Source organism: Bacillus sp. AC266 (assembly GCF_979253805.1).
The window spans coordinates 110,998-168,668 of record NZ_CEEDEC010000004.1 but is presented as its reverse complement, the minus strand read 5'-3'; the positions used below and the strand labels follow the sequence as shown (position 1 = coordinate 168,668).

Annotated in this window: 55 protein-coding genes, 1 pseudogene, 1 riboswitch and 2 other annotated features (1 of these 59 running past the window's edge); of the genes and pseudogenes, 32 read left to right on the top strand and 24 right to left on the bottom strand. The window is 35.3% G+C overall.

The genetic code is table 11. From position 1 onward, the window contains the following. Positions 1-25, bottom strand: partial view of a fluoride efflux transporter CrcB gene (gene crcB, locus AC0IXC_RS17915; RefSeq protein ID WP_193652119.1) — the 5' end (the start) only. Its footprint begins 332 nt before the window's first position; 25 of the gene's 357 nt are visible here — the first part of the coding sequence; it begins with the start codon at positions 23-25; its stop codon lies beyond the left edge, outside the window. Next, complete coding sequence (gene crcB / locus AC0IXC_RS17910; RefSeq protein WP_002143706.1) at positions 22-426, bottom strand: fluoride efflux transporter CrcB; 405 nt, start codon at positions 424-426, stop codon at positions 22-24. Before crcB (AC0IXC_RS17910) ends, crcB (AC0IXC_RS17915) begins: the two co-directional genes overlap by 4 nt. A 54-nt stretch (positions 427-480) precedes the next feature. Continuing rightward, positions 481-540, bottom strand: a riboswitch (Fluoride riboswitch). 219 nt (positions 541-759) lie between these two features. Here crcB (AC0IXC_RS17910) and AC0IXC_RS17905 point away from each other — a divergent pair. From AC0IXC_RS17905 to tyrS, 5 genes are all read left to right on the top strand, one after another. Continuing rightward, the gene (locus AC0IXC_RS17905; protein ID WP_002167413.1) at positions 760-1,818 is read left to right on the top strand and encodes an endonuclease/exonuclease/phosphatase family protein; all 1,059 of its coding nucleotides are present in this window, start codon (positions 760-762) and stop codon (positions 1,816-1,818) included. A gap of 34 nt (positions 1,819-1,852) precedes the next feature. After that, the gene (locus AC0IXC_RS17900; protein WP_471653103.1) at positions 1,853-3,355 is read left to right on the top strand and encodes a DUF4077 domain-containing protein; all 1,503 of its coding nucleotides are present in this window, start codon (positions 1,853-1,855) and stop codon (positions 3,353-3,355) included. Positions 3,356-3,565: 210 nt separating this feature from the next. Beyond that, positions 3,566-3,961 (top strand): SET domain-containing protein, encoded by a 396-nt coding sequence (locus tag AC0IXC_RS17895; protein WP_000573650.1) that lies wholly within the window; start codon positions 3,566-3,568, stop codon positions 3,959-3,961. 386 nt (positions 3,962-4,347) lie between these two features. Beyond that, a complete protein-coding gene (gene murB, locus AC0IXC_RS17890; protein WP_002016019.1) occupies positions 4,348-5,265 on the top strand; it encodes a UDP-N-acetylmuramate dehydrogenase in 918 nt (305 codons plus the stop codon). Between the two features lie 107 nt (positions 5,266-5,372). After that, positions 5,373-5,589 (top strand) — a binding site (T-box leader). 57 nt (positions 5,590-5,646) lie between these two features. Further along, positions 5,647-6,909, top strand: a complete 1,263-nt coding sequence (tyrS, locus tag AC0IXC_RS17885; RefSeq protein ID WP_471653102.1) for a tyrosine--tRNA ligase — start codon at positions 5,647-5,649, stop codon at positions 6,907-6,909. 264 nt (positions 6,910-7,173) lie between these two features. Here tyrS and AC0IXC_RS17880 read toward each other — a convergent pair whose 3' ends face one another. The 3 genes from AC0IXC_RS17880 to AC0IXC_RS17870 all read right to left on the bottom strand — a co-directional run bounded on the left by AC0IXC_RS17880 (position 7,174) and on the right by AC0IXC_RS17870 (position 9,615). Further along, entirely contained in the window at positions 7,174-8,352 is a 1,179-nt protein-coding gene (locus AC0IXC_RS17880; RefSeq protein ID WP_002016002.1) for an NAD(P)/FAD-dependent oxidoreductase, read from the bottom strand. 44 nt (positions 8,353-8,396) lie between these two features. Next, on the bottom strand, positions 8,397-8,837 hold the full coding sequence (locus AC0IXC_RS17875) for a DUF1641 domain-containing protein (protein WP_002016003.1): 441 nt from the start codon (positions 8,835-8,837) through the stop codon (positions 8,397-8,399). Between the two features lie 430 nt (positions 8,838-9,267). Continuing rightward, positions 9,268-9,615, bottom strand: a complete 348-nt coding sequence (locus AC0IXC_RS17870) for a winged helix-turn-helix transcriptional regulator (RefSeq protein ID WP_000760478.1) — start codon at positions 9,613-9,615, stop codon at positions 9,268-9,270. Between the two features lie 394 nt (positions 9,616-10,009). Here AC0IXC_RS17870 and AC0IXC_RS17865 point away from each other — a divergent pair, with 394 nt between their 5' ends. The 6 genes from AC0IXC_RS17865 (at position 10,010) to AC0IXC_RS17840 (ending at position 18,448) form a co-directional block, all read left to right on the top strand. Further along, entirely contained in the window at positions 10,010-11,173 is a 1,164-nt protein-coding gene (locus AC0IXC_RS17865) for an MFS transporter (protein WP_471653184.1), read from the top strand. 16 nt (positions 11,174-11,189) lie between these two features. Continuing rightward, a complete protein-coding gene (locus AC0IXC_RS17860) occupies positions 11,190-12,029 on the top strand; it encodes an aldo/keto reductase (protein WP_002068247.1) in 840 nt (279 codons plus the stop codon). A gap of 123 nt (positions 12,030-12,152) precedes the next feature. Beyond that, positions 12,153-13,091: a thioester domain-containing protein gene (locus tag AC0IXC_RS17855; RefSeq protein WP_016102243.1), complete on the top strand. Its 939-nt coding sequence runs from the start codon at positions 12,153-12,155 to the stop codon at positions 13,089-13,091. A 148-nt stretch (positions 13,092-13,239) separates the two neighbouring features. Then, a complete protein-coding gene (locus AC0IXC_RS17850; RefSeq protein ID WP_471653101.1) occupies positions 13,240-13,857 on the top strand; it encodes a DUF1361 domain-containing protein in 618 nt (205 codons plus the stop codon). 368 nt (positions 13,858-14,225) lie between these two features. After that, positions 14,226-14,693 (top strand): GNAT family N-acetyltransferase, encoded by a 468-nt coding sequence (locus AC0IXC_RS17845; protein WP_002089489.1) that lies wholly within the window; start codon positions 14,226-14,228, stop codon positions 14,691-14,693. A gap of 518 nt (positions 14,694-15,211) precedes the next feature. Beyond that, positions 15,212-18,448: a M60 family metallopeptidase gene (locus AC0IXC_RS17840; protein ID WP_471653100.1), complete on the top strand. Its 3,237-nt coding sequence runs from the start codon at positions 15,212-15,214 to the stop codon at positions 18,446-18,448. A gap of 46 nt (positions 18,449-18,494) precedes the next feature. Here the strand turns inward: AC0IXC_RS17840 and AC0IXC_RS17835 are convergent, their stop codons facing one another. After that, a complete protein-coding gene (locus AC0IXC_RS17835; RefSeq protein ID WP_471653099.1) occupies positions 18,495-19,133 on the bottom strand; it encodes an NAD(P)-dependent oxidoreductase in 639 nt (212 codons plus the stop codon). Positions 19,134-19,433: 300 nt separating this feature from the next. Between AC0IXC_RS17835 and AC0IXC_RS17830 the strand changes: the two genes are divergently transcribed. The 4 genes from AC0IXC_RS17830 (at position 19,434) to AC0IXC_RS17815 (ending at position 25,537) form a co-directional block, all read left to right on the top strand. Further along, positions 19,434-20,864, top strand: coding sequence for an alanine/glycine:cation symporter family protein (locus tag AC0IXC_RS17830; RefSeq protein WP_012261958.1), 1,431 nt, complete (start codon positions 19,434-19,436; stop codon positions 20,862-20,864). Between the two features lie 222 nt (positions 20,865-21,086). After that, entirely contained in the window at positions 21,087-22,529 is a 1,443-nt protein-coding gene (locus AC0IXC_RS17825; RefSeq protein WP_033708503.1) for an alanine/glycine:cation symporter family protein, read from the top strand. Positions 22,530-22,829: 300 nt separating this feature from the next. Then, the gene (locus AC0IXC_RS17820) at positions 22,830-24,011 is read left to right on the top strand and encodes a NupC/NupG family nucleoside CNT transporter (RefSeq protein WP_002089478.1); all 1,182 of its coding nucleotides are present in this window, start codon (positions 22,830-22,832) and stop codon (positions 24,009-24,011) included. 344 nt (positions 24,012-24,355) lie between these two features. Then, positions 24,356-25,537, top strand: coding sequence for a NupC/NupG family nucleoside CNT transporter (locus AC0IXC_RS17815; RefSeq protein WP_061690049.1), 1,182 nt, complete (start codon positions 24,356-24,358; stop codon positions 25,535-25,537). Positions 25,538-25,580: 43 nt separating this feature from the next. Here the strand turns inward: AC0IXC_RS17815 and AC0IXC_RS17810 are convergent, their stop codons facing one another. From AC0IXC_RS17810 to AC0IXC_RS17800, 3 genes are all read right to left on the bottom strand, one after another. Then, positions 25,581-26,750: a DUF418 domain-containing protein gene (locus tag AC0IXC_RS17810; RefSeq protein ID WP_088293145.1), complete on the bottom strand. Its 1,170-nt coding sequence runs from the start codon at positions 26,748-26,750 to the stop codon at positions 25,581-25,583. 147 nt (positions 26,751-26,897) lie between these two features. Next, complete coding sequence (locus AC0IXC_RS17805) at positions 26,898-27,404, bottom strand: ferritin (protein WP_002034655.1); 507 nt, start codon at positions 27,402-27,404, stop codon at positions 26,898-26,900. A gap of 53 nt (positions 27,405-27,457) precedes the next feature. Beyond that, complete coding sequence (locus AC0IXC_RS17800; protein ID WP_002089472.1) at positions 27,458-27,781, bottom strand: MazG nucleotide pyrophosphohydrolase domain-containing protein; 324 nt, start codon at positions 27,779-27,781, stop codon at positions 27,458-27,460. A gap of 73 nt (positions 27,782-27,854) precedes the next feature. Between AC0IXC_RS17800 and AC0IXC_RS17795 the strand changes: the two genes are divergently transcribed. Further along, on the top strand, positions 27,855-28,433 hold the full coding sequence (locus AC0IXC_RS17795; RefSeq protein ID WP_471653098.1) for an LOG family protein: 579 nt from the start codon (positions 27,855-27,857) through the stop codon (positions 28,431-28,433). A 368-nt stretch (positions 28,434-28,801) separates the two neighbouring features. Continuing rightward, on the top strand, positions 28,802-29,305 hold the full coding sequence (locus AC0IXC_RS17790; RefSeq protein ID WP_471653097.1) for a DinB family protein: 504 nt from the start codon (positions 28,802-28,804) through the stop codon (positions 29,303-29,305). 105 nt (positions 29,306-29,410) lie between these two features. Here AC0IXC_RS17790 and AC0IXC_RS17785 read toward each other — a convergent pair whose 3' ends face one another. The 4 genes from AC0IXC_RS17785 to AC0IXC_RS17770 form a co-directional block, all read right to left on the bottom strand. Next, positions 29,411-29,608 carry a hypothetical protein gene (locus AC0IXC_RS17785; RefSeq protein WP_000656312.1) on the bottom strand — a complete coding sequence of 66 codons (198 nt, stop codon included), beginning with the start codon at positions 29,606-29,608 and terminating at the stop codon, positions 29,411-29,413. 533 nt (positions 29,609-30,141) lie between these two features. Continuing rightward, positions 30,142-30,297, bottom strand: a complete 156-nt coding sequence (locus AC0IXC_RS17780) for a hypothetical protein (RefSeq protein WP_061690052.1) — start codon at positions 30,295-30,297, stop codon at positions 30,142-30,144. Then, positions 30,267-30,707: a Dps family protein gene (locus AC0IXC_RS17775; protein WP_201053318.1), complete on the bottom strand. Its 441-nt coding sequence runs from the start codon at positions 30,705-30,707 to the stop codon at positions 30,267-30,269. The genes AC0IXC_RS17780 and AC0IXC_RS17775 overlap by 31 nt, the downstream gene beginning before the upstream one ends. 239 nt (positions 30,708-30,946) lie before the next feature. Then, entirely contained in the window at positions 30,947-32,380 is a 1,434-nt protein-coding gene (locus tag AC0IXC_RS17770; RefSeq protein WP_002184697.1) for an alanine/glycine:cation symporter family protein, read from the bottom strand. Positions 32,381-32,789: 409 nt separating this feature from the next. On the opposite strand from AC0IXC_RS17770, the gene AC0IXC_RS17765 reads away from it, so the two are divergent. The 7 genes and pseudogenes from AC0IXC_RS17765 to AC0IXC_RS17735 all read left to right on the top strand — a co-directional run bounded on the left by AC0IXC_RS17765 (position 32,790) and on the right by AC0IXC_RS17735 (position 38,863). Then, a complete protein-coding gene (locus tag AC0IXC_RS17765; RefSeq protein ID WP_088040394.1) occupies positions 32,790-33,287 on the top strand; it encodes a cation:proton antiporter regulatory subunit in 498 nt (165 codons plus the stop codon). Then, the gene (locus AC0IXC_RS17760) at positions 33,288-34,487 is read left to right on the top strand and encodes a cation:proton antiporter (RefSeq protein WP_061690055.1); all 1,200 of its coding nucleotides are present in this window, start codon (positions 33,288-33,290) and stop codon (positions 34,485-34,487) included. 81 nt (positions 34,488-34,568) lie between these two features. Next, positions 34,569-35,161: pseudogene (uptA, locus tag AC0IXC_RS17755) on the top strand (undecaprenyl phosphate transporter UptA). Between the two features lie 136 nt (positions 35,162-35,297). Continuing rightward, a complete protein-coding gene (locus AC0IXC_RS17750; RefSeq protein WP_002015986.1) occupies positions 35,298-35,732 on the top strand; it encodes a DUF3920 family protein in 435 nt (144 codons plus the stop codon). A 113-nt stretch (positions 35,733-35,845) separates the two neighbouring features. Next, positions 35,846-36,256 (top strand): MarR family winged helix-turn-helix transcriptional regulator, encoded by a 411-nt coding sequence (locus AC0IXC_RS17745; protein ID WP_002129828.1) that lies wholly within the window; start codon positions 35,846-35,848, stop codon positions 36,254-36,256. A gap of 51 nt (positions 36,257-36,307) precedes the next feature. Beyond that, on the top strand, positions 36,308-37,006 hold the full coding sequence (locus AC0IXC_RS17740) for a pirin family protein (protein ID WP_471653096.1): 699 nt from the start codon (positions 36,308-36,310) through the stop codon (positions 37,004-37,006). Positions 37,007-37,213: 207 nt separating this feature from the next. Then, the gene (locus AC0IXC_RS17735; protein ID WP_158664745.1) at positions 37,214-38,863 is read left to right on the top strand and encodes a M4 family metallopeptidase; all 1,650 of its coding nucleotides are present in this window, start codon (positions 37,214-37,216) and stop codon (positions 38,861-38,863) included. A 44-nt stretch (positions 38,864-38,907) separates the two neighbouring features. Here AC0IXC_RS17735 and AC0IXC_RS17730 read toward each other — a convergent pair whose 3' ends face one another. From AC0IXC_RS17730 to AC0IXC_RS17715, 4 genes are all read right to left on the bottom strand, one after another. Further along, entirely contained in the window at positions 38,908-39,225 is a 318-nt protein-coding gene (locus AC0IXC_RS17730; RefSeq protein WP_002015982.1) for a metal-sulfur cluster assembly factor, read from the bottom strand. A gap of 120 nt (positions 39,226-39,345) precedes the next feature. Then, a complete protein-coding gene (locus AC0IXC_RS17725) occupies positions 39,346-41,037 on the bottom strand; it encodes a methyl-accepting chemotaxis protein (protein WP_012261951.1) in 1,692 nt (563 codons plus the stop codon). A 228-nt stretch (positions 41,038-41,265) separates the two neighbouring features. Next, complete coding sequence (locus AC0IXC_RS17720; protein ID WP_471653095.1) at positions 41,266-42,960, bottom strand: methyl-accepting chemotaxis protein; 1,695 nt, start codon at positions 42,958-42,960, stop codon at positions 41,266-41,268. Between the two features lie 416 nt (positions 42,961-43,376). Beyond that, positions 43,377-44,195 (bottom strand): class I SAM-dependent methyltransferase, encoded by an 819-nt coding sequence (locus AC0IXC_RS17715; RefSeq protein WP_471653094.1) that lies wholly within the window; start codon positions 44,193-44,195, stop codon positions 43,377-43,379. Between the two features lie 113 nt (positions 44,196-44,308). Continuing rightward, positions 44,309-44,581, top strand: a binding site (T-box leader). Positions 44,582-44,631: 50 nt separating this feature from the next. On the opposite strand from AC0IXC_RS17715, the gene metG reads away from it, so the two are divergent. Further along, a complete protein-coding gene (gene metG / locus AC0IXC_RS17710; RefSeq protein ID WP_471653093.1) occupies positions 44,632-46,266 on the top strand; it encodes a methionine--tRNA ligase in 1,635 nt (544 codons plus the stop codon). Positions 46,267-46,461: 195 nt separating this feature from the next. Here metG and AC0IXC_RS17705 read toward each other — a convergent pair whose 3' ends face one another. From AC0IXC_RS17705 to AC0IXC_RS17685, 5 genes are all read right to left on the bottom strand, one after another. Beyond that, positions 46,462-47,364, bottom strand: a complete 903-nt coding sequence (locus AC0IXC_RS17705; protein WP_002015976.1) for an EamA family transporter — start codon at positions 47,362-47,364, stop codon at positions 46,462-46,464. Between the two features lie 138 nt (positions 47,365-47,502). Next, complete coding sequence (locus AC0IXC_RS17700; protein WP_002139246.1) at positions 47,503-48,942, bottom strand: sensor histidine kinase; 1,440 nt, start codon at positions 48,940-48,942, stop codon at positions 47,503-47,505. Then, positions 48,920-49,585, bottom strand: coding sequence for a response regulator transcription factor (locus tag AC0IXC_RS17695; RefSeq protein ID WP_000148832.1), 666 nt, complete (start codon positions 49,583-49,585; stop codon positions 48,920-48,922). The genes AC0IXC_RS17700 and AC0IXC_RS17695 overlap by 23 nt, the downstream gene beginning before the upstream one ends. Positions 49,586-49,949: 364 nt before the next feature. Next, positions 49,950-50,411, bottom strand: coding sequence for a L,D-transpeptidase (locus tag AC0IXC_RS17690; RefSeq protein WP_002015973.1), 462 nt, complete (start codon positions 50,409-50,411; stop codon positions 49,950-49,952). Between the two features lie 30 nt (positions 50,412-50,441). Further along, complete coding sequence (locus AC0IXC_RS17685; protein WP_471653092.1) at positions 50,442-50,885, bottom strand: DUF3978 family protein; 444 nt, start codon at positions 50,883-50,885, stop codon at positions 50,442-50,444. Between the two features lie 414 nt (positions 50,886-51,299). Between AC0IXC_RS17685 and AC0IXC_RS17680 the strand changes: the two genes are divergently transcribed. The 5 genes from AC0IXC_RS17680 to AC0IXC_RS17660 all read left to right on the top strand — a co-directional run bounded on the left by AC0IXC_RS17680 (position 51,300) and on the right by AC0IXC_RS17660 (position 54,448). Beyond that, entirely contained in the window at positions 51,300-51,914 is a 615-nt protein-coding gene (locus AC0IXC_RS17680; protein ID WP_002129815.1) for a DedA family protein, read from the top strand. A gap of 293 nt (positions 51,915-52,207) precedes the next feature. Next, positions 52,208-52,429 (top strand): helix-turn-helix transcriptional regulator, encoded by a 222-nt coding sequence (locus AC0IXC_RS17675; protein ID WP_000776148.1) that lies wholly within the window; start codon positions 52,208-52,210, stop codon positions 52,427-52,429. Continuing rightward, positions 52,413-53,126, top strand: a complete 714-nt coding sequence (locus AC0IXC_RS17670) for a DUF3169 family protein (protein WP_471653091.1) — start codon at positions 52,413-52,415, stop codon at positions 53,124-53,126. The genes AC0IXC_RS17675 and AC0IXC_RS17670 overlap by 17 nt, the downstream gene beginning before the upstream one ends. Positions 53,127-53,139: 13 nt before the next feature. Continuing rightward, positions 53,140-54,222, top strand: a complete 1,083-nt coding sequence (locus AC0IXC_RS17665; protein WP_471653090.1) for a site-2 protease family protein — start codon at positions 53,140-53,142, stop codon at positions 54,220-54,222. 85 nt (positions 54,223-54,307) lie between these two features. Continuing rightward, positions 54,308-54,448 carry a DUF3985 family protein gene (locus AC0IXC_RS17660; protein ID WP_000404757.1) on the top strand — a complete coding sequence of 47 codons (141 nt, stop codon included), beginning with the start codon at positions 54,308-54,310 and terminating at the stop codon, positions 54,446-54,448. 225 nt (positions 54,449-54,673) lie between these two features. Here the strand turns inward: AC0IXC_RS17660 and AC0IXC_RS17655 are convergent, their stop codons facing one another. Both AC0IXC_RS17655 and AC0IXC_RS17650 read right to left on the bottom strand, forming a co-directional pair. Beyond that, positions 54,674-55,060, bottom strand: a complete 387-nt coding sequence (locus AC0IXC_RS17655; protein WP_002034640.1) for a DUF3938 domain-containing protein — start codon at positions 55,058-55,060, stop codon at positions 54,674-54,676. A 340-nt stretch (positions 55,061-55,400) separates the two neighbouring features. After that, on the bottom strand, positions 55,401-56,294 hold the full coding sequence (locus AC0IXC_RS17650) for a YitT family protein (RefSeq protein ID WP_000530031.1): 894 nt from the start codon (positions 56,292-56,294) through the stop codon (positions 55,401-55,403). A gap of 274 nt (positions 56,295-56,568) precedes the next feature. On the opposite strand from AC0IXC_RS17650, the gene AC0IXC_RS17645 reads away from it, so the two are divergent. Beyond that, complete coding sequence (locus AC0IXC_RS17645) at positions 56,569-56,853, top strand: hypothetical protein (protein WP_002015967.1); 285 nt, start codon at positions 56,569-56,571, stop codon at positions 56,851-56,853. Positions 56,854-56,881: 28 nt separating this feature from the next. Next, positions 56,882-57,664, top strand: a complete 783-nt coding sequence (gene yidC / locus AC0IXC_RS17640) for a membrane protein insertase YidC (protein WP_002015966.1) — start codon at positions 56,882-56,884, stop codon at positions 57,662-57,664. Positions 57,665-57,671: the final 7 nt, after the last annotated feature.

The window sequence follows — 57,671 nt, the reverse complement described above, 5'->3', positions numbered from 1 at the left end:
TTGCTACTAATAAGGCTTCCATCATAAGTGATCACCTTCCGTAAGTGATTTCTTAATTAAGAAATCACCTAGTGTATAGCCAAGTCCAGACATAATGAGACCGCCAAGTATGCTACATGATACATATAAGAAAGCCGTGCTCCATTCAGAATGATTGATTAATTGCACAGTTTCTACACTAAATGTTGAAAACGTCGTAAAGGAACCGATGAATCCAGTCCCGATGCCTGTGATAACCTCTGAAGGTAAGATGTTTAGCCGGGCGATATACGTAGTTAGCCATGCTAATAAGAAGCAGCCGGCTAAGTTAATGAGTAATGTAGCTAATGGAAAAGAATGATGCCAAAATGTATGAATAGTAAGACCTAAATAATAGCGGGAAAGGGCTCCTAATATGCCGGCGATGCCAACGATAATATAAATCAATTTTCTCACCTCTTTAAATAGCTTGCTCAAAAAAATAGACTCCTACCAGTAGTTATACTGGTAGGAGTCATTAGCTAAGCAGCGGTTATGGCGAACTCCATCGCCTATGATTATTACATATAGTGTACTAAACATTGCGTTTAATTTCCAGTGGAGAAGTTAGTGCATTTTGTATTTATATAATAGTTTAAGATAAGGAATACTTACTTATAAACTAAATATAGTGATATAAGGTTTTCGGTGTGATAAAATATTTCGTATGTCTGTCACTTTTTTATTTAACTGAAAATAAAGAAAAGTAAAATCGTATGTTTTAGAAAAGGAGTCGTTTGTTTGAAAAAGTTATTAAAAATAGTACTTATATGTATTTTAGTAGGTGTGGGAGTTGTAGGTGGGTTTTTAGCTTATATGACACTTACAAAAGAACAGCCGGCTGATGTTATAAGCTTGAAGGTGGAAAACAATAAGGAGCGCGTAATTGCGCATGAAAATGAATTTAAAGTTACAACATTTAATATTGGATATGCTGGACTAGATAAGGATCAAGACTTCTTTATGGATGGGGGAAAAGGGTCTGGTTCAAGTAGTAAAGAACAAACGGAAACTAACTTAAAGAATATGCTTTCGTTTTTACAAAATGAGAATAGTGATTTTGCGCTATTACAAGAAGTAGATATAAAATCAATGCGATCATTTGATGTAAATGGGCATGAATTTTTGAAAAAAGGACTGCCTGATTATACTTCTTCGTTCGGAAAGAACTATGATACAAAATGGGTTCCTGTACCAATCACAAGTCCAATGGGATATGCTGAAGCTGGATTAAGTACATTTTCTAAATATACGGTTCAAACAGCGAAGAGATTTCAGCTTCCTGGAATGGAGCCGTGGCCAAAGCGTTTATTTGATTTAGACCGAGCGATTGTTGAACATAAAATTCCTGTTAATAATGGGAAATTTGTTAGACTCGTAAATTTACATTTGTCTGCTTATGATGAAGGCGGAAAAATTAGAAAGCAGCAAGTGGAGTATTTAAAAGAATATATGAACAAGCATTATAAAAATGGTGATTATGTAATAATGGGCGGAGACTGGAATCAATTAATTTCTAACGCTCAGTTAAGTGATCCGAAGTTCGTGAAAGAGCGTCCTGAGTGGTTAGTAGAGTTACCAAAGGACTTTACTGATGGTGGCTTTAAGTGGGCTGTAGATCCGTCTGTTATGACTGTGAGAGATGATGTGAAGAAATATGTGGAAGGTGAAAATTTCGTCACGATTATTGATGGCTTTATCGTTTCACCGAATGTTGAAATTGTAAATGTACAAGGGAAAGATTTGAAGTTTGAAAATAGCGATCATAACCCAGTGAGTGCGGTATTCAAGCTGAAGTAATCGATACGTATGAGTAGAAGGTGGGGCTTCATATATGGAGTGGTTAAAGAGAACTTGTTTTTCTAACCTTGAGAAAGAATCACAGAAAAATCATTTATTGCTATTTATCACGATGTGTAGTTTCTTCCTTGGGATAATAGCGATTGGGTATTACGGATATATTTTTACAGAGAGAGCAATAGCATTTTTGATGTTTGGTATTTCTATCGTAGTATTTGGAACGCTGCTTACTTTTATAGAAAGTATGGAAGCAATGTATAAATACATCATGACATGTATGCTACTTATTATGTCTTTCATTATGGTACAAGCATTTAATGAAAGCCCAGCTGTATTTCAAATGGTCTATTTTACATTAGCGGTTTCACTTATTTATTTGAGTGAACGTCTTATTTTAATTCTTGGCGGGGTAGCAGTTGTTGTTACATTTATACTTTGTAGTTATTGGCCAAATCAATTTTTTGCGTATACAGCGTCATCTGAAGCTGCAAATTTCGCAAGCTTGTTAGCGATTGTAACGATCGCTATGTGGGGTGTCACAAAGATTGGTTCTAATCTTTTGGCTCGTTTAAGGGATGAGAAGCAAGCGGTGATGAAGAAAGCTCAGGAGTTAGAAGAAACGCAAAGGCTTATTGAGGAAACTGTTGTGAAGTTAGATAGTAATTTCAATCATTTAAGACAAAATATGAATACATCGATGGAGTCAATGAGTGAAATTAACTTTGCTTTTGAAGAAGTAGCAGTGGGAACTCAATCGCAATCAGAGATGATGTCACGTTCAGTAGAAGTATTGAATGATATGGAGGGAAATATTGACCAAATCATCTCTCAAGTAAGAAATGCGTCGATGCGTGTTGATAAAAGTTTGGAAATCTCAAAGGGTAGTGTAAATACTTTAAGAAATTTTGAAGCTAACATGAGAAGTTTAAATGATGTTGTTTCACAATCAGGAACGATATTTAGAGAATTGATGACACAATCGAAACAAATTAATGAAATTGTAGATGTAATCACGAATATTTCAAGTCAGACGAGTTTGCTAGCTTTAAATGCAAATATTGAAGCTGCAAGGGCAGGCGAGCATGGAAAAGGTTTTGCTATTGTAGCGAATGAAGTATTAAAGCTTGCTGAAGAATCGAATCGTTCTGCGGGGAGAATTCAAGGGATTTTGAAGGAGTTTAGTAATCAAGCAAGTAAAGTAGAAGTGCAGGTAGAGAAGTCAGAAAGAGTACAAGAAGAATGTAACGAAATGTTAGCAAGTGTTTTGACGAATGTAACGGATTTAGGGAAGTTTATTGATGCGATTAATGATGTAATGAGGGAGATTGTTGGTCATCAAGAAAGTTTCCAAGCTAAAACGACGAATATCGTAAAGGACGTTACACATGCTTCTAACGTAATTCAACAAACTTCTGCAGCTACGGAAGAAGTGTTAGCGAGTGTTGAAGAAGAAAAGCATCGAAATGATACATCGGTGAAGACGTTACATACTGTTAGCGAGCAAGTGAAGTTGCTAGAAGATATTTTAGAAAAGTAATATCTCTTAAAAGGGTACACCATGTGTGCTCTTTTTTCATTTAAATGAATACTTGATAGTAATTTAATTGCTTTTCTGCGCGTTTTCTGCCAAGCTTAAGGAGATAAACTGAGACTTTAATTAGTGGGGCTATACGCTACTGATTATTAGTTGAACCCCGCAAATAGCGGAATAAAATACTTCAAAGAAAGAATTATATAGGTGACGCATATGATCGAAGTTAAGACTTCTGAACTTAGTGATGGAGAATTTAATAGAGGGGTATTTGCAACTCGTGATATTAAAAAGGGTGAGTTGATACACTCAGCACCAGTTATCTCTTATCCGAATGAACAGCATGAACACATTGAGAAAACGTTACTTGCTGACTACGCATTTGAGTATGGGGTAAATCATACGGCATTCCTGTTAGGATACGGCATGTTATTTAATCATGCATATAATCCGAATGCAACGTATGATATTGTCTTCGAGAATCATACGTTTAACTTCTTTGCTTACAAAGATATAAAAGCGGGAGAAGAGATTCTAATCAATTATAATGGTGAAGTTGATGACGATGAGCTATTATGGTTTGATAAGGAAAAAGAAGAGAACGAAAAATAAGTTAAAAAGTATAGAAAGGGCACATTCTGTGGGATGTGCTCTTTTTTATTGATGAAAATAAAGTAAAGATTACAAAAAAATACCACTTTTCTTTCGTATGGTATAGTAAGATATTGAAGGGTATTACTTTGAAAAGCCTATATATTTTACAAATTGTTGTCTATATGGTTACATGTCAAGTTTAGTAGCCCATTTGGGTTGCTTTATTATGCGATATATATTTTAATATGAGTGGAACCTCTTATAATTTAAGAGGTTTATAGGTGTGCTTTATGTACACTGTATTCACCACGTTAGCTGTTGTTTTGTAATGCATTTTTATGTGGGGATATTATGGACCCGTATATAGCGGGATAAAAAGATTATAGAAATAGAGGAATCGTAAAATGAATATGCACGAGGTTTATAAATATTTAAGTACAGTATTGCCTGAAGGTCATGTGAAGCAAGATGAAATGTTAAAGAATCATACGCATATTAAAGTGGGCGGGAAAGCGGATGTGTTCGTTTCTCCTACGAATTATGATGAAATTCAAGAAGTTATAAAGTATGCGAATCAATACAATATTCCAGTTACGTTTTTAGGAAACGGCTCTAATGTTATTATTAAAGACGGTGGTCTGCGCGGGATTACAGTAAGTTTAATTCATATTACAAATGTTACTGTAACAGGGACAGCGATTGTTGCGGGGTGTGGTGCAGCAATTATTGATGTGTCACGAATTGCATTAGATCACTGTTTAACAGGACTTGAGTTTGCTTGTGGTATACCAGGTTCAGTTGGCGGAGCGTTATATATGAATGCTGGTGCATATGGCGGTGAGGTTGCATATGTGCTAACAGAGGCTGTCGTAATGACAGGTGATGGAGAGCTACGTACTTTAACGAAAGATGCATTTGAATTTGGATATCGTAAGAGTGTATTTGCGAACAATCATTACATTATTCTTGAAGCGAGGTTTGAACTTGAAGAAGGTGTGCGTGAAGAGATTAAGGAAAAGATGGATGATTTAACGTATAAACGTGAATCAAAACAACCTTTAGAGTATCCTTCATGTGGCAGTGTATTTAAGCGTCCACCAAATAATTTTGCGGGTAAGCTTATTCAAGAATCAGGACTGCAAGGTAAGCGAATTGGCGGAGTTGAAGTTTCTTTAAAACACGCTGGATTTATGGTGAATGTTGATAACGGAACTGCACAAGATTATATCGATTTAATTCATTTCGTACAAACAACTGTTGAAGAAAAATTCGGTGTGAAATTAGAGAGAGAAGTAAGGATTATTGGAGAAGATCTACAGTAATCTTTGAATAAAAAACGTATAAAAGTATGAATTATTTCGAAATAACATTTGGGTATTGTTGACAATTTGATTTGGATTCAATATAATGGCTAATAATTTAACAAATAAAATATACGTTGAAAGAGCCCAGTAGCAGTTTGTCACTGTTATTAAAGAGAGCTAGGGGTTGCTGGAACCTAGCACAAACAAACTTGTGAATTACACTCTGGAGTATCTTAGGTAACGCTAAGCGGACTAGCAATCGATATTATTGCTAAGAGTGGTATGAATAGCTATGCTATTTATGCAAACTGGGTGGTAACACGGTGAATAATCGTCCCTATGTCTATTGTAGACATAGGGGCTTTTTTGTTTTCAAAAAAATAAAGGGGATGACAAAAGATGAATATTATTGATGAATTAGAATGGCGCGGTGCTGTGAATCAGCAGACTGATGAAGAAGGTTTACGTGAGTTAGTAGAAGAGAAAAAGATTTCACTATACTGCGGAGTTGATCCGACTGGTGATAGTATGCATATCGGACATTTGATTCCGTTCATGATGATGAAAAGATTTCAATTAGCTGGCCATCATCCGGTTATTTTAATTGGCGGGGCAACAGGAACAATTGGTGATCCAAGTGGACGTCAATCAGAGCGTCAACTGCAAACTTTAGAAGTGGTGCAGCATAATGTAGATGCGTTAACAGCGCAAATGAAAAAGCTATTTGACTTTGGCGGGAATAGCGAAGTGAAGATGGTAAATAACTATGACTGGACACATAAAATAAACATTATCGAGTTTTTACGTGATTACGGAAAAAACTTTAGCATAAATAGCATGTTAGCGAAAGATATTGTCGCAAGTCGTTTAGATACAGGGATTTCTTTCACAGAATTCACGTACCAAATCTTGCAAGCGATGGATTTTCATCATTTATACACAAAAGAAGATGTTCAATTGCAAATTGGTGGTAGTGATCAATGGGGAAATATTACGAGTGGTTTAGATTTAATTCGTAAGTTAGAAGGTCATGAAGCGAGAGTATTCGGATTAACGATTCCATTATTATTAAAATCAGATGGTACGAAGTTTGGTAAATCAGCAGGTGGTGCTATTTGGCTTGATCCGGAAAAGACAACACCGTTTGAATTTTACCAGTTCTGGGTGAATACAGATGACCGTGATGTAATTAAATACTTGAAATACTTTACGTTCTTAACGAAAGAGCGAATTGATGAATTAGCAGCGAAGGTAGAAACAGAGCCTCATAAACGTGAAGCACAAAAAGTATTAGCGGAAGAAATGACGAAATTCGTTCATGGAGAAGAAGCATTTTTACAGGCAGTGAAAATTACAGCAGCGTTATTTAGCGGAGATATTAAGTCGTTAACAGCTGATGAAATTGAACAAGGCTTTAAAGAGATGCCGACATTCCAATCTTCAAAAGAGACGAAAAATATCGTAGAGTGGCTAGTTGATTTAGGAATGGAACCTTCTAGACGTCAAGCGCGTGAAGATATTAATAATGGGGCTATATCTATGAATGGTGAAAAAGTAACGGATGTCAGTAGGGATGTTACTGTAGAAAATTCATTTGATGGACGATTCATCATTATTCGTAAAGGGAAGAAGAACTACAGCTTAGTGGAATTAGGAGAATAGTTCTTGTGAAAGAGCGGAAGTAGGGAAGATATCTACTTCCGCTCTTTTCATATACACAATTTCGACATAAAAAAGTCAGTATATTTTGATAATTAAAGAGGTTATATTATTCTTTTGTCGAATAAATAAGTTAGAGAAAATTACGGATAAAGTGAAACTTTAATCAGTGGGGGATTTTGTTCATCCCCACTGATTATCAGCCCGCAAATAGCGGGATAAAAATAGCCCGAACCATGCAGGGCATGATTCGGGCTTATATTCAGATTAGTATGCTAAGCTGAATAGACCTTTAATGTGTGATAAGTAACGAACGTTACTTGCTTCTTTCATTAATGATGCTGGTAAACCTTTAAGCGGAGTATTGCTTGCTCCGATTGTAGCAACAGCATCTTTACGTCCTAGACTAGCAAGTGTTCCAGAGTTGATAGGTGCGAACTCTTCGAATGCTTTGCCTTCTAGTGCTGCGTATAAGTTGTATCCAATTAACTCACCCATTTGCCAAGCGATTTGTGCAGTTGGTGGGTATGGACGACCGTCTGGAGAGAAGACAACAGCGCTGTCTCCAGCAACGAATACGTCTTTGTGAGAAGTAGATTGTAGATGTGCATCAACAGTTGCACGACCGCGGTTTACTTCAAGACCTGATTCACCAATTAATGGGTTACCTTGTACGCCGCCTGTCCAAACGAATGTGTTAGCAACGATTTTTTGACCGTCTTTTAAGTCGATTTCATTACCAGCAACGTTTGTTACAGGAAGACCTGTTAAGAATGTAACACCGCGTGCTTCTAAGCTAGCAGTTGCACGTTCGATTAAGTGGTCTGGTAATACTGGAAGGATTTTTGGACCTGCTTCAACAAGAAGAAGTTTAACTTCTTTTGGATTTACGCCGTGGCTTTTTGCAAGTTTAGGCATAATGTCAGCAAGCTCACCAACTAGCTCAACGCCAGTTAATCCGCCACCACCGATTACGATTGTAGCATCAGCTTCGTTTTTCGTTTTAGCGTATTCACGAATACGGTCTTCAACGTGTTTGTAGATTTTGTTTGCATCAGCAGCAGATTTTAATACCATGCTGTTTTCTTCTAGTCCTGGAATACCGAAGTAAGCAGTTTTACTTCCTAAAGCAACTACAAGTGCATCGTAAGATAAAGTAGTGCCACCAGCTAGTTTGATTTCTTTGCTATCAACTGAGAATGACTCAACTGTTGCAATTTTAAGATCGATGTCTTTACCTTTGAAAAGCTTTGTAAGTGGCATTGCAATTGCTTGCTCAGCAACGTTACCAGCTGCAAGGCGGTGTAGTTCAGTGATGATTTGGTGCGTTGGGTATTGGTTAATCACTGTAACTTGTGCTTCTGATTTGCTGTAGTATTTACGTACGTTTAAAGCGGCAAGAAGACCGCCATAACCAGCGCCTAAGATGACAATTTGTTTTGACATAGTATGTTATCCCCCGTCTTTACTAATTGTTGTTATAAGTTAAATTATTTATTGTTACGTTCTGCACTAATTTGAAGGTATGCGTTCACAAAGCGGAACATTTTTTGTGCTTGTGGGTCTTTTAGTAATTTTAATAGACCGAACAGGCCGATAACTTCGTTGCTTTCATCAGCACGATCTTTCGCTTCGATAGCAGTTGCAGCCATGCTTTTCACTGTATCTTTTACAGGTTCTACAAGCTCTGTGATTGCACTAACAGTGTCGCTTTTTAATACTTCATCAGTAGCAACAGTTTGAGCGAAGTCATAAGACTTAGTTAAAATGTTAACAAGCTCAGTTAATTTTGGAAGCTGTTCTACTAGTGTTGTTAATGATTCTTGTACCTCAGGTTTTAACAACTGATCAAGTACATCAAGTTGTCCTTGGCTAGCAGAAATTTGTACAGTTTCTTGTTCTGGCTTTGTTTGAGTCATAGTTTCTGGCATCTCCAATTCTCCTTTACGATAGCAATACTCTTATTTTTTATAGGTAAGATAGTAAACACTTGCGAAACTTTATACAAAGTTTCACAAAGCACAATAAAATGCCTTTAAATTTATGACAGCAAGTAAGCTGAAATCATAAATCCAAAACCATAATGTCCTACCTATTATTTATGAACTGTCCGATACATGGCTTGTCCGCATAATGGAAAGTTCCCTTATCGGAAAGTGTATATAATATATATCCTATATTATATACTATATACACGTATGTTAACATAAAAATGATTCCTAATTATTTGATATTGATTCTGTAACCTAGTACTGACAAGGCATGAAAGCGCATAAATTATTTTATCCATCTTAAAAATGTACATATATATAAAGAAAAAAAGGAGGAAATGGACAAATTTATGTTCATTTTTTCCTTTTTTTATTGTTCACCTTCTGTAATTAGCATTGATGTGTTACCGCTTTTTTCAAGGTGGCATTCGCCCCAAGTACAAAGAGAATCAAGAATGGATTCTAAAGACCAACCGTAGTCTGTAAGAGAATATTCTACTTTCGGTGGTACTTGATTGTATACCTTTCTTTGAATAACTCCGTCTTCTTCTAATTCGCGTAATTGCTGTGTTAACATCTTTTGTGTAATACCAGGCATGAGACGTTTTAATTCACTCGTTCTCTTTGTACCTTTCGTTAAGTGGCAAAGAATAACGACTTTCCATTTTCCGCCGATAACCTCTAAAGTCGCTTCAACGGGAATATTATATTTCTTCATATAAAAATCTCCTTTGATGAATGTAGATTTCAGTTCTCCAACAAAAGAAGCCAAATAATTTAAATGTTACTAAAAAGTACCTATAGCACTTTAAAGTACGTACTTTTTATCATGTTGAATATGTTCCATAATAGCATACGTAAGAGGGAAATGAGTAGTACGGTACTAAAAAGTGCCTATGTTACTTTTTGGTACCTATCGTACTTTAAAGTGCGTTCTTCAAAAAAAGAGTGAAGCCATTCATAATAGCATATATCAGCAGTAACATTATTTTTGTAGAAGATAAAAAGGCCTTTTTATCATACTATTATGATTGGATTTCTCGCATTAAGGAGGAGTTCAATTGAATTCATATGCAGTATCATCTTCGGCTGTTCAGACAAATCGAAGAAGTATGTTTGCTTTATTAGCGCTAGCAATTAGTGCATTTGGAATTGGTACAACCGAGTTTATTAGTGTCGGTTTATTACCATCTATTTCGGAAGATTTACATGTTTCTGTTACAACAGCGGGTTTAACCGTTTCTTTATATGCATTAGGGGTAGCGTTTGGTGCCCCAGTATTAACGTCATTAACAGCTAGTATGTCGCGAAAGACGTTATTAATGTGGATTATGATTATTTTCATTATTGGTAATGGAATTGCGGCAGTGGCAACAAGTTTTATTGTGTTGCTTATGGCGAGGGTTGTATCTGCGTTTGCACACGGCGTTTTTATGTCGATAGGATCCACAATTGCGGCTGCACTTGTACCAGAGAATAAACGTGCTAGTGCAATAGCATTTATGTTTACTGGTTTAACCGTTGCGACGATTACAGGTGTACCAATTGGAACGTTTATTGGTCAACAATTTGGCTGGAGAGCATCTTTTATGGTGATTGTGGTCATTGGAATTATTGCCTTAGTCGCAAACAGCATGTTAATTCCGTCTAACTTAAAAAAGGGTACACGAGTATCATTTCGTGATCAATTCAAACTTATCACGAACGGAAGACTCTTACTTGTTTTCGTCATTACTGCATTAGGATACGGAGGAACATTCGTAACATTTACGTATTTATCTCCGCTATTACAAGAAGTAACAGGATTTAAATCGAGTACCGTTACAATCATTTTGTTAGTGTACGGGATTGCAATTGCGATTGGGAATATGGTCGGCGGAAAATTATCGAATCATAATCCAATTCGTGCACTATTTTACATGTTCTTTATTCAAGCAATTGTATTATTCGTACTAACATTTACAGCGCCGTTTCAAGTAGCGGGGCTTATCACAATTATTTTTATGGGGCTATTCGCGTTTATGAATGTTCCAGGACTACAAGTGTATGTCGTTATATTGGCTGAGCGTTTCGTGCCGAGTGCCGTTGATATCGCATCAGCAATGAATATTGCAGCATTTAACGCAGGAATTGCTCTTGGGGCTTATTTGGGCGGTATTGTAACGAACTCGTTAGGATTAATTCATACAGCTTGGGTAGGCGGCATTATGGTAGTAGGCGCTGTTATTTTAACAGCTTGGAGTATGAACTTAGAAAAAAGAGATCAAGCAAAATAAAGGAGAGAAAAATATAATGAAAAATTTACAAAGTAAAACAACATTGCATAACGGTGTGGAAATGCCTTGGTTCGGTTTAGGTGTATTTAAAGTAGAAGATGGACCGGAACTTGTAGAGGCTGTGAAAGTAGCCATTAAAGAAGGATACCGTAGCATTGATACAGCTGCGATTTATGGAAATGAAAAAGCAGTTGGAGAAGGCATTCGCGCTGGTATAAAAGAAGCAGGAATTTCTCGAGAAGATTTATTCATTACTTCAAAAGTGTGGAACGCAGATCAAGGATATGAAACGACACTTGCTGCATACGAAGAGAGCTTAAAAAAATTAGAACTAGATTATTTAGATTTATATCTTGTCCATTGGCCTGTTGAAGGGAAATATAAAGATTCGTGGAGAGCGTTAGAAACACTTTATAAAGAAGAACGCGTGCGTGCAATTGGCGTAAGTAACTTCCAAATCCATCATCTGAAAGACGTATTGGAAGGTGCGGAAATTAAGCCGATGATTAACCAAGTAGAGTATCACCCGCGTTTAACGCAGAAAGAACTACAAGCTTTCTGTAAAGAACAAGGAATCCAAATGGAAGCATGGTCACCACTTATGCAAGGGCAATTATTAGATAATGAAACTTTACAAGAAGTTGCTGATAAGTACGGTAAAACAACAGCGCAAATCATTTTACGTTGGGATCTTCAAAATGAAGTTGTAACGATTCCGAAATCAACGAAAGAACAGCGTATTATTGCGAATGCTAATATATTCGACTTCGAATTAACAAAAGAAGATATGGAAAAGATTGATGCTTTAAATCAGAACCACCGCGTTGGTCCAGATCCTGATAACTTTGATTTCTAATAGAGGTAAGTTCAAAGGGTGCAAAAAAGTTTGCACTCTTTTTTGTTTTGTCTATGCATAAAAAACTTTTCTAACTAAATAATACATAGTAGTAAATTTGTTATTTTATAAGGGGTTGTAGACATGAATATAAAACGATCGTTCAAGCTAATGGCCGCTTTTTTGAGTGTTTTATTTGTATTTGCGAACTTATTATTCCCACTTCAAAAGGCATCCGCAGAGGTTATGGATCACACGAAGTATCAAATGGATTGGAGTTATAGTAAGTCAAAGAAAAAACCAATTCGAACAGAGCTTATTAAAACAGCAGATGGCAAAATTGCTTTTTGCTTAAATGTGGATTTGAAATCTCCGAGCGGCCAAGATTTACCTGAAATGGGTAAAGTAGATATTAACGTATACCGTGTACTATTAAACGGGTATCCGCAGAAGAGCCCACAAGAATTAGGTGTTTCCGATTGGAGAGAGGCACATTACGCAACGCAGCTTGCGGTGTGGAATGCGTTAAAACAAATTGATATTAACGATTTAGATTTCCGTAATAAAAATGTAGAAAAAGTAACGAAAGATATCGTTGCGAAAGCAAACGCTAGTGAAGAACTACAAGAAATTACGATGAGTGTAGTACCATCAGAAGAACAACAAGCAGTATTGAAAAATGATTTCTTTGAAACAGGGTTATATACAGTAGAAACAAATGCGAAAAGTGGAACGTATAAGGTGCAAGCAACAGGTGCTCCAGAAGGCGCGAAATTTGCAAATGAAAAAGGCGAAGCGAAAACTGAATTTAATGTAGGAGAGAAATTCCGTATTTTAATTCCGAAACAAACACCAGCGGGTGGATTTAGCTTTAAAGTATCAGGAAATTTAACGAAATTACAAGGGATTGCTCATAAAGGAACACCAACGATTCAAAATGCAGTTGTATTACTTGAGCGTAGTGAAGAAAAAACAAGTCCAGAGTTGGCGGTAAGTTGGAAAAAAGCAAATGGTCATGATAATAAACCAAATAAACCGTATACTCCAAACGAACCACATAAACCAAATCAAGATAAAAGATAAAAGATTAAAGAAAAGCACTGGTATGTTCCAGTGCTTTTTTTGTATGCTTACATTTTTGTAAGGTTGCTGTAATGTATCTAGATTATAGTTTTTACAACATGCTGTTAAAATTAAGAAATAATTTACGATATATAAGGGGAGATACACCGTGAATGAACGTTCAAAGGCGCGAATTAGTTTTTTTATTTACCTGTCTATTTTAATTATTTTTGATATAAAATACTCGTTTATGATTTTGAATATGTTCCTTGCCTTTGCTGCACTAGAACTTTCTTTTTTATTGCCATTATTTAAAGTGAAACAGAAAAGTGAAATACCGGTGAGTAGCCTATTTTATATTATTTTCATACTACTATCACCGAATGTGTTTTACGTAGTAACAGATTTAATTCATCTAAATATATATGAGTTTAATTATAAAAAGGGACTAGTACTTGAAGAGTGGAAAAACTTTTTTGTATTAACAAGTGGAGTCATAATCGCAATTTATTATTACATTCTTATGCTGAAACAAGTGAACAATCTTTTTCAGACGAAATGGAGAAAAGGTATGCTCTTTGTTTTTATATTACTTTCTAGTATCGGGATATTTATTGGAAGGTTTTTGCGTTTCCATTCGATTCATTTATTTACAGAGCCATTATCTTTAGTAAGACAGTTTGTATATGCAATGAATGGATCTTCGGTACTTTTCATTATATGGCTGACGCTTTTACAATGTACGGTTTGGTGGTTATTTGTAGATGTAAAAAGGAGGGGATTATAATCGATAAAGATATTGTAATGTTAACGATAGTACTTATAGCGATTGCTCTATTTCTTTTTATCTCACAAGTCTATATAGCGATCCTTCTGTATAAGTATGAAAAGTCTTGGTGGTGGGGAGGGCTTAGTTTCCTTTTACCGTTTGGACTTAATGTGTACATATATCAAATTATTATATTAGAAAAACGAGTGGGGATATTTTTTGAAAGGTTAAATTCAAGTGAAAGAAAATTATGGAGGAAAATATATTTTCTTGTATTGCTACAATATATGTTCTTGTTTGCATGCTTCGGATTTCTTACATCGCCAGCATTAATGTTTTGATCAGTACGGTATAATGAAACAAGAAATTAGAGAGAGAGATGAAAAATGAAACTTCGTATTTGTGAAATAACGACAGAAAATCGGCATGAAATTGCTAACTTAAAAGTAACAGAACAGCAGCATAAATTTATTGAAAGTACAGTTAAAAATTGTTTAGTTGATGCTGAAACAAAATATAAAGAAGATGCGGTTTCCATAGGTCTGTATGATGGTGATATACCTATTGGGTATGCAATGTATGGCTGGTTTGAGGAAGAAGAAAAGGCTGTATATTTAAATCAATTTGTCATCGATAGTGCATGCCAAGGAAAAGGGTATGCAAAACCATTATTGCGTTTGTTAATGGAGCATTTTACAACAGAATATAATTGCAAAGTTATGTATTTAAGCATACATCCAGAAAACAAACTCGCGCAAAAATTATATGAATCAATTGGGTTCCATTTAACCGGTGAAATTGAGGATGAGTGGTTACACGGAAAAGGATTTATAATGAAACGTATGCTTGATTAATAAAAACCTGTCCGAAAGAATAGTATCTTTCGGACAGGTTTTTATTTTGAGATAGTATTAAATGTTTAAAATATAAACATTAAGATTTTTGGATTTTATTCATAAAATTGTAATATTAATCTAATTGAAATGTCTATCTAACGAGAAAGAAATCATGTACAATTCATTTTGGAAAAACTGTCCATAGATGGATGCCTATGAATGAATTGTAAAAAATGATATTTTTATACACATTTTTCATGTGTAGACAACAATACCTATTAAAATTATTTCTTATCATTATCCCATCATGTAAAAAGGAGAACTCATCATAAAACATAGAGAGATGAGAAGGAATTTTATACTTAAAAATTTTGTTGTATAAGAAAGCGAATACATATAGGTAATAAATGTGAGCGGTATTGGTAAGTGAAGTTTTGCTGTGTATTTTAAATGGTTGTATAAAGATAATTTGATTTTGCAGTAAATGAATATATCTATGATGGTTTGCATGACAAAAAGAATAGGGGACACAGATTATGTCGAAGAAAAAGACGAGTAGGGTATTAGTAGCTGGTATATGTATATCTACATTGTTATCACCAGTAGCTTTCGAAGCATCAAAAGGATATGCGGCGCCTTTGGAAGAGAACAAGGGTGGGAATTTAGAAGAGGTGTTTGAGCAGAGAACGTTTCAGTTGCCGGGAAAAGGTAGTGTGGAAGAAGAGAGAGAACGCTTAAAGCAAAAATGGAATTTATCTGCGAATGAGCCAACTGGAATTTATGCGAAGCCTAATGAGGACATTACTATTGAAATAAAAGGGAACGAGTCAATTAAAGCTTTTATTGGAACGAGATCTTATGATGTAGAAGGCTTTAAAGAGTTTGATTTAAAGCCTGGTAAAAATGTAATTAAGTCCCCTAATGGCGGGATTTTATATTTTTATAACTTAAATGATAGTGGAGAGGTAACTGCAAAAGTTGAAAATGGTGGTAGTCACTTCCCGTTATTTATATTAGGAAAACATACGAAAAAAGATTGGGATGAAATGCTGAAAAAGTATAAAAACCCTTACGCAGTAGAATTGAAGGGAGAGAGAAGCTTAGTTACTGCAAGTTATGATGCTGTGAAAAATCATATGGGAGATACAGACCCGGTAGAGTTAATGCAACTGCATGATAAGATTATAAAAATGGAAAATTCAGTGGCAGGTTTATCTGAAGATGGTATTGGGGTTGCGAAGTCTCCAAGCCATTATGTGCAGTTTGTTGAAAAAAGAATACCAGAAGATGGAGACTTTATGTTTGCAACGCACTACCATACTGCATATGTTCCAGATGTTATGGATAAGGTGTTGAATACAGAAGAACTTACGAAGGATGGGTGGGGACCGTGGCATGAAGTAGGACACTTGCATCAACAAGCGCCTTGGCAGTGGACGGGAATGGGAGAAACTACTGTTAATATTTATAGTTTAGCTGTGCAAGTAGCCTTTGGAAATCAGTCTCGCATGGAGAGAGATGGCAGGTATGAAAAAGCGTTTGCGTATTTGAACCAACCAGATGATCAAAAAAACTTTGATACATCTGATCCGGTTATTATGTTCTGGCAGTTACATTTAGTGTATGGCGATCAATTCTATCCGAAGTTACATCAAATGTATAGAGCGTTATCTGATATAGAATACCCTATGCTAGATACTGACGAAGTTATTGGAGATAGAGAGAAAAAGCAAATGTTTATATACATGGCTTCAAAAGCATCGGGACAAAATTTAATTTCTTACTTTGCAAAGTGGGGATTACATGCAGAGGCGGATACGGTAGAAAAAGTAAATAAACTACAATTACCTGAACCGAAAAATGAAATATGGTTATCGAGAGATAGTAATCCGATTCGTGAAAAACAAGTTGAAGTATACAAAATTCCTTATGGTGAAGCGGTTAATACAGTACCAGATATTTTAATAGGTACAGAATTTGATGGGAAAAAGGCGAGTGAACTTGTAAAGAACTTAGGAGCAAATGTAAAAGTAACAGGTAAAATAGTATGGCTTAAACAAGAAAACGGAAACCAAATTGTAAATGTAGAAATTGTGGATGCAGAAGGTAATGTAAATGCAATTCCTGTACCAGTGAACGTTGTGTATGGTGATAGTATGGTGTTTAAAACATATTGGAATACAAACTCTGTGGTAACTTTAGATCATAAAGATAAGAAATTTAATACGACATTAGTAAGGAATATATTAGATCATAGTTATCGAAACCAAAAGTATGCAGGTATTACAATATATGATGCAAACGGAAATGAAAAGAAAAGTGTTTCAGCGGAAGGGCAAGAAGGATTAAAGAATTTTGTAAAAGAGTTAGATGGAATGTCGTTTGAGTATGGGGACATTATGAAAGTGTACCATATCGAACCGTATTATTTAACTTGGTATGATGATAATAAACTTGTAGATAAAGGTGCTTCTAAAGATAAAAAGGAAAAGTTCTTTAAAATTACAGAGCGAGGATATGAGTTAATAGACGGCTTACAAGAAGTGACACCAGTACCGCAAAAAGTAGTAGTGGGAACAGATGTTGAAAAGTTAGATGCCAAAAACTTTGTTGAAGTAAAAGGCGGAGAAATAATCGGCTTTGTAGAAAAACCGAATACATCAAAAATCGGTGAACAAAAAGTAAAAGTAGAGACGAAAGATCGTTTCGGAAATAAGAAAGTAACGGAAGTATCGTTAGAAGTCATTTACGGTGATAGCATTATGTTCTTTGGTACAAGTTATGGCGGAACAAACATTAAATCGGTTGTAACGTTGAACCATGAAGAGAAAAAATTTAGTACAACAGATTCAGAAGGTAAAATGCATACTTCATTTGCAGATGAGAAGTATATGGAAATGGCTGTATACGATAAAGGTGGAAAAGAGAAGAAAGCAGTATCTGTAAAAGCGTCTGAAAATACGAAAGCATTTGCAGAACAATTCAATGGAATGGCTTTTGAATATGGCGACATAGTAAAAGTATATCAAAGAGAATTTGATAGATTTAAAGTGTACAAAAAGAATGAATTCGTGGATGCACAGTATGGCGTTCATGAAATATTCTTTAAAGTTACGGAGCAAGGTTTCGAAAGAATGGCAGCTCAGCAGGAAGTAACACCAGTACCGCAACAAGTAGAAATTGGAACGGAAGTTGAAAAGTTAGACGCGAAAAATTTTGTTCAAGTAAAAGATGGAGAGGTAGTAGGCTTTGTTGAAAAGCCAAATACAACGAAATTGGGAGAACAAAAAGTAAAAGTAGAAACGAAAGATCGTTTTGGAAATAAGAAAGTGACGGAAGTGTCATTAGAAGTCATTTACGGTGATAGCATTATGTTCTTTGGTACATGGTATGGTGGAACGAATGTTAAATCGATTATCACAATCAATCATGAGAATAAAAAGTTAAGTACAGTAGGTTCAGAAGGTCCAGTTCATACTCAGTTTAAAGGTGAACAATATATGGGACTAGCTGTATTTGATAAGGATGGAAAAGAGAAAAAGCAAATGGTATTAGAAGGAACGGAAAATACGAAAGTATTTGCAGAACAATTTAATGGTATTTCGTTTGAATATGGTGATGTAGTAAAAGTATATCAAGCGGAATTTGATCGATTTAAAGTGTACAAAAAGAATGTAGAAGTGAATACACAGTATGGTGTGCATGATGTATTCTTTAAAATTACAGAAAAAGGTTTTGAAAGAGTAGAAGGTATACAAGAGATAAAGGCTTAACAGAAATAAAAAAGCTCGTAAACATAATGTTTACGAGCTTTTTCTATTACTCAGCTTCAGAAACTACTGTGAAGCGTTCGTTTACGTGTTTTGGATTTTCGATTTCATCAAGTGCTGCAACTGCGAAGTCTTCGTAACTTACGTAGCTATCACCTTTTGAGTTAACAAGAAGGTTGTCTTTTCCAGCTGTATAAGAGCCTGTGCGTTTTCCTAATGCAAATAGTGCAGAAGGGCTGATGAATGTCCAGGTAATATCGTTTGTTTGTTGCAGAATTTCTAAGTTTTTACCTTGGTTTTGAGCTGTTGCAAGGTATTCATTTGGGAATCCTGGTGTATCAAATACACGCGTTGTTTTCTCTTCGTCTACAAATAAGCTTCCAGCGCCGCCAACTACAAGTAATTTTGTGTTAGGTGCACCTTTCATAGCTTCAATTAGTACGTTTCCTGCATCTACGTGAAGATGTTCTTCTCCTGCTGGAGCGCCGAATGCATTTACAACTACATCAAATGCTTGTAGGTCATTAGATGTCAGAGCGAATACATCTTTCTCTAAAACTTTTATATTTTCTTCTGTAATTTTTGCAGCGTTTCTTACGATTGCAGTTACTTCATGCCCGCGATCTAATGCTTCTTTTAAAATACGACTTCCTGCTTTACCAGTTGCTCCGATGATTCCGATTTTCATAATAAATCCCTCCAAAGTGTTTTGTTAAAGTGTATATCTGAAAGTAAATGAATTTGTTGTAATAAGGTTTGTTACAACCTGATGTAATCATTATAGTTACAGGTTGGTGTTTTTGTCAATGGGGTAGTTTGTAGATTTACTTTTTGTTTTAGTATGCACAGTTAGAGGGAGGAGAGTCATAAAGATATTGTTACTTTGTGTCTGGCTAATATTTGGAAATTGCAAATTGTCGAAAAATGTTGATTTTTAAATGTTTTTTAAATATAATTCGTTTTATGGAGAAAAGGAGGGGTTAATTGTATGGATATTTTAGAGCAATTTGTTTCGTCAACGAATACAATTCTTTGGTCATATATTCTTATTGCAATGTTAATTGGTTTAGGTCTTTATTTTTCTATTAAATTGAAATTCGTACAAATTACTCATTTAGGGGAAATGGTTCGATTAATGAGTGATGGATTAACTGGAAAGACACGTAAAAAGGGAAGTGTATCGTCATTCCAAGCATTTTGTATGAGTTCAGCAGCTCGTATTGGTATCGGGAACTTAGCTGGTGTAGCGCTAGCTATTTCTATGGGAGGACCTGGAGCTGTATTTTGGATGTGGGTTATTGCGATTATTGGGGCGTCTTCAAGTTTCGTAGAAAGTACGCTTGCGCAAATTTATAAAATAAAAGATGGCAGTGGCTTCCGTGGTGGTCCTGCTTATTATATGGAAAAAGGTTTAAATAAACGTTGGATGGGAATTTGGTTCTCTATTCTAATTACAATTACTTACGGATTAATTTTCAACTCCGTACAAGCAAATACAGTTACATTAGCATTTAAAAATGCTTTTGGTATTGAGCGTTACGTTGTTGGGATTGTGTTAGCGGTATTAGTTGCGGTTATTATTTTTGGTGGTGTAAAAAGTATTGCGCGTATGTCTGAAATGATCGTTCCGCCAATGGCGCTTATTTATATTGCAGTAGCAATTTTCGTCGTTATTAAAAATTATTATTTAATACCGGATATGTTTACAGAAATCTTTAAAGGGGCATTTGGTTTAGATTCAGCTGTAGGTGGCGGTATCGGTGCTGCAATGAAGTTTGGTATTCAACGCGGATTATTTGCGAACGAAGCAGGTATGGGTAGTGCGCCAAACGCGGCAGCAACAGCGGATGTAACACATCCAGCAAAGCAAGGTTTTATTCAAACAATCGGTGTTTTAGTAGATACGTTCTTAGTATGTACATCAACAGCGTTTATCGTACTATGTTCTGGTGCATATAAGGCAACAAATTTAGAAGGTATTGAATTAACGCAAAATGCATTAAGTTCACAAATTGGCCCATGGGCAAGTAGCTTCTTAGCGATTATCATTTTCTTATTTGCTTTCAGTTCACTTCTAGGAAACTACTATTATGGTGAAACAAATATTGAATTTATTAAACAAAGTAAAACTTGGTTAACGATTTACCGTATTGCGGTAGTGGGAATGGTATTATTCGGTTCTATTGCGACGCTTCAAGTTGTATGGAATATGGCAGACTTATTTATGGGTCTAATGGTAATCACAAACTTAATTGCGATTACACTTCTTGGCCGATTTGCGTATGCTGCGTTGGCGGACTATGTGAAACAAAAGAAACAAGGAAAAGATCCAGTATTCAGTGCAGATTCTATCCCTGGTTTAACGAACACAGAGTGTTGGGATAAGCCGGCGGTAACAGATAAAGAAAAAGCAGTATAATAAAAAGGCGAGCATCGAGATGAATTCGATGCTCGTTTTTTTGTTGTAATTAATGATATTAAGGCTAAAAGATGATTAATATAATTTCTATAAAAAACACGTATGTTATAATTGTTAACATTTTCATGTCACAAAACCTTACATTCTTTGTCGAAAATTCTTGATTGTTAAAAGTTTTTAGAATATAATCTTCTTAGTGTTATGAAGAGGGGGAACGCAATGATGGATTTTTTAACTAGTGTTATTGGGGATATAAATAATGTTCTTTGGTCATATATTATTATTGCAATGCTAATTGGACTTGGGCTTTATTTTTCTTTCCGAGTAAAGTTTGTTCAAATACGTTACTTTGGAGAAATGATTCGTTTACTTGGGGATGGAGCGAGTTCAAAAACAAGAAAAGCGCAAAAAGAAAAAAGTGGTGTATCGTCATTCCAAGCATTTTGTATGAGTACAGCATCTCGTGTAGGTACTGGTAACTTAGCTGGTGTAGCTATCGCAATCTCAGCAGGTGGACCAGGAGCGGTATTTTGGATGTGGTTAATCGCGGTAATTGGGGGTGCTTCTGCATTTGTAGAGAGCACATTAGCGCAAATTTATAAAGTAAAAGATGGGAATGCGTTCCGTGGTGGTCCAGCGTATTATATGGAAAAGGGTTTAAAGAAACGCTGGCTAGGAGTTGTCTTCTCTGTTCTAATAACAGTTAGTTTCGGATTAATTTTCAACGCCGTGCAGTCAAACACAGTAGCGGCGGCTTTTGATGGAGCATTTAACACAGATGGTAAGTTTGTAGGTCTGTTTATGGCTGGTTTACTTGCAATCATTATCTTCGGCGGAGTAAAACGTATTGCACGTGCGGTTGAAATGATTGTTCCAGTAATGGCAATTATATATGTAGCAGTGGCATTATTCGTTGTTGTAACAAACATTACGGCAATTCCATATGTATTTAAAGAAATTTTCTTACATGCTTTCGGAATTAAAGAAGTAGTGGGCGGGGGATTAGGAGCTGCGATTTTACTAGGGGTAAAACGTGGATTATTCTCAAATGAAGCAGGTATGGGTAGTGCGCCAAACGCAGCTGCGACTGCAAACGTAACGCACCCAGTTAAACAAGGTTTCATTCAAACTTTAGGGGTATTTACAGATACATTATTAATTTGTAGTTGTACAGCATTTATCATTTTATTATCAGATGTGCCTGGAGCGGCTGATTTAAACGGAATTCAATTAACGCAACAAGCATTAAGTCAACATATCGGACCGTGGGCTTCTATATTTGTAGCAGTTGCAATCTTCTTGTTTGCATTTAGTTCATTAGTAGGTAACTACTACTATGGTGAAACAAATATTGAGTTTTTAAATGGAAGTAAAGTTTTACTAAATGTTTATCGAATCGCGGTACTTGGTATGGTTATGTTAGGTTCTGTAGCAACAATTCAAATTGTTTGGGACTTAGCAGATTTATTCATGGGTATCATGGCTATTATTAACTTAGTGGCGATTGTATTCCTTTCTAAGTATGCTTTCGCGGCATTATCAGATTACGTAAAACAAAAGAAACAAGGAAAAGATCCAGTCTTTTATGCGGAGTCTATTCCTGGTTTAAACAATACAGAGTGCTGGGACAAGCCAGCAGTAGCAGATAAAGAAAAAGCTGTATAATAAAAAGGAACGAGCATCAGAGAAATTTGATGCTCGTTTTTTTTTATGGTGATAAACTAAAGAAAGAGGGAAAATACGAACATTAATGAGTATTTTATAATAAAATGTATTTTTTTAAGAAAAGTGCGGATGTGAGTTATAATTTGTGTTAGAATGGAAAATGGCTTTGAGACAAGAGGTTTTATGGTTTTTCATATCCGATTGAAGGTTTTGGAGGAGAAATGGAAAGTTCGGATTATTCCTTGTTTTGAGTAGTCAGACGTTCAACGTTAATGAAGAGTTAAATGGAGGATTTTATTAATGAAGTTTGTTATGTTTCTTGTAGGACTACTAGTTGTATTCGTACTCGGCTTTCTTATAAGTTCTGATCGTAAGAAGATCAAGTATAAACCAATCGCAATTATGCTTGTTATTCAGCTAGCGTTAACGTATTTCTTATTAAATACGCCAATTGGTTATATTTTAGTAAAAGGAATTTCAGATGGATTTGGAGCGCTTCTTGGATACGCGGAATCTGGAATCGTTTTCGTATTTGGTGGCCTTGTTAATAAAGGAGAGGTTTCATTCTTCTTAACAGCTTTATTACCAATCGTATTCTTTGCAGTGTTAATCGGAATTCTGCAACACTTTAAAATTTTACCGATATTTATTCGTGCTATTGGTACTATGCTAAGTAAAGTAAATGGTTTAGGAAAATTAGAATCATATAATGCAGTAGCGGCCGCAATTGTTGGGCAAGCAGAAGTATTTATTACAGTAAAAGATCAATTAAGTAAAATCCCAAAACATCGTTTATATACACTATGTGCATCTTCCATGTCGACAGTATCGATGTCGATCGTTGGTTCTTATATGAAAATGATTGAACCAAAATATGTAGTAACAGCACTTGTATTAAATTTATTTAGTGGTTTCATTATCATTCATATTATTAACCCGTACGATATTACAGAAGAAGAAGATACACTGAAGTTAGAAAATAAGAAAAAACAGTCATTCTTTGAAATGTTAAGCGAATATATTATGCTTGGTTTCACGATTGCGATTACGGTAGCAGCAATGTTACTTGGTTTCGTAGCATTAATTACAGCAATCAATAGCTTGTTTGATTCAGTGTTCGGTATTACATTCCAAGCTATTTTAGGATATATTTTCTCTCCATTAGCATTCGTAATGGGTATCCCGCAAGCAGAAATGGTAACAGCGGGACAAATTATGGCAACAAAATTAGTATCAAATGAGTTTGTTGCGATGCTTGATCTAGGAAAAGTAGCTGGTGATTTATCAGCTCGTACAGTTGGTATTCTTTCTGTATTCCTTGTATCATTCGCGAACTTCTCATCTATCGGAATTATTGCAGGTGCAACGAAAGGGATCGATGAAAACCAATCAAACGTTGTTTCATCATTCGGATTACGACTTGTATACGGTGCGACATTAGTAAGTCTTTTATCCGCGATTATCGTTGGTGTTATGTTATAAACAAAGATGGCCCTAGCTTATAGCTAGGGCTATTTTTTATGGTAAATTTGCATGAAAAAACCAATTAGTTAGGAATATATTAACATATAAAAATCTTTTAAAATTTATATTGCATTTCGATTAGATAACGCTTACAATTTGATTTGTAGGTGGTATCAATTTCAGACTTTCAAGTATGGTAGGAGAGAAGAAGCTACCTTTTATAAATTGCAATTTATGTAAACGCTTACTGATTTTAGAAAACAGTTGAATAATATTTAGGGGTTTTAAATTTTTTAACATCAATGGTCAGACGTCATTCGTTATACGACCGATAACTCGTGGGAGAAGTGGAGGATTCACATATGAAAATCGTAATGTTTCTAGTCGGTTTACTTGTAGTATTTGTACTAGGGTTCCTTATCAGTTCAGATCGTAAGAAAATTAAATATAAACCAATTGCACTTATGCTGGTCATTCAATTGGTACTTGCGTATTTCTTACTAAATACAAAGGTCGGATTTGTATTAGTAAAAGGGATTGCAGATGGATTTGGCGCTATTTTAAAATTTGCGGAAGCAGGGGTTAATTTCGTATTTGGTGGTCTAGCAAATGATGGACAAGCACCATTCTTCTTAACGGTATTATTACCAATTATTTTCTTAGCAGTACTAATTGGAATCTTACAACATATTAAAGTTTTACCGATTATCATTCGTGCAGTCGGTTTCGTATTAAGTAAAATTAACGGTTTAGGAAAACTTGAATCATATAATGCAGTAGCAGCGGCAATTGTCGGCCAAGGTGAAGTATTTATTACAGTAAAAGATCAATTAAGCAAATTACCGAAAAATCGTTTATACACACTTTGTGCATCATCAATGTCAACAGTTTCGATGTCAATCGTTGGTTCTTATATGAAGATGATTGATCCAAAATATGTAGTAACAGCACTTGTACTAAACTTATTTAGTGGATTTATTATCATTCATATTATTAATCCGTATGACGTAAAAGAAGAAGACGACATTTTAGAATTACAAGAAGATAAAAAACAAACATTCTTTGAAATGTTAGGCGAATATATTATGCTTGGTTTCTCTATCGCTGTAACAGTAGCGGCAATGTTAATCGGTTTCGTAGCATTAATTACAGCAATTAACGGTGTATTCGATTCAATTTTCGGAATCACATTCCAAAGCATTTTAGGATATGTTTTCTCACCATTAGCATTCGTAATGGGTATTCCAACATCAGAGATGCTAACGGCAGGACAAATTATGGCAACGAAATTAGTAACGAACGAATTCGTTGCAATGCTTGACCTTGGAAAAGTAGCTGGTGATTTATCAGCTCGTACAGTAGGTATTTTATCTATCTTCCTTGTATCATTTGCGAATTTCTCATCAATCGGAATTATCGCAGGTGCAACGAAGAGTATCGATGGCAAACAAGCAAACGTTGTATCTTCATTCGGATTAAAACTTGTATACGGTGCAACGTTAGTAAGTATATTATCAGCGATTATCGTTGGGGTTATGCTTTAATAAATTAAGAAAAGCAATGAGCGTAGGCTCATTGCTTTTTTATTTAACTTGCTCTATCTAAGTCTCTTTTAAATTGTGGTTTCTCCAAATAAGTTCCAAGCCTCCATATATACTCAACAGGACCCATTCGATATTTTCGCAGCCAATATGTGCTAACAAATAATTGAATTGTATAGATTCCAATCGTTAAAAGAATACCGAAGAAATATCCTATTTTACCGAATAAGCCAAAGCCGTATGCGTAAAAAATTGTTGTTGTGATAATAGACTGGGCTAAGTAATTACTAACCGACATTTTTCCCATATTGGCCATATATGTTAGTAGACGGGTTGCTTTTTTGTAATGGAATAATAAAATAATTGTGCTTCCGTAAAAGAAGGTCATGGTTACTGGTGTAAGGCCGTCTTGTAACATAAGTAAAATAGGATGTTTAACGAACATAGCTGAAGTTTTGATTGTAAAAGAGAAAATACCAGTAAGAATCCAGACCTTTTTGACAGCAGAGATATGCTTATCAATCTCAAATAACCATCCTTTTTTTCCTACGTACATACCGATTAAGAAGAGTGGAGATAGGAAAATGAGTGTGAAAAGTGTTATAAAGGTTAATCCGAAGAAACCGTCAATGCCTATATATTCGAAAGGATTTTCAGTTAACCTAAAGTTGACATGATCCATATAGCTTCCAGTCTCATGAACTTTATGTTCTTTTTCAATATAAGGAGCAAAATCAGTAACATTTGTATTTGGGTCAGTTGAATAAGTCATAAGTGTAAGGAGTGCGAGTAGAATAGTTGCCCAAATTAATAATGTTTTTGGCTTTCTGTTTATAAACATCAGTAAGAAAATCCCGATGAGGCCATATGAGAATAAAATATCCCCTGACCAAATGAGCACGCCGTGAATAAAACCTAGTAGTAAAAGAATAAGAATACGACGTAAATATGTAGGGGAAAACTTTTTTCCTTTTGCGACAATGCTTTTTTGTAACAAAATAATGCTAAGACCAAATAAAAAAGAGAATAAAGAAATGAAATTTTGTGTGCCAAAAAATTGAATAAACCAATTAGCACCTTTATCGAGTCCGCCAAATATATAGGATGGTTTTTCATTAGCGAAGAACCCGAATTGAATTAATGTTATATTAACAAGTAAAATACCAAATAAAGCAAAACCACGCATTGCATCAACAACTTCTACACGTTGATTCATTTTTTCTCTCCTTTTATATCATTTTATATTGAAAATAATACCATTTTATAGTTGACATTATGTCAAATATGAGGAAATTTAAGGTGATTTTAAGCTAAAGAGAAAATAAAAAATCACCTTAATACATTCATTAAGGTGATTGGAATACTACTCAGCTGGAGGCGTAAATGTACGTTTCTCTAATTCAGCATCTAGCATAAATAATGCGTTTGAATCGCTTGTAATACGTTTTAATTTTTGGATGATGCTATCAAATGAAGCTTCTTCTTCTACTTGCTCGTCAACGAACCATTTTAAGAAGGTAATTGTTGCGTGTTCACGCTCATCCCAAGCGATATCAGATAAGTGATAAATGCGCTTCGTTACTTCACGCTCGTGCTCAAGTGCTACTTCAAAAGCATTCAATACAGAATCATATTCGTTATTAGGATGATCAAATCCAGTAATAATAGCGCGCTCGCCGCGGTCATTAATGTAGTTGTAAAGCTTCATTGCGTGGAAACGCTCTTCTTCAGCTTGTACAAGGAAAAAGTTAGCGAATCCATCGTAGCTTTCCGCTGTACAGTAAGCGGCCATTGCCATATAAGCGTGGGCAGAGTAAAATTCAAAATTCATTTGTTCATTTAGTGCGTCGTGCAATTTTTTAGATAACATAAAATCCCCCTTATTATTTTGACAAGAACATTATATCACAATTGATAATGTTCTCATTTAGATGTTTCGAATCTTTTTGAAAGCTTTGTGACGTGTGTTTCCATAATGTCTTGTAAATCCAAATCATATTTTTGTGAAAGAACAATAAGATTAGATAGTACATCACCAAGTTCTTCCTTTAGTTCTTGTTTTAGCTCTTCTTGTGTTTTCGTTTGTTCATCAGGGCGATCACGACCGATTTCAATTGCGCGAACAACGCGTGAAACTTCACCAACTTCCTCAGTTAAGAAATTTAAGCGAATAAAGGAGTTGTACTGTGACCAGCTTCGTTTTTCGTAAAATTCCTCCACCCATCTTTGAAATGCGACGATATCCATTTCTTCCTCATCCCTTCAATATGTTGTACAATACTCATTGTATCATAACAATATATAGTTTCGGGGTGTAGGAATGAGAAAGATTTGTGTGTTTGCAGGTTCAAATTTAGGGGGAAGACCAGAATTTAAGGAGCAGGCAATAGAGTTAGGGGAAATGTTTGTTGAGAACGATTATGAGCTTGTATACGGCGGTTCATGCGTTGGATTAATGGGAGAAGTAGCAAACGAAGTTCTTCGTTTAGGTGGACGTGTAACAGGTGTTATGCCGCGTGGTTTATTCCGTGGTGAAATCGTTCATACAGGATTAACAGAATTAATTGAAGTAGAAACGATGCACGAACGTAAAGCAAAAATGGCAGAGCTTGCGGATGCTTTCATTGCATTACCAGGCGGATACGGAACATTTGAAGAGCTATTTGAAGTTGTATGTTGGTCACAAATTGGTATACATGATAAGCCAGTTGGTTTATTAAATATTAAAGACTTCTACGGACCAATTCTGCAAATGGTTGATCGCGCAGCGGAAGAAGGCTTTATGAACCCATCGAATAAAGAGTTGATCGTTTCAGCTGAGACGGCAGATAAATTAATTCATGAAATACAAAATTATGAGCGTCCTGTTTTGGGGACAAAGTGGAAGCAGTTATCATAGTACATTTTTATAGTGGATTTTGGAAACACATGTCTTTTTATCGCAAAAAGACATGTGTTTTTAATTTGGTTAAATATATTGATAGTGAGATGTGAAATCCTTCGAAGAGGGGAAGTAGATGGAGGGATATTTTGATGACTAAAAAAAAGAATATCTGAATAAAAGGTGAGTAAGGAATTATTGAGTGACATAGAATTGTTCCGTTAAAGGGTCAGATTGTGGAAGATGGCGAATGTTTTTTATGAAGTTAATAGAGGTTTTTTTAATCGTAATCAGAATAAATTTTATAGATGTAATCCTTTGGGAATTTTTAAGCAGCTATGTATCATAATCTAATCATTAAAATGAAATTTGGAGGAGAAATGAGCATGGGTCGTTCTGTATTAAAAATGTATAACTACCACTTATGGGCAAATGAAGTTATTTTAAATCGCTTAAAAGAACTACCGCAAGACATTTTCCATAAGGAAGTTAAGAGTGGTTTTTCTTCGGTGGCAAAAGTAATGTCTCACATATACCTCACAGATTTAGCCTGGCTCGAGATCATTTCTGGCAAAAGTATGAGTGATGCAATGGTACACACAGAACAATTGAAAGAACAGCTAGAAACAAAAAATATTGAGGAAATGGAAACTAGTTTTTATGAATTATCTAAACGATATAAAGAATATTTAAGTAGTCAACAAGATTATGAAAAAGTGTTTGAGGTTGATAATCCGTATGCTGGGCTCCTGGATACGACGGTTTCTGAAACAATACTACACGTCGTCACCCACGGAGCATATCACCGTGGGAATATAGCCACAATGTTGCGGCAAATGGGGCATACCTCTGTTATGCAAGATTTTGGACTATTTCTATATTCAAAATGAATTCTTTTTATTTACGATAGAATATGGGTTGTATGATGTTTTTGGGGACTGATTTTATTAGTGGTTTAAGCTTAATTATGTATTAGAGAAAAAAGGCATTCCATATTATTTTGGAATGCCTTTATCATTTTGATTACTTTGTTTTTTATACAGGTACCAGCCACCCCAACCGCCACCAATAGCTACAACAACGAGGAAAGCATAGTCTTTAACCTCGACACGTATGTTGAAAATATTAGCTATGAGTAAGAGAATCCCAACTGTTATTAACGCAAAAAATGCTCTAATTAAGTAGTCTTTCAACTGAACCACTCCCGCCATTTAAGTAGTAAATGATGAATATGGAAAAGCTTTTTTGGATCTATTTTACTAAAGGGTGTTACCTATATTTTAACATAAAAGAGATTGTAATATATTGATAAAAGTAGAGGAGGGGAGTGCTATTATTGTCGTGATTTGTTGGTAAAGCGATATTCTTTGTCGAAACGTTGATATATCGTGAGTTGCGATCGATATAATTTTATGTATTATCAAGTGCGACCAATCAATAGAAAAAAGCGACTCTGAACGAGCCGCTTCTGCTTTAAGTGGTATCTAGCTCCAGCGGCTAGAATCTCCGGTCATTTCGCTCTCTCGCTCGAAGCAAAAAGCGCTTCAAGGTCGAGAGCTCCAATGTCCTGCGATTCTGAACGAGCCACCTCCGCTTTAAGTGGTATCCAGCTCCGGTGGCTAGCTCTTCGTGTCTAAGAACCTTCCACATAAGAAGGCAAAAAGCGCCTCTTCGTCAGGAGCTCCAATGCCCTCTTGTTCTGAGCAAGTCACCTCCGCTTTTAGTATTATCCAGCTCCAGCGGCTAGAACAGTCGGTTGTTTCACTCCTTCATTCGAGGCAAAAAGCGCCTCGTAATCAGGAGTTCCAACACCCTCCTGTTCTGAACGAGCCGCTTCCGCTTTTAGTTCTATTATTGATTCAAGAACGCACGTAGCATCCAAGCGTGTTTTTCTAGTTCTGTGTAGATGCCTAGTAGTAGGTCAGATGTCATTTCGTCGTCAGATTCTTGAGCGATTACCATGCCTTTTTTTAGTTCGACTAGCATCATTTCGTAGTCTTGCATGATTGCTTCGACCATCCCTTCTGCAGTTTCTCCGTAAGCTGCTTCTTGAATAGAAGATAGTTCTAAGTATTCTTTCATTGTTGCTACTGGTTTGCCGCCAATTGCTAAAATACGTTCTGCGATTTCATCGATGTGAGTAGCTGATTCTGTGTAAAGCTCTTCAAATTTTTCATGTAGTGTGAAGAATTGAGGTCCTTTTACGTACCAATGGAAGTTGTGTAGTTTTGTAAATAAAACGCTCCAGTTTGCTACTTGTTTGTTTAATGCTTCGATTACTTGTGTATTCATTATGATCAATCTCCTCTTGAGTTATTATTTTATATGAATTACTAATTTATAATTATTATAATCTAGTAATTTGTATAAATCAACCCTTTTGCTGGAATTAATTTGAACAAATTATGAACGGTTGTAAATAAAAAATCCCTATTACTATGAAGTAATAGGGATTTTTTATTATATAGCTCCAGCGGCTAGAATATTCGGTGGCTTCGCTTTTTCCTGCGAGCCTCTTCCGCTTTTAGTTGTTATCCAACTTGTTTCTTCTCTTCTAAATCTTGCCCATCCCAACACTCTGTATTCTTTAAGCCAGGGATAGAACTTGCAACGAAGACAGGATCTTTTCCTTGTTTCTTTTGTTTAATATAGTCTACTAATGCTGCGTAGGCGAACTTGCTAAGGAATGAGATGGCAATTAAGTTTGTGAATACCATTAGTCCCATAAAGAAATCGGCTAAACTCCAAACTGTTTGAAGGGCAGCGATAGATCCGAAGAACACCATTCCGACAACTGCAACACGATAAATCAGTAACCATGTTTTGCTCTCTTTAATGAATGCGATGTTTGTTTCACCATAATAGTAGTTTCCTAGTAAAGAACTGAAAGCGAATAGGAAAATAATAATCGCTAAGAAAGTGCTTGCCCACGGTCCAATTTGTGAACTTAATGCTTGTTGTGTTAATTCAATACCTTCTAAATTCGATCCTTTGTAAAGTCCAGAACATAATACGATAAACGCTGTTGATGTACATACTAAGAATGTATCTACGAAAACACCTAATGCTTGAACAAGTCCTTGTTTTACAGGGTGAGATACATCTGATGTTGCTGCTGCATTAGGAGAGCTACCCATACCTGCTTCTGTCGCGAATAAACCGCGCTGAATTCCGAATTTGATTGCTGCTCCAATACCACCAGCGATAGCTTGGTCTAAACCAAATGCGCTGTTAAATATTTCTGTAAAAATGCTTGGTAACATAGTGAAGTTGTTAATTACGACAAAAACAGCTACGCCGATATAAATGATTGCCATTGGAGGAACAATCATTTCTGTAATACGTGAAATGCTCTTGATACCACCAAAAATAATAACTGCAACTAATAAAGCTAATAGAGCTCCTACGATCGTTCGCTCTAGTCCAAAAGCATTTTCAAATGCTATTGTTACCGTGTTTGCTTGTACAGAATTGAAAATTAATCCGTACGCAACTGTAATAAGAAGTGAAAACCAAACACCCATCCAGCGTTTGTTTAACCCTTTTTCCATGTAATACGCTGGTCCACCACGGAACCTGCTTCCATCTTTTACTTTATAAATTTGCGCGAGCGTACATTCTACGAAACTAGTAGCTGCTCCAAGGATAGCGATAAACCACATCCAAAATATTGCGCCAGGTCCACCCATTGAAATGGCTAATGCTACACCAGCTAAGTTACCGATACCGATACGTGCCGCTGCACTTAAGCAAAATGCTTGGAATGGAGAGATGCTATCTTTCTTTTTTTCTTTTCGATTAAATCCTTTACTAATTAAACTGACCATCTCACGGAAATGAGTAATTTGGACAAATTTTAATTTGAAAGAGAAATAAAGACCGAAGCCGATTAACATTGCAATAAGAATATATGACCATAAAATATTATTCGTTACCTCAAGGAATCTGCTAAAGATATCAACCATATAATACACTTCCTTTTTTTCGTAATAAGAAAATTATATGCAAAAAATATACTAGAATCAATTTTTCTAAAAAATCATGTTACTTAAATGCATTTCGTGTTATGATTATGTTACATCGTAATATTTTTAGAATTATTTACATTTTAAAAAACTAAATTTAAAGCGAAAAAGAGGGGATAATTTGAAAGAAGAATCTTTATTGAAAGTAAGTCTTAAGAGTTTGAAAATAAGAAGTAATTTATTTTTTATCATTACATCTTTAAGTATCTTTTTAGGAGCCACTTATTATTACAATAAAAGATTTCCAAGTCATAGGTATCCTGAATGGTTAGAATTTCTAAAATTGATTGGATGAACAAAAGACAGAAAAACAGAAAATTAAAATAAAGAAGTTATGGAGGAGCTAAATATGAATATTAGAGAAAGTGAACTTCCGGGTATTGGTTATAAATTTCAAATCGTTACGAAAGGTAACGAAAAGATGGTGATCGTCATTCATGATGATGGGCGTAGAGAAATGTATCATTTTGATTCAGATCATGAAGAAAGTCTATCAAGTATTTCATTGCGTGACTCAGAGGCGAGACAAATTGCAGCAATATTAGGTGGAATGGTATATAAGCCTAGAGCATTAGAAAATGTTGAGATGGTCTTTGAAGGTTTAGCAATTGAGTGGTTTAAAGTGGAGAATGCAGCTCCGGCAATCGGAAAAACAATTGGCGACCTTGAAATAAGAAAAACATATAGCGTAACGATAATTGCAGTTATGAAAAAGAATATGAAAAAGCTATTTAATCCAGGTCCAGACACGGCGATTGAAGAAGGAGATATGCTTGTAGTTTCTGGTGAGAGAGAAGAAATTAAAAAGATTATTAATGAATTACTTTCGAATAGGGGGACTGACTAGATGGATACTTTAATTTTTGAAGTTGGTACAGCTTTAGTTTTAGTAGCAATTGCGGCGGTAATCGCTGGAAAGTTTAAATTCTCAGTAATTCCTTTTCTAATTGTTCTTGGCATGTTAGTAGGTCCGCACGCGCCGACAATAGGTGTTATCGATCTCAAATTTATTGAAAGTGCAAGTGTGATATCCTTCCTTGGAAGGATTGGTGTTCTGTTCCTTCTTTTCTATCTGGGATTAGAGTTTTCGATGAAAAAACTAATTAAATCTGGACGTTCTATCGCGATTGGCGGAACAATCTATATTTTGATTAACTTTTCACTAGGATTATTATACGGATTTATAATGGGATTCCCGTTACTCGAAATCTTAATTATTGCGGGTATTATTACGATTTCTTCTAGTGCTATCGTTGCAAAGGTATTAGTTGATTTAAGAAGAACTGGTAATAATGAAACCGAATTAATTTTAGGAATTATTATGTTTGAAGATATATTCCTTGCTGTATATTTATCAGTCGTTTCAGGCTTAGTTCTTGGGGATCATGCTTCCTTCTTAGGTGCTCTTACTTCAATTGGAATTGCTTTAGGATACATGCTTCTCTTCTTTATTGTAGCTAGAAAGGCGACGCCGTTATTAAATAAATTGCTCAATATTAGTTCAGATGAAATTTTCATTATTGTAGTATTTGCTTCGTTATTCTTTATTGCAGGTTTTTCAGAAACAATTCACGTTGCAGAAGCAATCGGGGCACTTCTTTTAGGGTTAGTTTTCTCTGAGACAGAGCATAGTGATCGAATTGAACATCTTGTTGTTCCATTTAGAGACTTCTTCGGAGCTATTTTCTTCTTCAGTTTCGGATTAAGTATCGATCCGTTTTCATTAGGCGGGGCGATATGGTTAACGTTAGGTGCTGTCCTTCTTACAATCGTCGGAAACTTTGTTGCAGGGATGATTGCAGGAAGACAAGCTGGATTATCTCATAAAGCATCAACAAATATTGGATTAACAATCGTTTCAAGAGGAGAATTCTCCATCATTATGGCTAATATCGGCATCGCCGGTGGTTTAATGTCAGTACTGAAACCATTCTCAGCACTATACGTGCTTATACTATCGATCTTAGGTCCACTTCTGACGAAAGAGTCAAAGAATGTATATAAATTTTTAAATAAAATCTTTAAGTGGGATACGAAGACTAGATAAATTTTGAAAAAATAAAAGTACAAGATATTTACTGCTTGTACTTTTATTTTTTGCAATGAAAACAGTAAAGAGAGGTAAATGATGTTAGGAGAGTTGATTCATTCAGTTTTAGTTTTTCTAGAAGGACTTGGTTATTGGGGAATTATGCTGGGATTAATGATAGAGGTTATCCCAAGTGAAATCGTATTATCTTATGCAGGTTATTTAGTATCAACAGGAAGCATTACATTTTGGGGGCTGTCGCGTTCGGTACAATTGGTGGTGTAATCGCACAACTATTCATTTATTGGATCGGTCGATACGGAGGAAGACCTGTTCTTGAGCGATATGGAAAATATATTTTGATTCAGAAGAAACATATTGATTATGCTGAAGCGTGGTTTAATCGTTACGGAACTGGTGTTATTTTTACAGCGCGTTTTATTCCTGTTGTGCGTCATGCTATTTCGATACCAGCGGGTATTGCGAAAATGTCACATGCTAAGTTTATTACGCTAACTACACTAGCTGTTATTCCATGGTCAATTGTATTTGTATATTTAGGTTTTAAATTAGGAACAGAGTGGGAAAGTATTAATAAAGTAGCTGGGCCATATGTGAAATACTTTGCACTTGCTGCTATTGTTTGTGCAATTGGTTATTTTATATTAAAAAAAATGATGAAAAAAAAGTGATTACGGAAAAAGAATCTATGCTGACATAGATTCTTTTTTATCGTCATTTTTTAAAGGATGAAAGTGTATGTTTAATATTTACCATATTGTGGCATATATATAGGAAAAGGGAGTTTAGGAAGGGGATTATTGAGAAATGGAACTCCAGTTTCAAAATGTATATCAACAAGTTGAGAATTGGTATGTGTTGGATTCGGAGCTTCCTTGGGATGTCAAAAAGTTAAGAAATGATTTGTTTTCTCTTATTGAAGTAAGTGCAACGCCAGTTATTTTTTGTGATACGTGTGATGCGAATCATGTACTTTTATCATTAGGAGAAGAAGAAGAGGAGTTTTTATTCCCAGTAGGTGGTTTTTATCATAAAGAAAAACAATTAATTTTCGTTTGTATGTGGGAAGAGTATGAGCAAGTGCTCAAAACGCTATTGCATGAATTCAGGCATGCGATGCAGCATAAGGACGATGTACTATATGTTGGAAATGAACTATACGAAGAAAGATGGATTGAGAAAGATGCGAGGCATTTCGCGGAGAGGAAGCTAGATGAATATAAAAATAGAAATTTAATCTGAAGCATAGTGGAGAAAAATCACTGTGCTTTTATTTATTGCTAATTTAAAATAAGTAGTTGACCTTTAATAAGTTTAGTTCTAAACTAATAGTATCAAATGAGCGAGGTGATGGAATGAAAGCAGGGGAAAGACTTGGAGTACTATTATGGTTTCGTTTATCACGCTTTTATAATAGAAGTATTCGTGAGACGAATCAGCATTTGAAAAAGTGGAATGTATCTGCCGCTCAGTTTGATGTATTAGTTCAAATTGGAGGAAACGATCGTTTAACGCAGCAAGAACTTGGAAATAAGTTGTTTGTTACGAAAGGAAATGTTACTCAACTTTTAAATAAGATGGAGCAACTAGATTGGATTCAGCGTGAACAAGAAGGTACTACGAAATATATTTCATTAACAGAAAAGGGAAAGGTTCTATATGAAGAAATAGTCCCGCCGCAAGAAACATTTCAAGCAGAGCAATTTGATAAGTTAAATAGAGAAGAACAAAAACAATTATTAGAATTACTGAAGAAGTTGCAGTGATGAAAATTAAAAATAATTATCTCGATTTCGAGATAATATGAGGTGAAGGATATGTTTAGAAAAATTGATCATAAAAATATGGGAAGAGCAAATCATGGGTGGTTAAATACACATTTTCATTTTTCCTTTGCAAATTATTATAATCCAAACAACATGAATTTTGGAGCAGTACGTGTTATGAATGATGATTTAATAGCGCCACAAACTGGTTTTGATATGCATCCGCACCGTGATATGGAGATTATCTCTTACGTTATAGATGGTGAATTAACACATGAAGATAGTATGGGGAACCGCGGGACAATTGAGCGTGGGCATGTTCAATATATGAGTGCAGGTACTGGTGTATTTCACAGTGAGCATAACTTAGGAAGTGAAACATTACGTTTATTGCAAATTTGGATTTTACCAGACCGCGACGGTCATAAACCAAACTATGGTGAGTTTAAATTTGATTGGAGTAAACGTGAAAATGAGTGGTTCCATATGGTATCTCCTTCTGATGGAGATGCACCAATTCATATTCACCAAGATGCAAATTTATATTCTTTATCATTAGAAGCTGGTAAAGAAATTCATTTTCCTGTTAAAGAAGGACGTCAATTGTACATTGTACAAATTGAAGGTAGCAGCGTTGTAAACGGTGAAACACTCGTAATGCGTGATGCAGCGGAGGCTGTAGAAGAAGATATTCACATTCAAGCGAAAGAAAACTCTCACTACTTAGCGATTGAAATGAAAATGGAATAAAGTGAAACTTTAACCCATGGCGGTTTTAAGTATGTGAATAGTGAGATGAAAAGTTATAGGGAAGAGGATATCGAAAACGGTATCCTTTTTTGTGTGAGTTAAATTAACAGAAAAAACTTTCTCAATTTTTGAGAGCAGGTATTGGAAAGATTATTCAGAATATTTATAAAGGTGTTAAAAACTTTTAGGGAAATGGGGAGTGTTAGATTGAAAAAGCAAGTAATTTCATCAGCATTAGCATTAACTGTTATCGCAAGTGGATTTGGGGCATTTGGAGCAACTACGACGAAAGCAGAAGAGCAAAAAATCCAGTATCACCAAGAGTTTAAAACACCAGCTTACATAGGTGAAGAATGGAAAGCGCCGGAAGGACTAGATAAAAAAGAGACGGTCTTTCAATATTTAGAGAGTAAAAAAGATATGTTTAAACTAGCAGGAAATATTGACAAACATTTCAATATCGTTGGTGAAGAAAAAGATGCTGAGTCTGGTACAACACATGTGAAGTTAGTTGAGAAGCATAATAACATTCCTGTGTATGGTTCAGATCAAACAGTTACGCTTGATAAAGAGAATAATGTAAAAGCATTTTTCGGACAAGTTATTCCGAATTTAGATAATAAAAATATTCCTGCATCTGCAAGTATTAGTGCGGAACAAGCAGAAACGATTGCAAAAGCTAATATTGAGAAAGAAATTGGTAAAGTAAAGAATTATGATGGTGTGAAAAAAGATTTATATGTGTATGAAAAAGATGGTCAATACTATCTTGCATATCTTGTAAAAGCGTCGGTTTCGAAACCAGCTCCAGGATATTGGCATTACTTTGTTGATGCAACAAATGGAAATGTTATTGAGAAATATAATGCTGTAGATAACATTACTGGATTTGGTTACGGAGTATTAGGTGCTAGACAATCATTTGAAATTGCTCAAGATACGAAAACAGGAGCGTTCAACTTATTTGATGGTACACGAGGACAAGGTGTCCATACATTTGATGCAGAGAATATGAACGAAGACTGGTTTAATTTATTCTCACAAATTCTTGGATATACAGGAGAAGAAATTGGAAGTAAATCTAAGTTCTTCGAAGATAAAGCGGCAGTTGATGCGCATGTGAATGCAGGAAAAGTATATGATTATTATAAAAAGACATTTAACCGTAACTCTTTCGATGATAAAGGTGCAAAACTTATTTCTGCTGTTCACGTAGGTGAATCTTGGAATAACGCAGCGTGGAACGGTGTACAAATGATGTATGGTGATGGAGATGGTAAGACATTTATTCCATTATCAGCTGGCCTAGACGTTATTGGCCACGAATTAACGCATGCTGTAACTGAACATACAGCAAACCTTGTATATAAAAATGAATCAGGAGCGTTAAATGAATCGTTATCTGATATTATGGGCGTCATGGTTGAGAAGAAGAGCTGGGATTTAGGTGCTGATATTTATACACCTGGTAAACCTGGAGATGCACTTCGTTCTCTGAAGGATCCAGCATCTATTCCAAACCCATTAAAACCAGGTGAAGGTTACCCAGATCACTACAATAAACGTTATACTGGAACAGCTGATAATGGCGGCGTTCATATTAACAGTAGTATTAACAATAAGGCGGCGTATTTAGTTTCTGAGGGCGGCACGCATTACAATGTGAAAGTAACTGGAGTGGGCCGTGAAGCAACAGAAAAAATTTACTATCGTGCTCTTACAAAATATTTAACTGCAAACTCTGATTTCAAAATGATGCGTCAAGCTGCACTTCAATCAGCAGAAGATTTATTCGGTAAAAACTCTAAAGAGGTACAAGCTGTAACGAAAGCTTATGACGCTGTAGGAGTAAAATAATAAGAGAAAAAAGACCTGACTGGATTGTCAGGTCTTTTCCTTATTTAATCACGAATACCTAGTGCGATTTTCGCCATACGCGACATACGTTCTTTCGTCCATGGCGGATTCCATACAACGTTTACTTCTATTTCATTTACTTCAGGTACGTTCGTTGATAATACTTTTTTAACGTCTGATACGATTTGGCCAGCCATTGGACAACCGATAGAAGTCATCGTCATTGTAACGACAGCATTATTATTTTCATCTGCTGTAACGTCATAAACTAATCCGAGATTGATAATATCAACACCTAGCTCAGGGTCAATAACAGCTTCTAAGTTTGCATATAACTTTTCTTCAAATGCTTGTTGTGACATGTGTAGCACCCCCTAAATATTAATGATATCGGTTCTCATTATAACGGATATGCGGGATAAGTGCAGGAAATGAGCTCAAAAAAATATTCCTCTCTGAGAGAGGAATATTTTTTTGAAAAGCTATTCAGTTTTAAAATGAGATACAAGCTGATCTAATTCTTCAACTGTTTGTTTCATTTGTTTTGCAGTGAGAGTCATTTCATTCATCACGATGACTTTCTGTTCAGCAGATTGTGCCGTTGCGGCTGTTTCACTAGATACTTCATTTGAAATAGAAGCGATGTTATTAAGTGAAGCGTTCATTTCTTCAGCGCTTGCAGCCATTTCTTCAGCAGTTGCTGATATGTCTTGCATTTGAGTTGATACTTTATTTACTTGTTCAACAATTGTTGTGAAAGAAGTACCAGCCTCACGAACGACAGTAATGCCTTCAAATGCTTCAGAACGACCTTTAGACATCATAGAGTTAGCAGTTTCCGTATCATTTTGAATTTGATGAAGCAATTGGTTAATATCTTTTGCCGCTGTTTTTGATTGTTCCGCAAGTTTACGAACTTCATCAGCTACGACAGCAAATCCTTTTCCTTGTTCACCAGCACGAGCCGCTTCAATAGAAGCATTTAAAGCAAGTAGATTTGTTTGTTCAGCGATATTAGAAATAGATTGTACAGCTGTATCAATATATTTTGTATGAGTGATTAGACGTTCGACTACTTCTGATGTAGCATTTACAGCTTCATGTATCGTTGTCATTTGTGAAACAGATTTTTGGATAACAGTACTTCCGTCGTTAGCGTGTTCAGATGTAGCTACAGCAAGTTCGGCTACAGATGAAGCAGATTCAGCGATACGCTGAACACTTATTGCCATATCATCCATCGCAGTCGAGCTTTCTTCCATACTAGAAGTTTGCGATTGAATACTTGAATTTAAGTTGGACATCGAGCTTTGAACTCTTATTGTTGCCTCGCGTGATGTATTAGTCTTTTCTAGCATATTTTCAGAAGCTGTTTGTACTTCTACAGATGTTTTTTGAACACGATTAATGATATGTTGCAGGTTTTCTAACATTTTATTAAACGATGATGCAATTGCACCGATTTCATCATTGCTATTTACTTGTAGACGGGCTGTTAAGTCGCCTTCTTGAGAGGCTAATTCTTTTAGTTTAGTATCAATTTGTTGAATTGGTTTTACAAGCTTACCAGAGAACCACCATGCAAGAATAATTGCAGTTACAATACAAATAACAAGTGATAAGAAGACAACATATTCAATTCGTAGTGAAGATTGATCGATTTTTTCAATAGATTGTTCACGTAATTTAGCTTGTTCATTACTGTAATTTGTGAAATCACCGATTACTTTATAAACAGTGCCATTCTCTGTAGAAGCTACTTGTAAAGCTTCTTCCCATTTTTGTTCTTTTGCAAGAGTGAATACTTTCTCTTCAATGAACTTTCTCCAAGTGGATCCTAATTCCATTGTGCTTTTCACGGACTGAGAAGTGTTAGGGTTAGAAAGAAGTTGCCCTTTTGTATCTTCAAGACGTTTACTCATCTCATTAAACTTGTCTAATTCGACTTGATCATGTTGTAGTAAATAACCTCTTAAAGCAGAAAGTTGTACTTGATAAGCGTCTCCGCGCTCTTTCAATTCTGTTGCAAGAGGAGAAATTTCTTTTTGTAATGTTTCAGCTTTATGAGACTGATCCATGGTAAAGAATAAAATAAAAGCTAAGGCGATGCCGAATAAAGCACAAATCATTCCCATCATGAACATTAGTTTTTTTCGAATGCTAATAAAATTCATATGATAAAAATCCTCCTTGTAAAATCTTAGTATTAGAATTAATTAATTAATGTAAAAAATTGAAAGAAAGCTTTACTCCATCTGGAATAAAGCTTTCTTCTTTCCTTTAGGAATTATAGCAGACAGAATGGGAGATAGAAAGAGATATTTTAGCGTGAAAAAAGAGAGACTCTAAATTGCTCTTTCTAACAATTTAGAGTTCGTAGAAGTATAAATGAAATTTTCATTTTAACTATTTGTTTTGAAATGAGAAACGAGCACTTCAAGTTCTTGCACAATTGTTTTCATTTCTGATGATTTTTTAGCAACGACACTCATTTTGTTTACTTGGTCACCAGCTGAAGTTGCTGTTTTCGATGTTTCGGCAGCAACTTCATTTGAAATAGAAGCGATATTATTTAAAGCTGCATTCATTTCTTCAGAACTTGCGGCCATTTCTTCAGCAGTTGCAGACATTTCTTGTATTTGTGTAGAGAAATTGTTAATGTGATTAACAATTTCTGAGAATGAAGATCCAGCGGTACGAATGACTGTAATTCCTTCAGAAGCTTCTGACTGACCTTGTGTCATCATGTCATTTGCTATTTTTGTGTCCGCTTGAATTTGATGAAGTAAATGGTTAATGTCATTTGCTGCTAGCTGAGATTGTTCAGCAAGTTTTCGTACTTCATCGGCAACAACAGCGAATCCTTTTCCGTGTTCACCAGCACGGGCCGCTTCAATAGAAGCATTTAAAGCGAGCAAATTCGTCTGCTCGGCAATATTAGAAATAGATTGAAGTGCAGTATCAATATGATTCGTATGTGTAATGAGTCGCTCTACCACTTGTGATGTAGCGTTAACAGCTTCGTTAATTGTATGCATTTGTGTAATAGATTTTTCAATGACTTTATTTCCATCATCTGCTTTTTCAGAAGTTGTAACAGCTAGGCTAGCGGCAGAAGAGGCAGCTTGTGCAATGCGCTGAACACTCGTTGCCATATCATCCATTGCGGTTGAACTTTCTTCAATGCTAGAAACTTGTGAACGAATATTGTGCTCAAGAGCATTCATAGTCTCTTTAGTTTTTGCGGTATTTTCCATAGAAGCAGTTGTTTCGATAAACACATTTTCAGAAGCTTCTTTTACACTTGTTGATGTTTGTTGAACTTGCTTTATTATACGCTGGAAGTTAGCAAGCATTTGATTAAAGGAATTTGCGATGTCACCAATTTCATCTTTACTCGTTACGTGTAATCTAGCGGTTAAATCGCCATCTTGAGAAGCTAATTCTTTTAACTTCGCATCAATTTGTCGAATCGGTTTAACGAGTTTACCAGAGAACCACCATGCCAATAGAATAGACGTTAATGTACATGTAATGAGTGAGAAGAAAATAATATATTGAATAAGGGATGAAGAAGACTCTACGTCAGCAATTAATACGTCCCGTTTGTCATTTTCTTCATTTGCATATTTAGTAAAACGACTTAAAAGATCATTTACATAATCTGTTTGAGCAAGAGCAATTTTGGATGCTTCATCCCATTTTCCTTCCCGTGCAAGAGGGAGGACTTCATTATCTACGACGCTGCGCCATTTTGCTCCCATTAAAATGGCCTCTTTCATTCCTTCTGGGAGTTTTTTATCACTTGTTACTTTCTCCCTAGTATCAGCTAGTTTTTTTCCTTCCCGGTTGAATTTATCCAATCCTTTTTGATCATGTGATAGTAAATATTCTTGTAAACCAGCGACCTGCGCTTGGAACCAATCGCCACGTTCTTTTAAAATCGTTGCTCTTTTCGATACATCATTCTTTAATGTTTCGATTTCACTTGCTTGATTCATCGCGAATGAAAGAATGACAATAAGAGCAATGCTAAATAAGGAAGAAATGCTTAAGAGTGTGAACAGTAGTTTTTTTCGAATGCTAACATATTTCATTGTTACCCCTACCTTTTTTGAAAAAACTATTTATTGTAATTTATAAATATTGAGAACGAAACTAATAAAAACATAATTAAGAAGTTATTAATCTGTTCAATGAAAATTATAGCAGATAATGGAATATGGCAGATTAATGTGAGTAAATGTTCTTAAAATGTATACATTTGTATATCAAAAAATTCATAAATAAAAATCAGAAATGGTATTGTAATTTGAAATAACATCCTGTATACTTCTAATTAGTTGATAACGATTATCACTATCAACTAAACATTACTCTTCGTTATGTTGGTCATACCCCTTTTTGACGACGTAAGTCAGAGACGAATGTTGAAATATCTTGTGTCCTATTCTACAGAATTATGGTAATCTCCAACCTCAACTTATATGCGTAAGCATGCAAAAAAAGGATCCTATCCGTGAAGGGATCCTTTTTTGCATGTTGTCGCAATTAATGTATATAGACCAGGTATACGCTCTTCAATGCCCTCTGGTGCAGTAGAAGGAAAAACCCACTTTTGATGAGATCCGTGTTCTTCAATCAATTTTTCAACCTTGAAATTTGTTTCTGCCATTGATGTAATGATTTCTCCTAGTGTCCAGCGCCTAATTTTTGTTTTCGGTAAAGCGTATTTCTGTGATCCCGTAAGGAGAGTACTATAAGCTACGTCACCTTCAATAAGTTCCTCGTCGAAATAATTTCCATTTGCTCGAAATGATGGATGATCTACTCCTAATAATTTTGTATAAACGGGATGATAGTCACGTAGTATAAAGGTCCCATCTTGTTTTAGTAAGTGAGAGATTATATGAAAGAGTGGCTTTAAGTCTAAAAAGTAATGGAGCACGCCAAGTTCCAGTAACACGATATCAAATGATTGGGATAGATTTAAATCTAGTACATCGGAAATGATATATTGAATAGAGACACCAGCAGCTTCGGCTAGTTCGGTTGCGTATTTTTCATTACTTGCTGAAATGTCTACAACTGTTACATCGGCTCCTAAAAGAGCAAGAGCAACTGCTTTATTTCCTTTTGATCCGAGTAAATTAATAATACGCTTTCCTTTTGGAGATTGTATGTAAGGTAAATAATGATTTACCTCGCGCACGGGATCTTCCATGAGCTTTTTCGCATAATCCTCTGGCGCCCCGTGGCGATTTGTCCAAGCTTCATAAGCAGCTGCGTTCCAACTTTTTTCATTAATAGTACTTAGTTGTTTTTGATTCAATTTTATCACTCCTTTTGTGAACGTATAGTTATTCGTTGAATGAGTAGAATTTCCTGTTTTTTTGAATAAAAGTTTGATTTTTCTGTTGTTAAGTCGTAAAATACGTTTTATACATAAAAGCGTTGAAAAGGAAAAGTAGAATGAAATCATTCTGTCCAGAGAGCTTCGGTAGCTGAGAAGAAGCAAGAATATTCATTTGAACAATGGCCTTTGAGCTTCGTCCTGAACTTATCAAATGATAATAGTAGGAGGCGACGAGAGTTGGTACTCGTTATCAAAACCACAGTATACGAGCATGAATTGCTCCGTACTTGTTAAGGTTAGTTATGCGAATGACTGACGAAATAAGGTGGTACCGCGACTGTTTATACAGCCCCGCCCTTATCTTTTTTAAGATAAGGGCGGGGCTTTTTATATTTTAAAGGAGGAATATAAGATGAGTATTTTTATTGGAGGCGCTTGGCCGTATGCAAATGGTTCGTTACACCTTGGACACATTGCTAGTTTGTTACCAGGAGATATTTTAGCACGTTATTACAGGGCAAAAGGTGAGCATGTGTTGTATGTTTCAGGAAGTGATTGTAATGGAACACCGATTACAATTAGAGCAAAGCAAGACGGTGTGATGGTGAAAGAAATTGCTGATAAGTATCACGAAGAGTTTGAGCGATGTTTTCGTAGCCTTGGTTTTACTTATGATTGCTATACACGTACAGATAGCGAGCATCATCATGAAACTGTTCAAAAAGTCTTTTTGCGACTATTAGAAGAAGGTTATATTTATAAAAAAGTAGTTGAACAAGCTTATTGCGAAACGTGTACGCAATTTTTACCGGATCGATATGTAGAAGGTATTTGTCCGCATTGTCATGAAGCAGCAAGGGGCGATCAATGTGATGCTTGTTCCGCTATTTTAGATCCACTCGATTTGTTAGAAAAGAAATGTAAGTTATGTGGTAGTACGCCATCAGTACAGGAAACAGAGCATTTCTATTTTGCATTGCATAAATTTCAGCAGCAAATTAAAGAGGCCGTAGAAATTGCAAAGCAGAAAGGAACATGGCGCGACAATGCAATTCAATTAACAGAGAGATATTTAAAGGAAGGATTACAAGATAGGGCAGTGTCACGTGATTTACCAATTGGGGTACCAATTCCAGTGGCAGGATATGAAGATAAGAAAATTTACGTATGGATTGAAGCAGTGACAGGATATTATTCGGCGAGTAAACACTGGGTTGAAGAAACAGGGAAAGATGATCAAGAGTTTTGGGATAAAGAAGCGAAAACATATTATGTACATGGTAAGGATAATATTCCGTTTCATTCAATCATTTGGCCAGCGGTATTACTTGGAATAGGAGAAGAAGCAATCCCGCATCATATCGTTTCGAATGAATATTTAACAGTTGAAAAAAGAAAATTATCGACAAGTAAAAACTGGGCAGTATGGGTGCCTGACATATTAGAACGCTATAATCCAGATTCTATTCGTTACTTTTTAACAGTTAACGCACCAGAAAATCGTGATACTGATTTTTCATGGCGTGAATTCATTTACAGTCATAATAGTGAATTGTTAGGTGCATATGGGAACTTTGTGAACCGGACATTAAAGTTTATTGAAAAATATTATGGTGGTACTGTACCGAAGGGAAGTATTGATGTAGAGCTGAAAGATAAAGTAGAAGGATTATATAAAAGTGTAGGAGAGGCGATTGAACAAACTAAATTTAAGGTGGCACTAGAAACAATATTTGATGCAGTGCGCTTTGCAAATAAATACTTTGATGAAAAGCAGCCTTGGAAACAAAGAGAAGACGACCCAGTTTCATGTGAGGAAACAATTTATAATTGTGTTTACCTAATAGCAAACTTTGCACAACTGCTGGAACCATTTTTACCGTTTTCAAGTGAAAGAGTTAGAAATACATTATCGAGTGTTAAAGTAAATTGGGAACCTCAAAATACGTTGCCAAACCGAATTGATAATGTGCAGCCATTATTTGAGCGAATCGATGTAAAACAAATTGAACATGAGGTAGAGAAGTTATATGGAGCGGTAAAGTGAAATATAAGGAAAAGACCTTTCAAATAAATGAAAGGTCTTTTGTTATGCTGTATAACCCTCTTTCTTATCTTTCAAAAAGAAAAGCACAGCAAGGATTACGAGAATAATAGCCGCAATATCATATGTTATTTTGAAGGTAGTAATAAAGTTTAACATATAGTAACTTTATTCACATTTATATACAAGTTGATGTTGTCACGCACTATGAACACGATTATGTTTTTTTTCTTTCCTAGCAGTAAGTAGTTGTGGTGTGAAAATACCGAGTAATATAACCACAATACCAATCCACTGCATTGGCGATACAACTTCATGAACAAGTGTAATAGAAGCGATAATTGCTGTTGGTAATTCAGCTGCACCTAATATTGTACCAAGTCCCGTTCCGACTTTTGGTACCCCAATTGAAAAACAAATGACAGGTATAATAACCCCGAACAGTCCAAGGAAGAAAGCATATTTCCATAGGCCTGCTTGTAAAGCACCGTCCGTTAAAAAGGTAGGCGGGAAAAATAAGCATACAATAAGAGTAGCACTCGTTGTCATAAGAAAGCTTTTCGTATAAGGCGGAACATCTGTAGCAACGCGCCCGCTTACAAATACATAGAATGAGAAAGAGACGGCAGCTAATAGTCCGAAAATAATACCTTTCGTAGAAAAGTTTTGTCCAAGACCTTCAAATACTCCACCAGCAAACAATGTACCAGTAAATAAAATAATAATAGATATAACTTTCTCACGGCTTGGGAATGTCCGGTTGGCAATCGCTTCGATGACTACACCAATCCAAGTGAACTGAAAGAGTAAAACGACAGCGATAGAGGCTGGCAATTCTTCTACGGAAATAGCATAGAAAATACCTGTCATACTCATTGTTGTGCCGACTGTTAGTAACGAAAAGAATTGTTTTTTTGATACTTTATGACGTGAAAAGAACAGAACGAGTAAAAGTAGTCCAATCCATCCGAAGACATATTGCCCTCCTAGTAGTTGGTGTGCGGAAAATCCGTCGATGAATCCGAGTTTAAAAATAGTTGAAAGTACGCCGTAGCTACAAGCGCCGAATAAAACTAGTAATGAATACTTAAACTTCTCCATAAAAATCCTCCTTTTAAATAATAAAAAACGCCCGCTATCCAAATAAGGATAACGGGCGAACGAAACAGAGTAAGATACTCTACAAAATTCCGCCATTCATACGAAGTATGAATTTGGGGTATGAAATTAGAGTAGGTTTTACATTGCTTTTGGGAATACAATGGAGCATTTTACACCTTGAGGTGTGTTTTGTATTCCATAAGGAAACTGATGTTTATCTAATATTTGTTTTACAATATATAACCCAAGACCACTACCTTGTACTAAGCCATGTTTGTCAGGATTTGCGCGATAGAATGGTTCAAATAAATGGGCAAGTTTATCTTCATCAATTTGAGAACCTGTATTTAATACTTCTAATGCGTAACCGTTTGGCTTTTCATAAAGTTTTATATATACATGCTGATGGTCAATTGTATAATGAATTGCATTTGAAATAATGTTAAAAATAGCAGTTTGCATAAATTTAGGATCAGCTAAAATTTGTGCATCTTGTTTAATGTTAGATTGAACATTTAATTGTTTTACAGATACAAAATAATCTACTTTCTTTATAACGTCCTCAATAATATTAGTTAATGAGATAACTTTTAAATTTGGTTTAAATTGAGGGTTTTGTATTTTGGATAATTCTGACACTTTTTCCGTTAATATGTTAATATCTTGCATCATCTCATATGAACGTTTTAAATATTTATCTCTATCTTTATAAGCGCCAATTCCGTGAATCATGCCATCGAGTTGTCCCATAACGGCTGCGATTGGTGTTTTTAATTCATGGGATATCATAGACATAAATTCTTTACGAGATTGTTCTAACTGTTGTTCCTTCTTGAGTTCATTTCTTAAATCTTGATTGCTTTCATGTAAATTTTTCACAATAGTGGGTACTTGTGAGGCAGCTACTTGCAAATTAAAATCTGTTTGATCTGTATTTTTGTTAAGTAGCTTTTTATCTGAGAAATCAAGATTCATAATATCTTTTAAAGCATCGCTCATATATCGGAAAGGTTTGGCGATTATTTTTGCGTAGATTAAAGATCCAAGCAGAGATAATGCAAGCATTGTCGCCCCAATATGTGGAGCTAACTGCTGCAACACATCTGTTAACTTTGGATTATCATGTGTATCATTTGCTTTACTTGCTGCATTTTGTGTATGTAAGGCATCATTGTTAGTAACTTGCTTTTCCGCTTCTGTAAGTGAAGACGTTGTGTTACTTTTCCCCGGAATATTTTGTGCATGTTCTTTTGCTTTTGCAGTTTGGCTAGGCTGCAAAAGATGATTGATGGCTGTAGAGAGTGTTTTCATGTCTATTTGAGAAGATTGAAAATTAGAGATGCTACTCTCTGACACAGCTTTATTTTGCTTTGTTTTACTTTGGTCGTTTTGTTTGTCTGATTCCGCTTGTTCCGCAGTTTGCGTTCCAGAAGCTTTCAAACGATCTTTATCGTAATTTGAGGCTAGAAAATAAATAATTTGATAAAGACAAAGTGATAACAGAATACAAAATAATAAGGTTTTGATGAATATATTTTTGGTGATGTTGTCTTTGCTACGATTCGATTTTGTAGCCAATGCCTTTCACCGTTTTAATATAAGGAATTTCTAATTTTTTTCGTAAGTTTTTAATATGTGTATCTATAACCCTCACATCACCATAATGTTCATAGCCCCATACCTTATTCAACAAATCACTTCTTGATAGTACTTTTCCCCGATTTTGCAGTAAAGTATATATAATTTCAAATTCTTTTGTAGTCAATTCAATTTGATTACCATGAACATAAGCGGCATATGCTGTAGAATTTAACATCAATTCATGGAATTGTAGTATAGTTGCAGCTTCTGCTTCCTTTGTTGCTGCCCTTCTTAATACAGCTTCTACACGTTTTATAAATACGGTGTAATGGAACGGTTTTGTAATATAGTCATCAATACCTAACTCAAATCCTTTAATTTCACTTTCTTCATTATGTAAGCCAGTTAACATAATGATTGGTACATCAGATTGTCCTCGCATAATTTTACAAATACTATAGCCATCTATATCTGGTAACATTACATCGAGGAGGACAAGATCGTATGAATTTTTTTGGAAAAGAAGAATGCCTTCTGTTCCAGCACCAACTACATCAACAGTAAAGTTTTGTGCCATTAGAAATTCACGAATAAGTTCTTGTATATCTGGGTTGTCTTCAATCACCAGTATATGCGTCATAGTAACACCTCCTAAATAACGCTTTTTACTGCAATATTCGAATTCATCATTTTTTGGATGACTCAGATTGTTTATACATATAATAAGCCCCCGCTATAAAATAGTAATGAAAGTAGCAAGGGGGATTGTTTAGTGTCACTGAATAGTTCAGAATTACAGTAGTTCTATTATAGTATGTATTGTAAAATTTATAAAATATTATAACTGTATAATTTTAATATCTATGTTTATCAATGTTACGATGATGTTGAATGCAATCTATTTTTATTATATATGTAAATACAGTTGTTTTGCTACTGTAAATGAATAAATAAAATAAGCCAAGACATAAAATTCTTGGCTACACATAAATCTTGTTCTTAGGCTAATTTACAGTGACAGTAGCTTGCTGCTGAACGCGCTCAAATAACCAGTGAATATCATTGTTAAACATACGAATACAACCAAGTGTTGTTGCTTTCCCGATTGCTTGATTATTGTTAGTTCCATGAATCGCATACGTTGTTCCGTAAGTTCCTGCCATATTTAATCCGAGCCAGCGGTCCCCAAGTGGATTACGTGGATCGCCGCCTTTAATTTTTCCTGTATAGTAAGGACGGTTTTTAATTTTATTTACGATTTGAAAAGTACCCTTAGGTGTTGGTGTTGCTGCTTTTCCAGTAGCGACAGTGAAACTTTTTATGAATTTTCCATCTTGATAATAATCCATTTTATTTATTTTTGTGTTTACGATAAGCTGATCCTTCGTCGTAGCTGCTTCTGCAGTAGTGAATGGAAGAGTTAAAAATCCTAATGATAATAGCGCACTTAATAATAGTTTTTTCATTATATTCTCCTTTTACTTATTGTAGTAGTCTTACATACAATGAATTTGTAATCCTCGTAATGCTTGATTGACATTTTCATCTAATGTTTCAAAGAAAGTAGTAATCTTTGTATTACATTTGTTGTTTTTATCGATAAGTAATCTTTCATTTAATAAAAGCTCACCATGTAGTCCAAAACTTTGAACTCGAATATTTAGTTCATCTTCAGTTTCAGAAATAATCGGTAAGAAATAGTGAAAAGCTTTCGTTGGAATGATGTAGCTTTTGCCAATCATGCTTTCTTGATTTGAATTAATCCATTTTCTCGTGACGATCTTAATGTTCTTTTTTGAAACGATAAAAGACAGCGTTGTAGATTTTGTTAAACTTACGTCAAATTCATTTGTTTCACATATTTGTAAATTAAAAACGGTTTCATTTTGATGAGATTCAACATTCGTATTAATAAAATCGTGCATTTTATAAGCTTCCATTTCTTATTCACCCTTTTTTCAATTTCGAAAAGCGATTTATATTTATTCAGTTTAATGTTTAGTCATATATTAGCTAAATTTTTCAACAAATTCCGATATAATCTTACAATACGTATATGAAGCTAATATGAAGTTCATATGAGTTTGTGGTGGTTTTTTATAGAGAACAAAATAAGGTGGTTTTCGAGAGTTAAAAACTGGATGAAAAATGTATATTAATGGATTTCCTTCGCGTGATATATAGTTGTTAGCTTGTTTTTTAATGCTAATAGATATAAGTAAATAGAGAACAAAAAACTTTAGAATGAGCCTTACAAAAATGTAATAAAAATGTAAGCTATTGTGATAGTTATTTCGACAATTTTTTTATACAATAATAGTAACAAGTTGTACGTGAATGAAAGGGGAGATGACATGGAATGGGTTCATGAATTATTTCAGCAATATGGGTATTATGTAGTACTTGTAGGCCTGCTGTTAGAATATATTGCACTTCCGTTTCCGGGAGAGCCAACATTAGCATATGCGGGGTTTTTAGCACAGAAGGGTGATCTAAGTTTACCTATTTTAATTATCCTATCCTTTATTGGGACAAGTGTAGGAATGACGATTCAATACTTTTTAGGGAATAAGCTTGGTATGCCTTTTGTTCAAAAATACGGGAAGTACGTATTTTTAACACAAAGAAAAATTGATTTAACGAGAATGTGGTTCGATAAATACGGATATTTCCTTATCTTTATTGGCTTCTTCATTCCTGGTGTACGTCATTTTACAGGATACTTTGCAGGTATCATTAACTTACCGTTTCGCCGCTTTGCAATTACAATTTATTCAGGTGCTTTATTCTGGGTATCGTTCTTCTTAATTGGCGGCTACTGGTTAGGTGGTAACTTACATGATATTTTCGGATTACTGGGAGATCATATCGGCAAAATCATTTTCGGAGCGATTGTCATTGTAGCAATTACGTTAAGCGTTCGTTTCCGCAAGCAACTAAAACGAGTATTTTTACAAAACGCAAGTTAATATGGAATCCATTCTATGTCAGATTTTAGGGAGGCAGTGCAAAAGCACTGCCTTTTTTATTGTATTTTCCAGTTTGCTTTTATTTTTCCATCGATACCGTAACCGGTGGCTGGTATATAATACGTTTCTATTTTTTTCCGTATGTGATTATTAAAATCTATTATCTAAGTTATATATTTAGGAGAATATAGATTTATTTTTGACATGTATATAAGTCAAAATGACAATTATAATTGACAAAGATAAGGATATTATTTACAATTTTAATTAAATAAATGAAAAAGAGGTAAAATATGAAGCTTCAAAATCGGGTGAGAGAATTTCGAGCAAAGCATCGTTTATCACAAGGGGAGTTAGGTAAAGCGATTGGCTCATCACGGCAAACCATTAGTTTAATTGAGCGTGGGGATTATGCACCATCTATTGTGTTATCGCTAAAAATCGCACAAATTTTTGGAGCGCCGGTGGAGGAGATATTTATGTTGGTGGAGGGGGAAGATGGAGATGAAGGGTAAGGGTAAGGGGAAAATGACGGCTATATTGAAGTTGTTAGTAGGAGTAATTTTTGGTGGGTTTATAGGGTATGTAGTAGGGGATATTGCAACAGAGGGTACTAGCAAAATACCTCCTGTTATTAGCATTGCTATGATGAGTGTATTTGGCGTAGCGATTATATATTATATTTGGAAGCGTACAAGAGCGCTCGCACAAACGAAAGATGAAGAAGAAAATGTTAAGGGACGAAGATTAGGGATATCGCTTATTTATTTTCGAGTAATGGAAATTATTATTCCATCATGGTTTGTTTGTTCAGTTATCACTTTTTATAGAACGTATACAAGTGAGGGGAACTTACTCTTTGTTAGTGTAAGTATTGTCGTATCTACAGTGTGCTTTATTGCTATAACTTGGTTAGGATCTGTAATGAGGAAAAGATATAACGCTCTATATCCAGAACAGAGTGTTACGTATTCTCAGTCAATGGAAATGTGGGCAAAGAATGCAGATGAAGGGCAAAAGCAAATTGTTCATGAAGCGGGATATAAGGCATATCAATATACAAACATGACACTTGCTTGTGCGTGGTTGGCGGCGATTGCGTATGCAATTTTAGATGGAAAAGACTTCTTTATGGTCATTATGATTTCGTTCGTTTGGGTATTACATGTTGGAACATATATGTACGAAATGCATAAAAAAATGATTTATTAAGGGGAGAAAAACGGTGGACGTTTTAAGAAGACCTGCTTTTTTAATGTTCGTTGCTTTCGTTTGCTCCGCTTTATACGGATTTATTCGAATAGAAAAAGTACAGCAAATTATAGAAATATGGACCTTTTTCTGGATTGCATTGCTTGTGTTGGCTATTCATGAATTAGGGCATGTAATATTTGGTTTAATAGGCGGTTTAAAGTTTAAATTTATGACAGTAGGACCTATCACTGTTCAAAAAGAAAAGGGGAAATTACGCATTCGAGAAAATAAATTATGGGCGTACTTTGGTGGTGTGGTGATGTTAGTACCGTCTTCTATAGAGACACCGAACCTTTCAAAGAAATGGGCGTGGATGACTTTAGGCGGACCAATTATGAGTTTATTATTCGGTATTACTTCAGGTTACATATACATGGTGAGCTATTATCAATATCTTTTATATTTTTCCGTTTTCCACTTTGTGATTTTTACAGTTACAATCGTGCCGATAAAAGGAACGCTTCTGAGTGATGGCATGCAATTTCTCATTTTAATTAAAGATGATGAAAAAGCTAAGCAACATTTATATACGATTCAAATATCGAGTGAGTTATTTAGTTATAAAAGACCGAAAGATTGGGATGAGAGATTAGTAGAACTTAGTGAGGAAAAATTAAAAGAGGATAAAAGTATAAGAGAGGTAATGAGCGGACTTATGCTCGTCTTTTATGCCCGAGCTGATCAAAAGGGAATAGAAAGAGCGATACCGTATATAGAACAAATTGTTCAGCTATCTGTAACGAAGGAAAATAAATTTTTCGTTGGTAGTTTTCATAGTTGGTATCTTTTATATAAAGCTCTTTATCAGATGGATAGCCTTTCTCTGCAAGAAGCAAAGGAACATGCAAAGGCCATTACCAAAATGGATTTAAACGGATATTACCGTACACAAGGAATTATTAAATATTTAGAGGACGATATGGAAGCTTCCCGCTGTTATATGAAGAAAGCTGATAAAGAATTGGAGAGTGCTGAGAAGAGTGGAATGGGATATTTACAAGTAGAGAGAGAATGGTTTGAGCAGCTACAGGCGAGGGTATCTTACGATGGGTGAGGTATCCTCTTTTTTATATGTCATCTTATTCGATTTCATAAAAAACGAAGTACAGGTAGAATAAAAGAGATAGGAGGAGATACATATGGAAATTTTATCGATTATTTTGATAGTCTTGCTCATTTATGCTGTTTTTAAAGTGGCGTATGTAGCATTAAAGATACTCGCGATCCTATTAATTATCTTTTTAATCGTTGAGTTCGGCAGTAAGTTACTTGGGGGATAGGCATGTTGTGCGTTTTGAGTGTCGAACCGTCGATATAATGAAAAAATCGCTGATATAAGTGGAGAAACGATCGATATATTTTAAAAATCGTTGATATATTTAATTGAATACTAAGTGGGGTATATGGGAAAGAAGTTGCCGTGGAGGTAACTTCTTTTTATTTTGGTGATGGGGTATGAACAGGAAAGAACAGTAAACAAAAAAGCTGGAAGAATTTCTTCCAGCTTACGAGTTACTTTCAATTTGACGACCATTTTCTTCTTCAGTGTCCTGTAATAGATTGAATACGTCTGCTAGGCAGAATGCGATAAACCAAGTCCATAGACCGTGGAAGAAAGCTGAGCTTAATTGAAGTGGTAATGTATAGTTTGTCATTGAGTAGGAAATACATCCACCAACGATTCCGATCATTGTTAATAACATTGTTTTTTGAGCATTTTCTTCTGGATTGAAGAGGAAGAAAATGTATCCGCCTAAAATTGAAGCGCTTACAAGGGTTTCGATTCCATTAAAAATGATATTCTCTCCAAGCTCTGTGTTTGTCCAGAAACAGATCACGCCGCCGACGATCGCAAATAGGACAGCTAGTGTGTATCGTATATATTGATTCATATGTTCATCTCCTTATGTAATAAGATGATTTGGAAGTCAAAAAGGTAGGTATAGTATATTGAAGTGAATTTTAGTTGTACGTATCTTTTATAAAAAGATCAGTGAAGAATAACTAAGATGATCGGTTTTTTTAAACCGTTACGTGTATGGTGTCTGAAATATACCCGACTGCTCGTTTCTTTTTGCTTATAAAAATAAGAGAAACTTCCAAGTCTATATACTCTTTTTTGTTAGTCTAGTTTTATTATAACATATTTAGTGATACAATAATAGAATTATCTGATTTTGTAATAAGTGTAAAAAATAAAAAACGCAAGGAATTGTAGTTCCTTGCGCTTTTTTATATACGTTTGAAACGGCCGACAATTTCAACTGTTTCAGTAATGTTCATAAATGCTTTATTATCCACTTGGCGGATAATACGTTTCATTTCGCCCAACTCGTAGCGAGTTACGACAGTGTAAATCATTTTTTTCTTATGGTTTGTATAGCCGCCGACAGCATCTACCATTGTTACGCCACGTATGCCGTGATGTAATAGTGAGCTTTTTATTTCCTCACCTTTTTCTGTAATTGTCATTATCGTTAATTTAATATGTTTTGTATGCACGGCATCAATTACTTTGCTGACTACAAACCGACTAATTAACGTATAAAGCGTAATATCCCATCCGAAAATAAATCCTGCTGCAACAAGTAAGATTAAGTTGAATCCAAAGATGATTGCTCCAATTGAAACATCGCGATGTTTCGCTACAATCAATCCAACAACATCAAAACCACCTGTTGAAGAAGCAAATCGGAATATGATTCCTGAGGCAGCACCGCAGATGACACCACCGAATACAGAAGACAGCAAAATATCATCTGAAACTTGGTGTACTGGGATAATGTTCATCGCTAAAGATGATACAGCCACAAAGTATGCCGTTAAAAAGGTTGTCTTCTTTCCTAAGTAAAAGTGACTTAAAATAAGAAGCGGAATGTTTAGTAAAAAGATAAGTGCTCCGATATTGTAGTGCATTAAATAACCGATAATCATCCCTACACCAGCGAACCCACCGCTAATCATATTATGCGGGATAAAAAACATATTCATAGAAATTGCATACAAAATAGAAGCTATAAAAATAACAACTAACTGTATGATGAATTCTAAATGAAATGTTTTAGCTGCTGGGAAGGATAAAAAGGCGGTGTCGGGAACGTAATCGGCGTCTCCTAGTTGACCCATAGTATGTTTCATCTCCATATTCATTTTTGATTACAAGAAGAGAATAAAGCTTTTTTCAAAAACTGGCAATAGTTTTATTATAATGCAAAAATTTTATAAATTTCTAACAAATTAAACCTATTCAAAGATACGTGTGAATATACTAAAGAAAGCGAATACATTGGTTTTCTAGCATAATTTTTTGAGAAAATATGCAAAAAAACTTTTGAGAACAAAAGGAAATAGAGAATGTTTGCTGAATATGCTAAAATGACTTTATTAAGGATGTGAAGCGATGGAATTTTTATTGCAGGATGCAATTCTATATATATCGTTTGTAACGACAGCGCTTTGTGTATTAGAAGTCTTTTTTCTTGCTAACGTTTCTCGCTTTGTGCGTCAGCAAGCATCGAGCGGTAGACAGAGAGCTTTTAAACTAGTAGATACGTGTGAAGAGGGTACAAGAAATGTACCGCTATTTTCTATTTTTTATAAATATGGAATGATTCGTTCTGTCCGCAGACAAGAATCGAGTGGAGAGAGTGACGAGGTAGGTCCGTATACACCAATGTTTCGCTAATTAATTACGAAACATTGGAGGAATGAACATGTTAAAATCATACCGAGCTAGGCTCATTAGTTTATCATTATTACTTGTTTTTGTTTTATCTGGCTGCAGTAATGCAGGTACAATTGATTCACATAGTACGGGAATTTGGAACCATTATTTCGTATATCCAATCTCATTTATGATTCAATTTGTTGCTCATCATATACCTGGAGCTAGCTTCGGGATTGCCATCATTATCATGACGCTCGTTATTCGTTCAGCAATGATTCCATTAGCTGTTTCGCAATATCGTAGCCAAGCGAAAATGAAAAAAATGCAACCTGAATTACAGAAGCTGAAACAGAAATACGGTGATGTGGGTAAAGATCTTGAAAAACAAAAGCAGTATCAAAAAGAAATGTCAGAACTAATGAAATCAGGCGGTTGGAATCCGTTAGCTGGGTGCTGGCCAATCTTTATACAAATGCCGATTTTCTCTGCTTTGTATTATGCGATTAGCCGAACTGAAGAGATTCGTACATCTTCATTTTTATGGGTGAACCTAGGACATGCAGATCCATATCATATATTACCGATTATCGCAGCGTTAACAACATTTATTCAAATGAAGGTGTTCCAATCAAATGTAACGCCTGGAGAACAAGTTCAAATGCTGAAAATACAGCAAATTATGATGCCTGCAATGATTCTATTTATGGGATTTGCGGCGCCATCAGGACTGGTGCTGTATTGGATTACAGGTAACTTATTTACAATGACACAAACAATTGTATTAAGAAAAGTAATGGAACGTGAAGAATTACAATTACAAAAAGCTTAGAAAAACA

What these genes read in the sequence shown, in the direction of transcription:
- AC0IXC_RS17900 (WP_471653103.1), top strand. Translation starts at nt 1,853, where the DNA reads ATGGAGTGGTTAAAGAGAACTTGTTTTTCTAACCTTGAGAAAGAATCA.
- AC0IXC_RS17895 (WP_000573650.1), top strand. Translation starts at nt 3,566, where the DNA reads ATGATCGAAGTTAAGACTTCTGAACTTAGTGATGGAGAATTTAATAGA.
- murB (WP_002016019.1), top strand. Translation starts at nt 4,348, where the DNA reads ATGAATATGCACGAGGTTTATAAATATTTAAGTACAGTATTGCCTGAA.
- tyrS (WP_471653102.1), top strand. Translation starts at nt 5,647, where the DNA reads ATGAATATTATTGATGAATTAGAATGGCGCGGTGCTGTGAATCAGCAG.
- AC0IXC_RS17880 (WP_002016002.1), bottom strand. Translation starts at nt 8,352, where the DNA reads ATGTCAAAACAAATTGTCATCTTAGGCGCTGGTTATGGCGGTCTTCTT.
- AC0IXC_RS17875 (WP_002016003.1), bottom strand. Translation starts at nt 8,837, where the DNA reads ATGCCAGAAACTATGACTCAAACAAAGCCAGAACAAGAAACTGTACAA.
- AC0IXC_RS17870 (WP_000760478.1), bottom strand. Translation starts at nt 9,615, where the DNA reads ATGAAGAAATATAATATTCCCGTTGAAGCGACTTTAGAGGTTATCGGC.
- AC0IXC_RS17865 (WP_471653184.1), top strand. Translation starts at nt 10,010, where the DNA reads ATGTTTGCTTTATTAGCGCTAGCAATTAGTGCATTTGGAATTGGTACA.
- AC0IXC_RS17860 (WP_002068247.1), top strand. Translation starts at nt 11,190, where the DNA reads ATGAAAAATTTACAAAGTAAAACAACATTGCATAACGGTGTGGAAATG.
- AC0IXC_RS17855 (WP_016102243.1), top strand. Translation starts at nt 12,153, where the DNA reads ATGAATATAAAACGATCGTTCAAGCTAATGGCCGCTTTTTTGAGTGTT.
- AC0IXC_RS17845 (WP_002089489.1), top strand. Translation starts at nt 14,226, where the DNA reads ATGAAACTTCGTATTTGTGAAATAACGACAGAAAATCGGCATGAAATT.
- AC0IXC_RS17840 (WP_471653100.1), top strand. Translation starts at nt 15,212, where the DNA reads ATGTCGAAGAAAAAGACGAGTAGGGTATTAGTAGCTGGTATATGTATA.
- AC0IXC_RS17835 (WP_471653099.1), bottom strand. Translation starts at nt 19,133, where the DNA reads ATGAAAATCGGAATCATCGGAGCAACTGGTAAAGCAGGAAGTCGTATT.
- AC0IXC_RS17830 (WP_012261958.1), top strand. Translation starts at nt 19,434, where the DNA reads ATGGATATTTTAGAGCAATTTGTTTCGTCAACGAATACAATTCTTTGG.
- AC0IXC_RS17825 (WP_033708503.1), top strand. Translation starts at nt 21,087, where the DNA reads ATGGATTTTTTAACTAGTGTTATTGGGGATATAAATAATGTTCTTTGG.
- AC0IXC_RS17820 (WP_002089478.1), top strand. Translation starts at nt 22,830, where the DNA reads ATGAAGTTTGTTATGTTTCTTGTAGGACTACTAGTTGTATTCGTACTC.
- AC0IXC_RS17815 (WP_061690049.1), top strand. Translation starts at nt 24,356, where the DNA reads ATGAAAATCGTAATGTTTCTAGTCGGTTTACTTGTAGTATTTGTACTA.
- AC0IXC_RS17810 (WP_088293145.1), bottom strand. Translation starts at nt 26,750, where the DNA reads ATGAATCAACGTGTAGAAGTTGTTGATGCAATGCGTGGTTTTGCTTTA.
- AC0IXC_RS17805 (WP_002034655.1), bottom strand. Translation starts at nt 27,404, where the DNA reads ATGTTATCTAAAAAATTGCACGACGCACTAAATGAACAAATGAATTTT.
- AC0IXC_RS17800 (WP_002089472.1), bottom strand. Translation starts at nt 27,781, where the DNA reads ATGGATATCGTCGCATTTCAAAGATGGGTGGAGGAATTTTACGAAAAA.
- AC0IXC_RS17795 (WP_471653098.1), top strand. Translation starts at nt 27,855, where the DNA reads ATGAGAAAGATTTGTGTGTTTGCAGGTTCAAATTTAGGGGGAAGACCA.
- AC0IXC_RS17790 (WP_471653097.1), top strand. Translation starts at nt 28,802, where the DNA reads ATGGGTCGTTCTGTATTAAAAATGTATAACTACCACTTATGGGCAAAT.
- AC0IXC_RS17775 (WP_201053318.1), bottom strand. Translation starts at nt 30,707, where the DNA reads ATGAATACACAAGTAATCGAAGCATTAAACAAACAAGTAGCAAACTGG.
- AC0IXC_RS17770 (WP_002184697.1), bottom strand. Translation starts at nt 32,380, where the DNA reads ATGGTTGATATCTTTAGCAGATTCCTTGAGGTAACGAATAATATTTTA.
- AC0IXC_RS17765 (WP_088040394.1), top strand. Translation starts at nt 32,790, where the DNA reads ATGAATATTAGAGAAAGTGAACTTCCGGGTATTGGTTATAAATTTCAA.
- AC0IXC_RS17760 (WP_061690055.1), top strand. Translation starts at nt 33,288, where the DNA reads ATGGATACTTTAATTTTTGAAGTTGGTACAGCTTTAGTTTTAGTAGCA.
- AC0IXC_RS17750 (WP_002015986.1), top strand. Translation starts at nt 35,298, where the DNA reads ATGGAACTCCAGTTTCAAAATGTATATCAACAAGTTGAGAATTGGTAT.
- AC0IXC_RS17745 (WP_002129828.1), top strand. Translation starts at nt 35,846, where the DNA reads ATGAAAGCAGGGGAAAGACTTGGAGTACTATTATGGTTTCGTTTATCA.
- AC0IXC_RS17740 (WP_471653096.1), top strand. Translation starts at nt 36,308, where the DNA reads ATGTTTAGAAAAATTGATCATAAAAATATGGGAAGAGCAAATCATGGG.
- AC0IXC_RS17730 (WP_002015982.1), bottom strand. Translation starts at nt 39,225, where the DNA reads ATGTCACAACAAGCATTTGAAGAAAAGTTATATGCAAACTTAGAAGCT.
- AC0IXC_RS17725 (WP_012261951.1), bottom strand. Translation starts at nt 41,037, where the DNA reads ATGAATTTTATTAGCATTCGAAAAAAACTAATGTTCATGATGGGAATG.
- AC0IXC_RS17720 (WP_471653095.1), bottom strand. Translation starts at nt 42,960, where the DNA reads ATGAAATATGTTAGCATTCGAAAAAAACTACTGTTCACACTCTTAAGC.
- metG (WP_471653093.1), top strand. Translation starts at nt 44,632, where the DNA reads ATGAGTATTTTTATTGGAGGCGCTTGGCCGTATGCAAATGGTTCGTTA.
- AC0IXC_RS17705 (WP_002015976.1), bottom strand. Translation starts at nt 47,364, where the DNA reads ATGGAGAAGTTTAAGTATTCATTACTAGTTTTATTCGGCGCTTGTAGC.
- AC0IXC_RS17695 (WP_000148832.1), bottom strand. Translation starts at nt 49,585, where the DNA reads ATGACGCATATACTGGTGATTGAAGACAACCCAGATATACAAGAACTT.
- AC0IXC_RS17690 (WP_002015973.1), bottom strand. Translation starts at nt 50,411, where the DNA reads ATGAAAAAACTATTATTAAGTGCGCTATTATCATTAGGATTTTTAACT.
- AC0IXC_RS17685 (WP_471653092.1), bottom strand. Translation starts at nt 50,885, where the DNA reads ATGGAAGCTTATAAAATGCACGATTTTATTAATACGAATGTTGAATCT.
- AC0IXC_RS17680 (WP_002129815.1), top strand. Translation starts at nt 51,300, where the DNA reads ATGGAATGGGTTCATGAATTATTTCAGCAATATGGGTATTATGTAGTA.
- AC0IXC_RS17675 (WP_000776148.1), top strand. Translation starts at nt 52,208, where the DNA reads ATGAAGCTTCAAAATCGGGTGAGAGAATTTCGAGCAAAGCATCGTTTA.
- AC0IXC_RS17670 (WP_471653091.1), top strand. Translation starts at nt 52,413, where the DNA reads ATGGAGATGAAGGGTAAGGGTAAGGGGAAAATGACGGCTATATTGAAG.
- AC0IXC_RS17660 (WP_000404757.1), top strand. Translation starts at nt 54,308, where the DNA reads ATGGAAATTTTATCGATTATTTTGATAGTCTTGCTCATTTATGCTGTT.
- AC0IXC_RS17655 (WP_002034640.1), bottom strand. Translation starts at nt 55,060, where the DNA reads ATGAATCAATATATACGATACACACTAGCTGTCCTATTTGCGATCGTC.
- AC0IXC_RS17650 (WP_000530031.1), bottom strand. Translation starts at nt 56,294, where the DNA reads ATGGGTCAACTAGGAGACGCCGATTACGTTCCCGACACCGCCTTTTTA.
- AC0IXC_RS17645 (WP_002015967.1), top strand. Translation starts at nt 56,569, where the DNA reads ATGGAATTTTTATTGCAGGATGCAATTCTATATATATCGTTTGTAACG.
- yidC (WP_002015966.1), top strand. Translation starts at nt 56,882, where the DNA reads ATGTTAAAATCATACCGAGCTAGGCTCATTAGTTTATCATTATTACTT.